The sequence below is a fragment of the Nocardioides sp. S5 genome, assembly GCF_017310035.1.
Classification (GTDB): Bacteria; Actinomycetota; Actinomycetes; order Propionibacteriales; family Nocardioidaceae; genus Nocardioides.
This window is the reverse complement of record NZ_CP022296.1, coordinates 455,385-509,919: the sequence shown is the minus strand read 5'-3', so window position 1 is coordinate 509,919 and position 54,535 is coordinate 455,385. Positions and strand designations below refer to the sequence as shown.

The following is a 54,535-nucleotide window of genomic DNA, read 5'->3' as shown; positions in this document are numbered from 1 at the left end:
CACTCGATGTCGTGGGGTGCGCGGCCGGTGGTCTCGCGGCGGTCGAGGTCGGCGTCGGAGAGGGCGACCTCCAGGACGCCCGTCTCGGCGTCGACGGTCAGCAGGTCGCCGTCGCGGACCCGGGCGATCGGCCCGCCGAGGGCGGTCTCCGGGGTGACGTGGATGGCCGCGGTGACCTTGCCGGAGGCGCCCGACATGCGGCCGTCGGTGACGATGGCGACGCGCTGGCCGCGGTCCTGGAGCACCCCGAGCGCGGGCATCAGCTTGTGCAGCTCGGGCATGCCGTTGGCGGCCGGGCCCTGGTAGCGCACGACCGCGACGAGGTCGCGCCCGTCGAGGCGGCCCTCGGCGAAGGCGGCGAGGAACTCGGCCTGGTCGTCGAACACCATCGCCGGCGCGGTGACCACGCGGTGCTCGGGCTTCACCGCGGACGTCTTGACGACGGCGCGACCGAGGCGACCCGAGAGCATCCGCAGCCCGCCGTCGGGGGCGAAGGGGTCCTCGGCACCGCGGAGGACGTCGGTGTCGAGCGAGCGCTTGGGGCCCTCCTCCCACGCCACACCGGACCCGTCGAGGCGTGCCTCGCACGTGTGGCGACACAGGCCGCGGCCGGACACGGTGCGTACGTCGTCGTGGAGGTAGCCGTGCTTCAGCAGCGTGTGCACGAGGAACGGCGTACCGCCGGCGGCGACGAAGTGGTTGATGTCGGCGCTGCCGTTGGGGTAGATCCGGGTCAGCAGCGGCACCGCGGCCGACAGGTCCGACAGGTCGTCCCACGTGAGCGAGATGCCGGCCGCCGCGGCGATCGCGACGAGGTGCATCGTGTGGTTGGTCGAGCCGCCGGTGGCGAGCAGCGCCACGCACGCGTTGACGATCGCCTTCTCGTCGACCAGGTGCCCGACGGGCGTGGGCTCGCCGCCGGCCGCCGTGATGGCCACCGCGCGCTCCCCCGCAGCGCGGGTCAGCGCCTCGCGCAGCGGGGTCCCGGGGTTGGCGAAGGTCGCGTCGGGCAGGTGCAGGCCCATGACCTCCATGAGCATCTGGTTGCTGTTGGCGGTGCCGTAGAAGGTGCACGTGCCGGCGGAGTGGTAGGACGCCGACTCGGCCTCGAGCAGCTCCTCGCGACCGACCTTGCCCTCGGCGTAGAGCTGGCGCACGCGCGCCTTCTCGCCGTTGGGCAGGCCCGACGGCATCGGCCCGGCAGGCACGAACACGGTCGGCAGGTGGCCGAAGGAGAGCGCCCCGATGAGCAGGCCCGGCACGATCTTGTCGCAGACACCGAGCATCATCGCGGCGTCGAACATGTCGTGCGAGAGCGCGACCGCGGTGGACATCGCGATGAGGTCGCGGCTGAAGAGCGAGAGCTCCATGCCGGCGCGGCCCTGGGTGATGCCGTCGCACATCGCGGGCACGCCGCCGGCGAACTGGGCGAGGCCACCAGCGCGGATGATCGACTTCTTCAGCACCTCGGGCACGTCGCGGAAGGGCTGGTGCGCCGACAGCATGTCGTTGTAGGACGACACGATCGCGACGTTGGGCTTGCGCCCGGACCTGAGGCCGGACTTCATCGGCTCCTCCGCGGCCGCGAAGCCGTGGGCGAGGTTGGCGCAGGCCAGCTTGCCGCGGGCCGGACCGGTGCCGATCGCGGCGTCGACGCGCGCGAGGTACGCCGTACGGGTGCCGGCGCTGCGGCGGACGATGCGGTCGGTGACCTCGGCCACCACGGGGTGGACGGTCTGGGTGCTCATTCTGTCTCCTGCCAGGATCGGCCGTCGCGCTCGAGGAGCGTCGTGGCGGCGACGGGGCCGTTGGTGCCGGCGGGGTAGCGCCGGGGGCGGTGGGTGGGCTGCGACCAACGGTCGAGGATCGGGGCGACCCACGACCAGGCGGCCTCGACCTCGTCGCGGCGCATGAAGAGGGTCGGGTTGCCGCGAACGACGTCCATCAGCAGCCGCTCGTAGGCGTCCGGCGAGCGGGCGCCGAAGGCCGCGGCGTAGCTGAGGTCCAGCGACACCGGCCGCAGCCGGATGCCACCCGGACCGGGCTCCTTGGCGGTCATGTGCAGGCGCATGCCCTCGTCCGGCTGGACCCGGATGTGCAGCCGGTTGGGCTCGGTCGGGCCCTCGCTGTGCGGGAACATCGCGTGCGGCGGCTCCTTGAAGACGACCACGATCTCCGAGACCCGCTCGGGCAGCCGCTTGCCGGTGCGCAGGTAGAACGGCACCCCGGCCCAGCGCCAGTTCTGCACCTCGGTGCGCAGCGCCACGAAGGTCTCGGTGTCGGAGGCGTGCCCCACCTCCTCGACGTACGCCTTCGCGGGCGAGCCCTCGCAGAGCCCGGCGGCGTACTGGCCCGCGACGACGTCGCGGTCGACCAGCTCGGGGGTCAACGGGCGCAGCGCCTGGAGCACCTTGAGCTTCTCGTCGCGCACGGTCTCGCGGTCGACGTAGGTCGGCGGCTCCATCGCCACGAGGCAGAGGAGCTGCAGGAGGTGGTTCTGCACCATGTCGCGCAGCGCGCCGGAGCGGTCGTAGTAGGACCCGCGCTCCCCCACGCCCAGCGACTCGGCGGCCGTGATCTGCACGTGGTCGACCCAGTGGCTGTTCCACAGAGGCTCGAGGAAGGTGTTGGCGAAGCGCGTGACCAGCAGGTTCTGCACGCTCTCCTTGCCGAGGTAGTGGTCGATGCGGAAGATGTTGGACTCCTCGAACACCCGGCCGACCGCCTCGTTGACCCGGCGCGCGGTGGCGAGGTCGGAGCCCATCGGCTTCTCCAGCACGACGCGCGAGCGCTCGGTCGCCAGGCCCACCTCGTCGAGGTGCTCGCAGATGGTGCCGAAGAGGCCGGGCGCGACGGCGAGGTAGAAGACGCGGATCACGTCCTCGCTGGCGGCGCCGTCCTTGAGCCGCGCGTGCAGCAGGTGCCAGGCGCCGACGTCCTCGATGTCCAGCTCGACGTGGTGCAGCCGGCCGAGGAGTCGCGCGACCGCCGCGTCGTCGAGGTCCTCGGGGCTGACGTGCTGGGTGAGCGCGTCACGGACCATCGCGCGGTAGGCGTCGTCGTCGGCGGCGTGGCGCGAGACGCCGATGACACGGAAGCCGTCGGGGAGCTGGCCGTCGCGGTCGCGGAGGTAGAGGGCGGGCAGCAGCTTGCGCAGCGCGAGGTCGCCGGTGCCGCCGAAGACCGTGAAGTCGCAGGGCTCGACGGGCGAGGGGAAGGCCATGGCGAGGACCGTACGGACCAATTAGGTCCTTGCGCAACAGAACTTCCGTCTTTTCGAGACTTATTTGACGTGGATGCCACAATCACCGCACCATGCCCAGCCCGCCGACCGCACCCACCCCCTCCCCGGCGCAGTCCGTCGGCGCGGGCGACGTCCTCGCCCTGATCCGCTCCGGCCGCGCCTCGACGCGCGGGGCTCTCGGCCGGCTCACCGGCCTGTCCCGTACGGCGGTGAGCGCGCGCGTCGACTCGCTCGAGCGCGCCGGCCTCGTGGTCGAGGGGGCGCAGGAGTCCGCCACCGGCGGGCGACCCGCCAGCACCCTGGTCTTCAACGCCGACGCGGGGCTCGTGCTCGCCGTCGCGCTCGGGCGCAGCCGCTCGCAGGTGGCGGTGTGCGACCTGCACGGCACTGTGCTCGCCCAGGTCAGCCACGAGCAGGAGGTCGGAGCCGGTCCCGAGACGGTGATGCCGGTGGTGGTCGACCACCTCCGGGAGATGCTCGCCGACCTCGGTCGCCCGGCCGCCGACGTCAAGGGCGTGGGCATGTCGCTGGCCGGCGTCGTCGACCCTGCCCACCTGATGAGCGTCGAGTCCCCCGCCCTCGTCGGCTGGGACGGCGTCGACCTCGCGCCATGGCTGCGGGAGGTCACCGCGGCCCCGGTCGTCATCGACACCGACTGCAACGTCATGGCCCTCTCGCAGCTGCGGGTGGAGCCGACCACCCTGCGCGAGCGCGACGACGCCCTCGTCCTCAAGGCCTCGACCGGCATCGGCGTCGGCATGGTCGCCGACGGCCGGATCTGGCGTGGGCACCGCGGCGCGGCCGGCCAGCTCGGGCACGTCAAGGTCGCCGCGGGCGCCGGGCTGCCGTGCCGCTGCGGCGAGGTCGGCTGCCTGGAGACCGTCGCCGGCGGATGGGCGCTCGTGGAACGGCTGCGGACGGGCGGGCACGAGGTGCACCACGTGCGCGACCTCGTCGCCCAGGCCGTGCAGGGCGACAGCGGGGCACGCTCGGTCGTGCGCGAGTCGGGTCGTCACATCGGCGACGCCCTCGCCGCCCTCGTCATCGTCACCAACCCGCGCGTCGTCGCCGTCGGCGGCGACATGGCGGGCGCCTTCGACATGTTCGCCGCCGGCCTGCGCGAGGGACTCTTCGGCAGCACCACCGCGCTGGCCGGGCGCGACCTCCAGGTCGTGCCCGCCGCCCACGGCGAGGGCGCCGGGCTGGTCGGCTGTGCCCAGCTCGCCCTCGACGCGGTGCTCTCACCCGCCGCGGTCGACGCGGCGCTCAGGGCCTGATCAAAGGCTGATCAGCACCTTGCCCACCGCGCCGTCCTCGACGGCGGCGTGCGCCTCGGCGGTCCGCTCGAGCGGGTAGTGGTGCAGCGGCAGGCCGTGCTCGTCGCCGACGCCGTACGCCCCGTCGGCGACCGCCGCGTTGACGTCCTCCGCCGCCGCGCGGAGCGCCTCCTGCCCGACGGTGTAGAGCAGCACCCACTGGAAGCGCGCGTTGGTGGAGAAGGTCTCGCGCACGCTGAGCGTCACCTCGTCGCCGCCGTTGTTGGCATAGATCGCGATCGTGGCGCGCGGCCTGATGACGCCCAGGTCGAGGCGGAGGTTCTGCGCGGGAGCCACCTCGACGACGAGGTCGACGCCCTCCGGCGCGAGGTCGCGGATCGCCGCGGCGGTGTCGCCGTCGCGGTAGTTGACGACGTGGTGCGCGCCGGCGGCCCGCGCGAGCGCGGCCTTCTCGTCGCTGCTCACCGTGCTGATCACCGTCGCACCGGCCCAGCGGGCCAGCTGGATCGCGGCGTTGCCGACCGCGCCGGCACCGCCCGCGACGAGCACCGTCGTCCCGTCCAGCGCGCCGGGGGCGAGCCGGTCCGGTCCGTCCTCGGAGGTCGTGAGGGCCCGGTGGGCGGTGACCGCGGGGACGCCCAGGGAGGCGCCCAGGTCGTACGACGCCGCGTCGGGCAGCTTCGCCACGTTGGCCACCGGGAGGACCACGAGCTCCTGCGCCGTGCCGCCGGGGCGGGTGTGCTGGGCGAGCATCGTCCAGACCCGGTCGCCGACCGCGAGGTCGGTGACGCCGGGGCCGACGGCGTCGACGTCACCGGCGCCGTCCTGGCCGGGGACGATCTCGGGGAAGGCGAGCTCGCCCATGCCCCCGGCGCGGAACTTCCAGTCGGTCGGGTTCACGCCGGCGCGCACGATCCGCACCCGCACCTCACCGGGTCCGGGCTCGGGCGCCTCGCGCTCGACCAGCTCCAGCACGGAGGAGTCGCCGCTCTCGGTGTAGACCACTGCACGCATCAGGTGTCCTTCCTCGGGGGATCGTCGTTCGAGGAACACAACGCCGGCGGGCGCCGGACTATGCCTCAGGGCACGAGGACCTGACGTACGCCGGACCCACCGGTCTGCTGCGCGCGCCAGACCACTTCGACGTCAGCGAGCGCCCGCGCCTCGTGGGCGACCCCGATGAGGCCGTCGGCGGCGAGCCGCGCGACGGAGCCCAGCGCCTCAGCCCGCTGGGCCGCGGTCAGGGCGTTGTTGGTGTAGCCCAGCAGCGACAGCCCGCGACCACGTAGCCCGGCGGAGGAGAGGGTGGCGGCGTCGGACGCCGAGCCGCCGAGGTTGACCAGCCGGCCGCCGGGAGCCATCGCCGACAGGGCGGCCTCGGCCACCCACCCGAAGACCGGGTCGATGACGACGTCAGCACCGTCCGGGAGCGCGTCGCGGAGCGCGTCCGCGAGGCCTGCCGGGTCGGGCTCGCCGATCTCCACCACGGCATCGGGGCCCTGCGCCCGCGCCCGGTCGACCGACCCACCCGACCTGCACACCGCGACGACCCGACCGGCCCCCTGGGCACGAGCGGCGCCGACCGCCGCCTGCCCGACCGCACCACCGGCACCCAGCACCACGACGGACTCGCCGGGACGCAGGCCGGCCCGCCAGGACAGCGACTGCCACGCGGCGACCCCGGAGAGGCCCAGCGCGGCGAGCGCGGCGTCGTCGACGTCTGCCTGCTCCCGCGGCAGGGCCACGACGGCCGACGCCGGCACGACGCACAGCTCGGCCAGCGCCCCGTCACCGTCGGCCATCCCGGCCGAGGTCGCGACGAAGACCCGCGTCCCGGGCGACAGGTCGCCGCCCGACACCACCTCGCCCACGCCCTGCACGCCCGGCACGTAGGGCAGCGCCCGGGCCCCGAAGTAGGAGGTGCCGCTGGCGCACAGCAGGTCGAGCGGCACGACCGGCGCCGCGGTCACCCGCACCAGCACCTCGCCCTCCCCCGCCACCGGCTCGGCGCGGTCGGCGTACGCCGGTGCAGCTCCGTGGGCGCGCAGGACTGCGGCGCGCATCAGGTGGCGATGTCGGGATAGGGCAGCGAGAGGTGCTGCATCGCCGCGCCGTAGGCGAGCTGGTACTCCATCGGCCCGTGGTCGCGCTCGAACATCGCGATGAAGAGGGTGAGCGTCAGGAACGGGTGGGCACCGAGCTCGAAGAGCCGCACGTGGTCGTGGGAGGCCAGCGCCTCGCGCTCGTCGTCGTCGAAGGCGAGCCAGGTGGAGCGCTCGTCGGAGATCGCGTTGAGGAGCCGGTTGGCCTCCTCCGCCTCCCACCACGTGACCGTGCCGCGCGGATCCTCGCGGTAGCGCTCGACGAGCGCCGGGTCGCGGTCGACGGTGAACAGGAACTTGTCCAGCAGGTACTTGCTCACGGTGTGACTCCGATCTGGGGCGCCCCGTTCGGGTACCAGGTGAAGTAGGCCTCCATCGTGTGGAAGAGGTCGAGTGAGTCGACGTGGTGCGCCTTCGCGCCCTCGCCTGCCACGCCCATCATCAGCATGAAGTCCATGAAGCCGTGGGTCGCGTTGCCCGGCAGGTGGAGGCTGTCGAGGGTGACCTCGCGGCAGCAGCCGTCGATGTCACCGTTGGCGATCCACTCCACCGCGCGCCGGTCGAACTCCGGGTCGGGCCCGTGCTCGCCGAACTGGCGCGGTCCGCCGAGCTCGAGGGAGAGGTGGCCGGTGCCGATGATCGCCACGCGCTGGTCCGAGGGCCACGACTCGACCAGCTCGCGGATCGCCTTGCCCAGCGCGACGAACCGCTCGGGGCGGGGCAGGGGCGGGGCGAAGATGTTGGTGTAGATCGGCACGATCGGCAGGTCGGCCTCAGGACGCAGCGTGATGATCGGGCAGGTGATGCTGTGGTCGATGCGCAGCTCGTTGCTGAAGGCGAGGTCGAAGCCCAGGTCCAGGCCGCCGCGCAGCACGTGCGCGGAGAGGTCCTCCTGCCCCGCCAGCGTCATCTTCGGCAGGCCGAACTCGCGCTCCTCGTTGTACCAGTTGGCGTCGTAGAAGGGCGCCTTGCCGACGAGGAACTGCGGCATGTTGTCCAGCCACAGCTGGTGGAAGTGGTCGCTGCCCACCATCACCAGGACATCGGGCCGGGCACGGGTCAGCGTCTCGCGGAAGGCCTCGATCTTGCGGACCCACTCGTCGGCGAAGGGCGGGCGGTCCTCGCCGACCGCCGTGCTCGCGCGGTAGTAGAAGGGGTGGTGGGTCGAGGCGATGACGGCGACGATCTCGGCCATGGCGGGTGCTCAGCTCTCCTCGGTGGGGGCGGGGTCGACGTAGACCGCGTTGCGGTCGATGCTCAGGTAGGCGTCCATGCCGATCGGCCGGCGCCGCTCCTCCGCGATCTGGCCGAGCAGTCCCGCCGCGCGCGCCAGCAGCGCGAAGCCGCGGAGCATCTCGACCGGCAGGCCGAGGTCGGCCAGCGCGGCGCCACAGACGCCGGCACCGTTGAGCGGCAGCGTGCGGCCCAGCACCTCGGGGTGCACCCGGCCGACGGCGGCGAAGAGCCGCAGGTGCGGGCCCAGCAGCCCTTCCTCCTCCGCGATCCGCATCAGCACGGGCGTGCGCGGGTCCTGCTCCTTGTGGACCGGGTGCCCCAGACCGGGGACGAAGCCCCCGGCCTCCTTCGTGCGGCGTACGGCCTCGAGGGCGAGCGCGTCGTAGCCCGCGTCGTCGGTGGGCAGGTCGCCGTCGGCGGCGACGACCACGTCGTGGAGGTAGCCGCCGCAGTCCTCGGTCACCCCGAGGAAGCGCGAGCCGCCGCCGAGCAGCCCGGCGGCCAGCGCGCCCTGGAGGGAGTCGGGGGCCGAGAGGTAGGTCAGCCGGGCCGCGATCGCGGTCGGGGTGAAGCCGTGGTCGGCGAGCGCCACGAGCACGGCCTCGAAGAGCCGCGTCTCCGAGGGCGTGGGCCGGCGCATCGCGACGAGCCAGAAGGCGAGCTCGCCGAAGCCGACCTCGCCCATGAGGTCGGCGGTGAGGTCCTGGCCGAGCAGGCGGATCTCGTCGGCGGTGGAGGTGCCGAGGGAGGTGGGGTACTCGGGCGTCATGACGTCTCCTCGTTGAGCCAGGCACGGATCTCGTCACCGTGCTCGTCGAGCGCCGGTGGGGGGCGGTCGTAGCGGGCCTCGGCGTCGGAGAAGCGGATCGGGTGGCGTACGCCCGGGAGCGCGGCGTCGCCGCTGCCGACCGTCACGACCGGGTCGAGGCCGATCTTCTCGGCGAAGGCGACGCCCCCGTCGACGGTGTTGATCGGCCCGCACGGGACGCCGGCGCCGATGATGTCCTCGAACCACTCCTGCGCGGTGCGTGTGGCCAGCCGCTCGACGAGCAGCGGACGCAGCTCGTCGCGATTGGCGGTGCGGTCCTCGTTGCGGGCGAAGCGCGGGTCGTCGGCGAGCTCGGGGACGCCGAGCACCTCGGTGAGCTTGCGGAACTGCCCGTTGTTGCCGGCGGTGACGATGAGGTCGCGGTCGGAGCAGGGCAGGGGCTCGTAGGGGAACAGGCTGGGGTGGGAGTTGCCCATCCGGAACGGCACGGTGCCGCCGGCGACGTAGGCACTCGACTGGTTGACCAGCCCCGACAGCGCCGAGGAGAGCAGGTTGACCTCGACGTGCTGCCCGCGGCCCGTGCGGTGTCGGTCCTGCAGCGCCGAGAGCACGCCGATCGTGGCGTGGAGGCCGGCCAGCACGTCGAAGACGGAGATGCCGGCGCGGAAGGGCTGGCCGTCGGGGTCGCCGGTGAGGCTCATCAATCCGCTGATCGCCTGGACGATCAGGTCGTAGCCGGGCAGCTTCGCGCCCTGCTCACCGCTGCCGAAACCGCTGATCGAGGCGTAGACGACGCCCGGGTTGGTCGCCGACACGGTGGCGTAGTCGAGGCCGAACCGCTCCAGCGCACCGGGCTTGAAGTTCTCCAGCACGATGTCGGCGCGGGCGACCAGCCTGCGCGCCACCTCGAGGTCGGCCGCGTCCTTGAAGTCCAGTGCGATGGAGCGCTTGTTGCGGTTGACCCCGAGGAAGTAGGTCGACACCCCGTCGCGCACCGGCGGCTGCCACGAGCGGGTGTCGTCGCCCTGCGGTCCCTCGACCTTGACCACCTCGGCGCCGAGGTCGCCCATCAGCATCGTGGCGTAGGGCCCGGCCAGGATCCGGGACAGGTCCGCGACGAGCAGACCGTCGAGTGGGCCGTGCTTCGTTGCGTCGCTCACGCGTGCCTCCCGCGATCGGCGGACAGGTGTCCGCAAGTGGTCCGGACAGTGTTCGTCCGCTCGATCCGGGTTGTCAAGGCTTCCTCTTGACATCTGCCGGACCGCGGGATCACAGTGATGTGCACCACTACGACCGTCATACGGACACACGTCCGAGAACAGGAGCGGGTCGACATGCCCCCCACCCCCGACCACCGGCCGGTGCTCTTCACCGGTGGCACCGTGCTCACCATGGACGACCAGCACACCGTGCTGACCGACGCCGACGTGCTCGTCGTCGACGACCGCATCGCGGAGGTGGGCCGGGGCCTGTCCGCCCCGGACGGTGCCGAGGTCGTCGACGCGGGCGGCGGCATCGTGATGCCGGGCATGATCGACACCCACCGCCACATGTGGCAGACCGCGATGCGCGCCTACGGCGCCGACTGGACCCTCACGCAGTACTTCGTCTGGTACTACCTCGAGCACGGGGCGAAGTTCCGCCCGCAGGACGTGCGCGCCGGCAACCTGCTCTCGGCCTGGGACGCCCTCGAGGCCGGGGTGACCACCACCGTGGACTGGTCGCACGGCCTCCAGACCGTCGACCACGCCGAGGCGGCCGTCGACGCGCTGCGCGCGGTGCCGGGCCGCTTCGTCCTCGCCTACGGCAACATCCAGGCGGCGCCGTGGGAGTGGACGGCCGACCCCGCGGTCCGCTCGTTCTTCGACCGCAACCGTGGGTCCGACGGCGACATGCTCGGCTTCCAGCTCGCCTTCGACGTCACCGGTGACCCCGCCTTCCCCGAGAAGGCGGCCTTCGAGCTCGCGCGCGACCTCGGCCTCCCCGTCACCACGCACGCCGGCGTGTGGGGTGCGACCAACGACGACGGCATCCGGCTGATGCACGAGCACGGCTTCATGCAGCCGGACACCGTCTACGTCCACGCCGCGACGCTGACCACCGACAGCTATCACCGCATCGCCGCCACCGGCGGGTCGATCTCGGTGTCGACGGAGTCGGAGCAGAGCGCGGGCCAGGGCTACCCCCCGACCTGGCAGGTCCGACGCCACGACATCCCCGTGTCGCTGTCGATGGACACCTCGGTGTGGTGGAGCAGCGACCTGTTCAGCGCGATGCGCACGACCCTCGGTGCCGACCGCTCGCGCGAGCACCTCGAGGCGCACGCGGCGGGCGACACCGTCACACACTCGCACCTGCGGGCCGAGCAGGTCGTCGACTGGGCGACCCGCGGCGGCGCCCGGGCGCTGGGCCGCGACGACCTCGGCCACCTCACCGCCGGCGCGAAGGCGGACGTGGTGCTCATCAAGAACGACGACTCCCCCGTGTCGTTCCCGCTGCTGAACCCCTACGGCCACGTGGCCTTCCAGGCCCAGCGCGGGGACGTGCACACGGTCGTCGTCGACGGTCGCGTCGTGAAGCGCGACCACCGGCTGGTCGGCGCGGACCTCGCGTCCGTGCGCACCGACGTCGCGAACACCGTCGACCACCTGCGCTCGTCGATGGGCGAGGAGGTCTGGCAGCAGGGCATGAACCCCGACCTGCCCGGCGGCGACGACGACAAGGTGCTCGACAACCCGTACCAGTACACCGACTACCGCTCCGACACCACGCACGGCGCACGCGGTACGGTCTTCGGCGAGCCGAACTCGGGGAGGTAGCCCATGGCCGGTCGAGGCAGCGGGCCCGACTTCGTGGAGTCGCTGGCCCGCGGGCTCGACGTGCTGGCCGGCTTCGGCCCCCAGCGGCCGTCGATGACGCTCTCGGAGGTGGCGGCCGCCACCGGCCTGGCGCGCCCGACGGCACGCCGGCTGCTGCTGACCCTCGAGGAGCTCGGCTACGTCCGCTCGCGCGACGGCGCCTTCACGCTGACGCCGCGGGTGATCGGGCTCGGGATGGCGTACGTCGGCTCGCTGGGGCTGTGGGACGTCGCCCGCCCCCACATGGAGGACCTCGTCGCGCGCATCGGCGAGTCGGTGTCGCTGGCCCAGCTGGACGGCTCCGACATCGTCTACACCGCCCGGGTGTCGGTGCCGAAGATCATCGCGCTGCGCGTGGAGATCGGCACCCTCTTCCCCGCGGCGCAGACGTCCAAGGGCAAGGTGCTGCTCGCCGCGCTGCCGCCACGACAGGTCGCCGACGTGCTCGAGGTCCCGAGCCGCGCGGGCCTCGCGCCGTACGCCGGGCGCAGCGTCGAGGAGCTGATGGACGAGCTCAGCCAGGTCCGTGCCCGCGGCTGGGCGCTGGCCGACGAGGAGCTGGCCCCGGGTGTCCGCTCGATCGCCGTCCCGGTGCGCGACGGGCAGGGCGAGGTGCACGCGGCGATGAGCGTCACCGTGCACGCCGCCGAGACCTCGCGCGCGACGCTGGTCGACGACCACCTCCCGCAGCTCGTCCGCGCGGCGAGCGAGGTCAGCGCCGACTGGGCGCTGTGGCAGTCACGGCCACACACCGAGGTCGCCGCCGCGCTCAGCTGACGCCCACACCGGTGCGGGAGACTGGGGCCCGTTCCTCCACCGTGATCCAAGGAGCCCGATGCAACGCACCACCCCGGCCTGGGCGACCATCCTCGTGCTGTCCCTGTGCGGGATGGTCTCGGCACTGCAGTTCACGTTGGTGATCCCGCTGCTGCCGGAGTTCCCCCAGCTCCTGGGCATCTCGACCTCGGACTCGTCCTGGCTGGTCACCGCCACGCTGCTGACGGCCGCCGTGGGCACGCCGATCATCGCCCGGATGGCCGACATGTACGGCAAGAGGCGGATGCTGCTGGTCTCGCTCGGGGCGATGATCCTCGGCTCGGTGATCTGCGCCCTGGAGGTCTCGTTCGTGACGATGATCGTCGGGCGGGCGCTCCAGGGCTTCGGCGCAGCGCTGATCGCGGTCGGCATCAGCATCCTGCGCGACAAGCTCCCACCCGAGCGCATCGGCACCGCCGTGGCGCTGATGAGCGCGACCATGGGCATCGGGTCCGCGCTCGGGCTACCCCTGGCGGGGGTGCTGAGCGACTGGCTGGGCTGGCACTCGATCTTCTGGTTCGGCGCCGTGACGGGCGCCGTGCTCGTCGTCGCACTGCTCGTCGTGGTCGAGGAGTCGCCGGTCCGTACGCCCGGGAGGTTCGACGTGACGGGGGCCGTGATCCTCTCCTCGGCCCTGGTCTGCCTCCTCCTGCCCATCTCCAAGGGCAACACCTGGGGCTGGGACTCGCCCGCGGTCGTCGGCCTGCTCGTGGCTTCGGTCCTGCTGCTGGCGCTCTGGGTGCCGCTGGAGCTGCGCGTCAACCAGCCGATGGTCGACCTCCGCACCAGTGCGCAACGGCCGGTGCTGATGACCAACCTCGCCTCGATCTTCGCCGGCACGGCGATGTTCGTGAACATGCTGGTCACGGTGCAGGTGCTCCAGCAGCCGACCGCAACGGGCGCCGGATTCGGGCTCGGCGTGACGGCCGCGGGGCTCGCGATGGTGCCGTCCGGGCTCGCGATGGTGGCGATGTCGCCCATCTCGGGGTGGTCCCTGGCCCGCTGGGGGGGCCGCGTGGTGCTGATCGTCGGTGCCGGGCTGATGGCTCTCACCTACCTCGGCCGCGTCTTCTACGCCGACTCGGTGGCCGCGATCGTGGTCGGCTCCACGCTGGTCGGGATCGGCACCGCCCTGGCCTTCGCCGCGATGCCGACGCTCATCATGTCCTCGGTCCCGATCACCGAGACCGCGTCGGCCAACGGCCTCAACTCCTTGGTCCGGTCGATCGGCACCTCGCTCGCGAGCACCCTGGTCGCGGCGATCATGGCCAGCTACACGGTCGAGGTCGGCGGCGCGTCCTTCGCCAGCGAGGACGCCTTCCGAGCAGTGCTCGTGCTCGGCGCGGTGGCTGCGACGACCTGTGTCGCACTGGCGGCCCTCATCCCGTCGGACCGTCGCCTCCACCTGGAGCGGGAGCTCGCCCGCGCCCAGGGCCGGGAGAAGCACGAGGCGGTCGTCCGCGGTCAGGTCCACCTGGCTCGCCACGACGACCGCGCGCGCGGCACCATCCTGGTGTCGGTGCTCGACGTCCACGGCGAACAGCTCGACTGGAGCCGCGCCGACAACACCGGCCGGTACACGATCGTGCTGCCGGGCCCGGGCACCTACGTGGTGATCGCCAACGCGGTGGGATGGGCCCCGGAGGCCACGGTGTTCGACTTCGTCGGCGGCGAGGTCGAGCAGGACCTCACGCTCGCCCACGAGCTCACCGTCTCCGGCGTGGTCACCAGCGACGGCCGGCCCGCGGCCGGTGCACTGGTCGCCCTCAGCGAGGCGATGGGCAAGCAGGTCGGTTCCACGCACTGCGACGACGCAGGCAGGTACGTCTTCCAGCTGCCGCCCACGGGTCGCTACGTGTTCACCGCGTTCGACGCCCGCACCGGCAGCGCCCGGGCCCGGAAGGTGACGCTCACCATCGAGTCCGAGGTCGTCGACATCGACATCCCGGTCGCAGCGGCGCAGCTGGCCACCTGAGCCCGCAGTCGCCCGTGGGGCAGCCTGGGCCGGCGGGCAGCCTGCGGCCCATACTCAGGGTCATGGCAGTCATCGAGCTCCACGACGTCGTCAAGACCTTCGGCACCACCCACGCGCTCGACCACCTCGACCTGACCGTCGAGCAGGGCGAGGTGCACGGCTTCCTCGGCCCCAACGGCGCCGGCAAGTCCACCACCATCCGGGTCCTGCTCGGACTGCTGCGAGCCGACTCGGGCAGGGCGACCCTGCTCGGCGGCGACCCGTGGCAGGACGCCTCGTCGCTCCACCGCCGGCTCGCGTACGTGCCCGGCGAGGTCTCGCTCTGGCCCAACCTGACCGGCGGCGAGGTGATCGACGTGCTCGCCCGCATGCGCGGCGGGCTCGACGAGGCGCGGCGCACCGAGATGATCGAGCGCTTCGACCTCGACCCGACGAAGAAGGCGCGCACCTACTCCAAGGGCAACCGCCAGAAGGTCGCCCTGGTCGCCGCGCTGGCCAGCCGCGCCGACCTCTACCTGCTCGACGAGCCCACGTCCGGGCTCGACCCGCTGATGGAGGCCGAGTTCCAGAAGGCGGTCCTCGAGCTCAAGGACGAGGGCGCGACGGTCCTGCTGAGCTCCCACATCCTGGCCGAGGCCGAGGCCCTCGCCGACCGCATCAGCATCATCCGTGCGGGTCGGGTCGTGCAGTCCGGGACGCTGGCCGAGCTGCGCCACCTGACCCGCACGACCGTCATCGCCGAGACCGACCGGCCGGCGACCGCGATCGCGACGGTGCCGGGCGTCCACCAGCCCGTGCTCCACGGCAACCGCGTCACCTTCGACGTCGACTCCGACCACCTCGATGCGGCCGTGACCGCGCTCGCCGGGCTCGGCGTACGCTCCCTCGCCGCGCACCCGCCCACGCTGGAGGAGCTCTTCCTGCGCCAGTACGGCGACGAGGTGGACGCATGAGCACCCACCCGTCCAGCACGTCCGTCACCGGCGTCGGCCACCTCCTGCGGCTGGTCCTGCGCCGCGACCGGGTGCGGCTGCCGCTGTGGGTGGTCGGCCTCGGCGGCACGATCGTCGCGACCGCAGCGGCGGTGCCCCCGCTCTACGACACCCCGGAGAAGATCGCGGGGTACGCCCGGATCGTCGGCGCCGCCCCGGTGGGCTACCTGATGTCGGGCCGCCAGGTCGCACTGGACACCCTCGGCGGCATCGTCGCCAACGAGACCTCGCAGGTCGCCCAGCTCGGGGTCTGCCTCATGGTCGTCTTCCTCGTGGTGCGCCACACCCGCGCGGAGGAGGAGTCCGGCCGGGCCGAGCTGCTGCGCTCCACCGTGCTCGGCCGTCACGCCGCCACCCTCGCCGGTCTCGTCCACGGCGTCATGGCCGTGCTGCTGATCAGCGCCATCACGTCGATCTCGATGCTGGCGGTCGGGCTCGACGTGGTCGGCAGCCTCACCTACGGCACCGGGCTCGGGCTGCTCGGCCTGACGTACACCGCCATCACACTGGTGGCCGTCCAGCTCTCCACCTCCGCCCGCGGCGCGCTCGGGCTGGGGGTCGCGTCGGTCGCCGTCGGCTACCTCGTGCGCGGCCTCGGGGCGATGGAGGACAACGCCCTCGTCTGGCTCTCCCCGTTCGGCTGGGCGCAGGGGATGGACGCCTTCGGGGACGAGCGGTGGTGGCCCGCCGCGCTCCTGCTCGGGGCGACAGCGCTCCTCCTGGCCCTGGCCGGCCGGATGATGGCGCGCCGCGACTTCGGCGGTGGGCTCCTGCAGCCGCGACCGGGGTCGGCGCGCGCCGGACGGATGCTCGGCACCCCGTTCGGCATCGCGGCCCGCCTCCAGCGCGGCCTGCTGGCCGGCTGGGCCGTCGGGCTCTTCCTGCTGGGCGTGCTCTACGGGTCGGTCATCCCGAGCGTCCCCGACCTCCTCGAGTCGAACCCGGAGATGGCCGACGTCGTCGGGGCCGGCGGGCGGGCGGCCCAGGACGCGATCATGGACGCCTTCCTGGCCTACATGTTCCTGTTCATGGCGGTGATCTCCTGCGGCTTCGTCGTCGCCTCCGTCCTGCGCCTGCGCGCCGAGGAGGAGGCCGACCGTACGGAGGCGGTCCTCGCCACGCCGGTCAGCAGGACGTCCTGGATGGCGGCGACCACCGCGCTCGCGCTCGTCGCGACCGCCCTGCTGACCGTCCTGATGGGGCTCGGGCTCGCTGTCGGCTACGCCGTCGCCAGCGGCGAGTGGGACCAGCTCCTCCCCCAGCTCGGCGGGCAGCTGGCCTACCTCCCCGGCACCCTGGTCGTCGGCGCGCTCGCCGCTGCGCTCTACGGCCTGCTCCCCCGCGGGACCGGCCTGGCGTGGGCAGCGGTCGCGCTCGTCGCGTTGCAGGTCGTCCTCGGCCAGCTCCTCGGGCTGCCGGACGCCATCCAGGCGATCTCACCGTTCTGGCACCTGGCCGCGGTGCCGGTCGACGACTTCGAGGTCGTGCCGTACGCCGGGCTGCTGCTGCTGGCCGCGGTGCTCGTCGCGGCCGGGCTGTGGGGCTACCGGCGGCGGGACGCCGTCGCGGGGTAGCCCCGACCGGCTCACTCGCCGCGATCGGCCGGGCCCCGGTCCTCGTCCGCGGCCGGGGCGTCTGCGGCGAGCTGGTGGTACTGCTCCGCGCCGAGGTAGCGCTGCATCGCGGCCTCGATCGCCGACGCCGACGCGCCCCGGGACGTCCCGGCCCGGTCCTTGGCCTCGCTCGCGGCCCGCAGGGCCTCCACCTTCGACATGTCGTTCATGACGTCACCTCCTGGCCTTCCAGCACAACGCGTCCGGGCGCTGGTGGCCAGTGCCGATAGGACCGAGGTGTGGGGACCTTCGGGCCCCCGCGATCGGCTACCGGGGTCGGGACGCCGTCGCGGGTCGGGCGAGCTGCCAGTAGTCGCGGTCGTGGTGGACCAGCGGGCGCACGTCCGGGTCCCCGACCACCACCTCGTCGACCTCCATCAGGGCCAGCACGGACGCACCGGCCGGCACCAGGGTCACCGCCCGGCCGTGCAGCTGGCTCGCCGCCCCGCTCAGCGTCAGCCGCCCGTCAGGTCCCGCGACCCAGCCCAGGTCCGCGGCGAACGCCCCCGGCCCCGGCTTCGCCAGGGCCATGGCCACCGGGCGCTGCGCCGCGCTGAGGACGTACACGCTCACCTGCACACCGTCAGCGAGCGCGAGCGCGAGACGGCTGGAGCTCGCGGCGGAGAACGAGACGATGGCGGGGTCCGCGCTCACCGACGCCACGCTGGTCATCGTCGCGCCGACCGGGCCGGCGTCGTCGTGCACGACCACCACGCACACGCCCGCGGCGTGCCGTCGGAAGGCGTGCTTGAAGAGCTCGGCCTGTGCTGGGGCGATGACGGGACGGTGCATGACACGACCGTACGAGCCCAGGTGTACCTCAGCGCCAGCGGTCGTGGCACACCTCACCCCACGAGGACGACGTGGAGCGTCCGCGGGCCGTGGACTCCCTCGACGCGGTCGAGCTCGATGTCGCTGGTGGCGGACGGGCCGCTGATCCAGGTGAGGGGTCGGGCCGGGTCGAGGAGGGCGATCGCGTCGGGCACGTCGGCGACGACCTGGCCGGCGTCGACGACGCAGACGTGCAGGTCGGGGACGAGGGTGATCGCGCGCCGGCCCTGGTCGGGCCGGTGGTCGAGCACGACCGTGCCGGTCTCGGCGATGCCGACGGCTGCGCGGGTCACCACGGCGTCGTACGCGTCGAGCTCGGTGGCGGTGAAGCCGTCGTCGACGATCGCGCCGGGGAGGTCGAGGCCGAGGGCCGGCGGCACGACGGCACGCGCAGGTCCGAGCACGTGTCGGACCACCTGTTCCACCTCGTCGGCGGCGCAGCGGGTGACCACGGCGCGGTAGTCCTCGACGCGCTCGAGGAAGAGGGCGACGAGGCCGCCGCGGTCGGGCGCGCGCGGCGCGGGTGGGACGTCGACCGCCGGGCTGACGCCGGCCAGCGCCTGACGTACATCGCGCAGGATGTCGTCGCGGGCGCTCATCGGGCTCCCCCGTCGCGTCCGCCGTCCGTGCGGTCCCACCAGTCGCGGAACGACTCCTCCGGAGGCGCGGGCAGGTCCCGGGCACCGGTCCAGCCGGCGGCGGGCCCGGGCAGCCGACCGGCTGCCGCGCGGCCTCCGGGAAGGGTCGTACGGGAGAACCGGCCGAGGACGCGACCGGCCAGGCCGGAGGCCCGCTCGGCCGTGCGTAGGCGCCTCGAGTCGGAGAACGCCCAGGAGGCGGCCTTCATCGCGACCGCCTCGGCCTTGGGGACGCGGTCCGCCCGGTGGTAGTCGACGACCGCGGCGCGCTGGTCGACCAGCACCGACGGTATGTCGATGCGCACCGGGCAGACCTCGAAGCACGCGCCGCACAGCGACGAGGCGTACGGCAGGGACGCGGTCTGCTCGTCGGAGACGCCGTGGAGCAGCGGGTTGAGGATCGCGCCGATCGGGCCGGGGTAGACCGAGCCGTAGGCGTGCCCGCCGACGCGCTCGTAGACCGGGCAGACGTTGAGGCACGCCGAGCAGCGGATGCAGCGCAGCGCCTGGCGTCCGACGTCGTCGGCCAGCGCGCGGGTGCGGCCGTTGTCGAGCAGCACGACGTGGACCTCCTGCGGGCCGTCGCCGGGGGTCACGCCGGACCAGGTGGAGGTGTAGGGGTTCATCCGCTCACCGGTGGACGACCGCGGCAGCAGCCGCAGCAGCGGGTCGAGGTCGGCCCAGGTCGCGACGACCTTCTCGATGCCCACGACGCTGATCAGCACCTCCGGCAGCGTCAGGCACATCCGGCCGTTTCCCTCGGACTCGACCACCACGAGGGTGCCGGTGTCGGCGACCGCGAAGTTCGCGCCGGACACGGCGACCCTGGCGCGGAGGAACTTCTCGCGCAGGTGCGCTCGGGCCGCGGCGGCCAGCACTGCCGGCTCGTCGGTCAGGTCCGCCGGGGCGGGACGGCCGACGTCCCCCATCCGGCGCAGGAAGATCTCGCGGATCTCGGCGCGGTTGCGGTGGATCGCCGGCACCAGGATGTGCGAGGGCAGGTCGTCGCCGAGCTGCACGATGAGCTCGGCCAGGTCGGTCTCCCACGCCGCGATTCCCTCGGCCTCGAGCGCCTCGTTGAGGCCGATCTCGGCGGTGGCCATCGACTTCACCTTCACGACCTCGTCGACGCCGTGGGCCTTCGTCACCTCCGCGACGATCGCGCAGGCCTCCTCGGCATCGCGGGCCCAGTGGACCGTCGCGCCGGCGCGGACCAGCGACGCCTCGAGGGTCTCGAGGTGGGTGGCGAGGTCGCGCAGCGCGGCCTCCTTCACCCCGGCCCCGGCGAGCCGCAGCTCCTCCCAGTCCTCGACCTCGGCCACGACCTTCGCGCGCTTGTCGCGGATCACGTGGGTGGCGTGGGCCAGGTTGCGGCGCAGCTGGGTGTCGCCGAGCGCCTGGCGCGCGGCGGTCGGGAAGGCCGGCATCCCGACGAACGTGCCTGTCATCCCTCGTCCTCCTCGGTGGAGGCCAGCACCTCGGCCAGGTGCATGACGCGTACGCCCGCACGCTGGCGCGACAGCATCCCGCCGACGTGCATCAGGCAGGAGTTGTCGCCGGCGACCAGCACCTCGGCGCCGGTGTCGCGCACGTGGCGCGCCTTGTCGGCGCCCATCGCGATCGAGGTGTCGGCGTTCTTCAGCGCGAAGGTGCCCCCGAAGCCGCAGCACTCGCTCGCGTGCGGCAGGTCGACCAGCTCGATCCCGCGGACCGCCTCGAGCAGCCGGGTCGGTCGATCGCCGACCCCGAGCATCCGCAGGCTGTGGCACGTCGGGTGGTAGGTCGTCCGGTGCGGGAAGTAGGCCCCCACGTCGGTCACCCCGAGCACGTCGACGAGGAACTCGGACAGCTCGTAGGTCCGCGGTCCCGTCTCCGCGACCGCGGCGGCCAGCGCCGGGTCGCCCGCGCGCTCGGCCACGATCGAGTGCTGGTGGCGCGCCGAGCCCGCGCACGACCCCGACGGCGTGACGATCGCGTCGTAGCCGGCGAACGCGTCCACGAAGCGGCGTACGACCGGCACGGCCTCGTCGAGGTATCCGGTGTTGACCATGGGCTGCCCGCAGCACGTCTGCGCCCGCGGGAAGTCGACCTCGACGCCGAGACGGCGCAGCAACCTCACGACGGCCTTCCCCGTGTCGGGGAACATGGCGTCGTTGACGCAGGTGATCTGGAGGGCGACCCTCACGCCTCGGCATCCTGCCACGGACGTGTGCCGAGTAGCCTCGCGCCATGGGCCGGGTCGATGCTGCGCGGTGGAAGGCGACGCTCGTCCAGCTGGTCGTCTTCGCGTGCGTGGGCGGTGCGTTCAACGTGCTCTACGGAGGGCTCTACGTCCTGCTGCGCGCGGAGCTGAGCGCACAGCCGGCGAACGCCATCGCCCTGGTGCTGTCGACCATTGCCGGAACCTTCGGGCACCGCCGGATCACCTTCGGCGTCCGGGGCACGGAGCGGACCGCGACTCACCAGGCACTGGGCCTGGCGCTCCTGGGCTTCAGCCTCGCCGTGACCGCGGGATCGCTGTGGTTGCTGGGAGCCTTGGTCGACGCGCCGTCGCGCACACAGGAAGTGGCGGTGCTGGTCGCGGCCAACCTCGGCACGGGCCTCGTGCGCTTCTTCGTGTTCCGGATGGTCATGGTGACGCGTGCGGGACGAAATAGGAGACGCCCCCAGGGTCTCGGGTCCCCGGGGGCGTCAGCACTACCGTAGCGGATCCTCGGGCGTGCCGAGCCGTTTCCGCATCAGCGCAGCGTGACGGCTGACGACCTGCCGCTGCCGGGCCCGAGCTAAAGCTGCCTCCCGATTCGGCGGCTCTCGGTGCGGAGCAGCTGAGCCAGGCGCGGGATCTCGACGCGGATCCGGCCCGTCGGACCCATGAGCGACAACGAGGCCACCGCCAGTCCTCGCATGTTGCGGATGGGCACTGCGACGGTCGAGACGTCGTTGAAGGACTCACTCTCAGAGGTGGCGAAGCCAGACCGTCGAGCCAGCTCCAGCTCGCGGTCCCAGTCAGCCTCGGACCGGACGGTTCGACTCACCCTCGGCGGGAACCCTGCCTCCCGTCGAGCCCTGTCGAAGTCGCTGTTGAAGGCCGCGACGACCTTCCCCGAGCTCGTGACGTGAGCCGGTAGCCGTCGTCCGATGTGCTCGAGATGCTCTTCGAGACCCGGCTTCTCCAACCGTTCCACGAAGACCATGTCGGCTCCGTCGGGGATTGCCAGGTTGACGGTGAGGCCGGTGGTGTCGGAGAGGTACCGCATGACCGGCAGCGCCGCGTGCCGGAGCGCGTGGCGGGCCTGGGCGAGCTGCCCGAGCTCGTAGACGTGGATGCCGAGGCGGTACTTGCCGGTCGCAGCCACCTGCTCGATGTAGCCGCGACGACCAAGGACGGTCAGCATCCGGTGGACCGTGCTCTTCGCGACCCCCAGTCGCCGGGCGATGTCGGTGACACCCAGCTCGGCGTCGGTCGAGAAGCACTCCAGCACGTCCAGCGCGATGCCAACGGACCTCAGGGCGGTTCCCGGTTCCTCCGTCGTGAGGCGCGGAGTGCTGACGACCCACAGGTCTTCGTCGGCACCGGCCATGAGGTCAGGCTAGACCGGAGGCCCGAGGAAGGACGTGAGAAGTGCGTTGAACTCCGCTGCCTTCTCGATCTGCGTCCAGTGCCCGCAGCGGCCGAACAGGTGGAGCTGCGCATCGGGGATCAGGTCGAACAGCGTCTGCGACGTCGAGGTGGGGATGACCTGGTCCTCACGACCGTGGACGATCAGTGTAGGAGCCGTGATCGCGCGCAATTCGTCGTCGTCGCTCGCCATGGCGTCGATCCAGCGCTGACGCGGCTCCGGGAACATCGCTGCGAAACGTAGATCGGCACCGTCCTCGATCGAGGCCGCAAGGCGCATCCGCGCGAGGTCGTCGGTGATCATGGCGTGGTCGTGCACGAAGGCCTCGAGCACCCGGCGCATCTCCACGACCCCGGCCCGGTAGCCCCAGACCGTGTCGAGCCCCGGAGTGAGGGGGAAGCGCACACCCACAGCTCCCATCAGCACCAGACGGTCGATCCGGTCCGGGTGCTCGATCGCCAACCTCAGGGCCAGGGCTCCCCCGAAGGAGTTGCCGACCACCGCGGTCCGTTCGAGGCCTGTCGTGTCCATCAAGGCGACCACGTGGTCGGTCCAGGAGCGCAGGTCGTAGACGTGGTCGGGCGGCGGCACCGTCCGGCCGAAACCGATCAGGTCCGGCGCCACGACCCGGTGCCCGGCCTCGATGAGCGCGGGCATGGTCAGGCGCCAGTTGGCCTCGGCGCTCACCCCGGGGCCGGAGCCGTGGAGCAGCAGCACGGGTGCCCCGGTCCCCCGATCCACCACATGGGTGTCGAGGGAACCGATCGGCAGTGTCGAGGGATCGCTCACGGGGCGACGCTAGAGCCCGGGTAGTTGCCGCTGCGGCGCGTTCCGCGGTCGAGAACGCGGGACGGACCCGTTCGCGCAGGCAGAACGTGACGGTCGGCCGGGCTGCTCCATCCGTACGTTCGTGGCACGTAGCCCCCGAACCCGAAAGAGACCCGATGACCACATGGACCGAGGACAGCGTCGCCACCGAGCTGCTCGCCTGCGAGGCCGAGCGGCGCGACCGTGACTCCTTCGCCGACGAGTGGCCCGATCTCGACGTCGCGACCGGCTACCGGATCCAGGCCGAGACCCTGCGCCGCCGGCTCGAGCGCGGCGAGAAGGTCACCGGGGTCAAGCTGGGTCTCACCAGCCGCGCCAAGCAGCAGCGCATGGGGATCGACACGCCACTGGTGGCCTGGCTGACGGACGCCATGGCACTCGGCGCCGGCGATCCGGTTCCCCAGCACGCGTTGATCCATCCACGCATCGAGCCCGAGATCGTCTTCGTGATGAAGGAGCGACTCGAAGGTCCCGGCGTCACCGCCGACCAGGCCCTCGCGGCCGTCGGCGAGGTGCGCGGCGGCGCTGAGGTGATCGACAGCCGCTACCGCGACTTCAGGTTCACGGTCGGAGACGTGCTCGCGGACAACGCCTCGTCAGGCGCCTACCTCATCGGCGATGTCGCAGTCCGCCACGACGAGCTCGACCTGGCCGCCGAGGCGGTCGAGGTGGTCGTCGACGGCGACGTCGTGCACCGAGCGACCGGTGCCGATGTGCTCGGACACCCCGCGGAGGCACTCGCCCTCGCCGTCAACGACCTGGCCACGCGCGGATCGGCGATCGAGGCCGGCTGGATCGTGCTGACCGGCGGCATGTCCGACGCGGTGTTCGCCACCCCGGGGTCCACCGTCAACTGCCGCTTCGCCCACCTCGGCGACGTGGCGCTCGAGTGCGGAAGGCCCGACTGATGCCGTTCATCGACGTGACCCTGGTCGAGGGCCGCAGCCCTGACCAGCTCCGGGCCCTCATCACCGCGCTCACAGAAGCAGCGGTCTCCACTGTCGACGCTCCTCGCGAGAGCATCCGCGTCGTCATCCGCGAAGTCCCACCCACCCACTGGGCCGCCGGCGACGTCACCGTCGCCGAACGCCGAGGCACCCCTTCCGAAGGGATCACCCCGTGACCACCACCCCCGAGTTCTTCGGACACGTCATCGGCGGTGCCGAGGTTCCTTCCCTCGACGGCGCCCGCTTCGACACCGTCAACCCGTGGACCCGCCAAGCCTGGGCCGAGGTGGCGCTGGGCTCGAAGGTCGATGCGGAGGCCGCGGTCACCGCTGCCCGCCAGGCGTTCGACGAGGGGCCCTGGCCACGGATGGGGTACGGCGAGCGACAGGGGCTGCTGCACCGCCTGGCCGACGCGATGGAGGCCAGTGCCGACGAGCTGGCCGCCGCGGACTCCCGGGACATGGGCAAGCCCCTCAACCAGTGCCACCACGACGTGGCTCGCGCCGCGATGAACTTCCGGTTCTTCGCCGACCACGCGAAGATGGCCACCGCCGAGGCACTTCCGATGGACACCGGGCACCACGCCTACACGCGCTTCGAGGCCGCTGGCGTCGTGGTGGCGATCGCGCCATGGAACTTCCCGCTCATGCTGGAGTCGTGGAAGGTCGCTCCCGCCCTTGCCTGGGGCAACACGGTCGTCCTCAAGCCGGCCGAGGACACCCCCACCAGTGCGACCATCATGGCCCGGCTCGCCCTCGAGGCCGGCCTGCCCCCCGGGGTGCTCAACGTCGTGCACGGCTATGGCGCGGACTCCGTGGGTGCGGCGCTGACCGAGGACCCACGCGTCGACCGGATCACCTTCACCGGTGAGACCGGAACCGGAAAGATCATCAGCCGTGCGGCGTCCGCCAACCTCACGCCCGTGTCCCTCGAGCTGGGCGGCAAGAACTGCAACATCGTCTTCGCCGATGCAGAGCTCGACAATGCAGTCCACTGGTCGATCCAGTCGATCTTCCGCAACGCCGGCCAGATCTGCCTCTCCGGCAGCCGGCTCTTCGTCGAGCGCCCCATCCTGGACGCGTTCCTGGAGAAGTTCGTCGCTTCGGCCGAGGCGATGCGTATCGGCGACCCGCTCGACACCGAGACCGACTTCGGCCCGTTGGCGTCCGAGGAGCACTTCCACAAGGTGAAGGGCTACATCGACGCCGTGGGGCAGTGGGGCGGTCGCATCCTCAGCGGCGGCGTCGGCGAGGGATGGCAGGTCAAGCCCACCGTCCTGGTCGACATGCCCCTGGACAGCCCGCACGTGACCGAGGAGATCTTCGGACCGGTGGTCGTCATCCACCCCTTCGACACCGAGGACGAGGTCATCGCCCTGGCGAACGAGAGCGACTACGGCCTCGACGCCCAGGTGTTCACCGAGAACCTCCACACGGCCCACCGGGTGTCCGCACGACTCCAGGTCGGCACGGTGTGGGTCAACTGCTTCTTCATCCGGGACCTGCGTGCACCGTTCGGTGGCGTCGGTTCATCCGGCGTGGGGCGCGAGGGTGGCAACTTCTCGCGGGAGTTCTTCACCGAGCCCAAGGCCGTGGTCATGCAGATCAACGCCCAGCCAGCCGGGAGCTGACCTCAGAGCTCGAGCTCGAGCCGGGCGCAGGTCGGCCGCGAGACGCAGATGAGCATCTTGTCCATCGCGGCCTTCTCCCGCTTGGTGAGGACCAGGTCGCGGTGGTCGGCCGTGCCGGACCGGATGGGCGTGATGCAGGAACCGCAGATCCCGTCGCGGCAGTCGTTCTCCACGTCGAGTCCCAGCGCAAGCACGACCTCGAGGATGTTGGCCTCGGGCGCGAGCCGCAGAGTGTGTCCCGACTCTGTCAGGACCAGCTCGTAGCTGTCCGCATCGAGCGCAGCGCTCTCCTGCGGCTCCACGCCGGCCCGGCTGAACAGCTCGAAGCGGACGATGTCCTGGTCGGCGCCGTGCACGGCCTCAGCGGCAGCCTCCACGGCCCGCAGCAGGCCGACCGGCCCGCACACGTAGACCAGCCCACCCTCGGGCAGGTCGCGGACGACGGCTTCGAGGTCGGCGCGGCCATCGGTGTCCTCGGCCAGGAGCGTCAGCCGGTCGCCCAGGGCCTCGAGGCGTTGGCAGAAGGCCATCGACGCGCGCGTGCGCCCGCCGTAGGTCAGGTGGAACGGTCGTCCGGTGCGGGCGAGCTCCTCGGCCATGGCCATCATCGGGGTGATCCCGACTCCTCCGGCGACGAGGGCGTGGAAGGAGGCGTCCTCGAGGGCAAAGCTCTGCTTCGGTCTCGTCACCAGAAGCCGGTCGCCGACCCGCAGCTGGTCGTGGATGAAGGCCGACCCGCCCCGGCCCTCCGGCTCCCGGAGGACGGCGAACTGCCACGACGACAGGTCGCCGGGGTCGCCGCAGAGGGAGTACTGGCGGGTGGTGCCGTCCGGCACGTAGACGTCGATGTGGGCACCAGGTTCCCACGCCGGCAGCGGGTCGTTGCTCTCGATCCGGGCGAGACGGACCGAGACCACTCCGTCGGCCTCCCATGTCATCTGGGTGACGCGGGCCTCGCGCTGCTCAACCATCGTTGTCCTCCGTGGGTAGTCCCAGCAGGTGTCGTACGGCAGCAAAGGATTCGTCCGGATCGGTGACGTCGAACCAGACGGACGGGATGCCCAGTGCCTCGGCGCCCCGGATGTTGGTCGTCTGGTCGTCGAGGAAGACCATGTCGGCGAAGGCCACGTCCAAGCGCTCGGACAGCATCTCGTAGAGCCGTGGATGAGGCTTGAGATATCCCTCCACGGAGCCGTCGACCACGACATCGACGTCGCCGACGATCTCGATCTGCTCGATCCACTCGTCCTTGTGGAAGTGACCGAGGTCGTTGCTGAGGATTCCGACCTGCATGCCCGCGGCATGGGCATCACGCACGAGTGTCCGCGCGCGCTCACGCACCAGGGCCGGCCGTGCCGGTTCGTAGAGGTGCGCGATCATCGACCTGATGTCCGGTCCGTGGCCTCCCGACTGGTGCCACTCCGCGGCGCGCTCGTCCCAGTAGTCGCGCTCGGTGATCCTGCCTGCCTGAAGGCTTTCCCACACCGGGTCCGGGCGCTCGGCAGTGGCCAGAGGGCCGCGCTCGTGCAGCAGCGACCACGCAGGAGTTCCGACCTCGTCGCGGACGAGCTCGAAGGGCGTGAGCAGGACCGGTCCCCCGAAGTCCAGCACCAGGGCGGGGCCGGTCATCAGTGCTCAGGCTCCTCGATGACGGCCTTGTCGAACAGGACCACGTTGCCGGTCCAGTGACACTCCGCGCACCACGTGAGGAACACCCGGTCTCCTCCGCTCCACCACTCCGAGACCAGCCCGCGGTCGAGGGCGGCCGCGCACCTCGGGCAGAACTTCGGCCGGTCCAGGAGGTGGTGGGCCGCGTCGGAGGCGAACCAGTCGCCCGGGGGCGGGAGCCGGTGCGGGTCGGGAGGCAGGTCCGGCATCGGCCCGTGATGGGCCGCTCGTCGCGCCTGCTCGCTGAGGTCACGCACCTGAGCCAGCCCTCTCGCGGGCAGTCGCTGCGTCACGGTGCAGGGCGAGCAGCTGCTCGCGGATCGGGCTGTAGCGCATCGACCCGCCGTTGATCCACTGGTCGGTGAAGGCGGTGCCGGCGCCGAACTTGTCCTTCTCGCACGGCAGGTGGATGATCTCGTGCTTCTCGCGCACCACGCCCAGCGGGTCCTGGCCGTCCTCGACGTCGGCCATCGCTTCCTTGAACATCTTGCGCAGCATCGCCACGCCCTGGTCCGAGCGACCCAGGTGCTCCTGGGAACGGTCCGTGATCGCCCCCTGGGAGACCCACGCCATGACGTCCTGGCCCTCGACGTAGTCGGTCACGAAGTCTCCGTTGTCGTCGAAGATCTCGTAGTTGTAGACGACCGGGCGCTCCTGCTTCTCCCACGTGCCACCATCGGGGTGGTGGAGGGAGTAGAAGACCTTCCACGTCGTGGTGTCGTCGATCGGCACGCGGATCTGCATCTGGTCGATGAACATCCCACCCACCCGCATGCCGTAGGGAAACATCATCGGGTGGCCGATGGCCCAGTCGTCGTCGCTCTCGGTGTGGCCCTCGAGCACGCGGCGCTTGATGATGCCGTACTCGAACTCGTCGAAGGACACCTTCATGTGCTTCTTCTGGAAGGACTTGGGCGCCTCGAAGCCCTGGGTCTGACCCAGGAACTCGAAGTAGGCGCCGTGCAACCACTCCACGTGGTGCGGGTCGACGGAGTTCTCCATGATCTGGAGCCAGTTGCAGGGCAGGGTGGCCACCCCGATGTCGCGGATGCCGTCCTCGACGTAGACGTCGAACCGCGGCAGCTCCGGCACGGGTGCGGGCCCGACGTAGACCCAGACCATCCCACCGAGGGTCTGGGCCGAACCCGCCTTGGCCTTGATCTTGTCGCGGAACGTCGAGTTGTCGTTCTCCGCCGGCTGCTCGACGCACTGACCGTCGAAGTCGTACTTCCAGCCGTGGTAGCCACAGCGGATGCCGTCCTCGTGGACGATGCCGTAGGTCAGGGAGGCCCGGCGGTGCGGGCAGGCCTCGCCGATGATGCCGTACTTGCCCGACGGGGTCTTGTAGAGCGTCCAGTTCTCGCCGAGCAGGCGCACGGTCTTGCTGGGCCGTGTGTCGAAGTCCTGCTCGAACGCGATGGGGTACCAGTAGCGGCGCAGCAGCTCGCCCATGGGCGTGCCGGGTCCGACACTGGTGAGTTCTTCGTTCTGCTCGACAGTCAGCATGGAGGTTCCTTCTCGTCTGTGGTTCTTGGTGGCCTGTGTCCGGACTGGGCGAAGCGCCTCAGTCCAGGATCGTGACCTTGCCGGTGTTGCCGTCGACGCGGAGCATCTGTCCGGTCGTGATGGTCTTGGTGCCGAAGGCCGTGCCGGTGACGGCGGGAAGGCCGTACTCGCGGCACACGATGGCGGCGTGGCTCATCATCCCGCCGACATCGGTGACGGTGGCCTTGATCTTGCCGAACACAGGGGCCCACGAGGGGGCGGTGAGCGGCGCGACCAGGATCTCGCCGTCCTGGATCTCCCCGATCTGATCTGCAGAGGAGATGACCCGGGCAGGCCCCTCGACGAGGCCCGGAGAGGCGGCGAAGCCGCTGAGGACCCCGTCCTCCGCGCCGTCGCCGGAGCTCAGCCACGCCGACACGGAGTCGGAGGTGATGCCCCACAGCATGACCGTGAAGGGCTCGGTCACCACCTCGGGCGGTACCCCGAGAGCGGGCGGCGCCGACCAGCCCTTGAGCGCCTCGTGGACTGCGTGCCGACGCTCGATCTCCTTCGGCCAGTAGGCCGGGCCGCGGGAGGGTGCCCCGACGGCCCAACCGGCATAGAGATCGAAGAGGACGTCCGTGAGCTCGGAGCGACGGAACATGAAGACGTCATCGACCTCGACGAGGAAGCCGGCGCCCTTCAGCACGCCTCCGAGCTCGCGCATCTTGCGCCAGATCACCGAGTGGGCCCAGTGCTCGACGTAGAAGTTGTGGTTCTCGACGTAGGGGAAGACCGTGCGCGACAGCCCCAGCTTGGCGTCGAAGACCTCGCGGTCCTCGTCGGAGTCGAGCAGCTCGCGGTACTCCGAGACGACCCGGTCACGCTCCTTGTGGAGCGCAGCGACCGGACGGTTGAGGTCGACGCCCTCACGGACCTTCACGATGTAGTCGGTGATGTAGCCGAGGGGCACCTCGACGTTCTGGATCCAGATCTTGTCGGAGTGGTAGAAACCGGAGCCGGTGGAGAAGTTGAACCACGGCTCCGCAGCCTTGTCCCACTCGGCGATCCACGCCTGGCCCGGTTCGTCGGTCGCCAGCTTCGCCCACACGTCTTCCGGGCTCCCACCATCGAAGCGCTCGTCCACGCCGCTGCTCACGGCCAACCTGGCGAGGCTCTTGAGGTGATCGTCAGGCTTGAAGAGGTCGACGTCGACGCCCGCGACCATCTTGGCGATGGCGAGGTCAGGGATCGACGGGAACGCCGCCTTGCAGAACCCGAAGAAGTCGAGGTAGGCCGCATAGCCGAGGTTGAGGAACTCGAAGTGGTGCTGCCACAACGTGACGACACTGTCCAGCAGTCGGTGGTAGGTCGAGAGCAGCCGGTCCCCCGAACCGCGACCGGCTCCGGACGTGATGACGTCCATGTCCTCCATCTCCGGCAGCGGGCTGAAGTCGAGCTCGCTCATCTGCTGGACAAGGGACCGGACCTTGACCAGCCAGTCGTCGTAGAGACGGTCCCAGTTGGCGAAGTAGAAGCCGGCACGCTCGATGAAGTGCGGCACCCGACCTTCGATGTCCGCTTCAGGAGCAGGCACGGGGCTGAGGAAGACGTAGCCGTTGAGGAGGCGGAAGTCGACGCCGTACGCCGGCGGGACGAGGTAGTGGCGGGTGTTGTACTGGCCGAGGGACGCGATCGCGACCTCGAACACGCCGGCGTCCCAGGGCGTGAGGGCCTCGGACCAGTGGACCCCGTCGTGGAACCAGAAGCCGCCATCCTCGTAGTCGCGTCGCTCCTCGGAGAAGACGGCGGAGTAGGAGTAGAGACTTTGCCAGCCTTCGGCTCCGTCAGGTGTCTCGATCTCGAACGGGCTCGCAAAGCGGTCGGCCATGGTCGTGGTCCTTCGGTTCGGTGATGCGGATGAGGAGTCCGAGAGTCAGGCGGTCTGCGCGCCCTTGCGGGAGTAGAGGGGGTTGACGAGGGTGTCGACGATGGACGAAACCAGGTCGGTCTTGGCCGAGACGGTGTGTCGCTTCTTGCTCCAGACGGTCTCCGGACGTGCCTGGAGCAGGACGATGTCCGAGCCCGGGGGGAGGTCGTCGTCCACCGCCCACTCGATGTCCTGTGCGAAGCCGTAGTGCTTCTCCGCGGTCCGGGCCAGCCGGGCGATGGCAAGGACTTCCTCGTCATTGAGGGACGGCGCGAGGACCTGGTCCTCGGGCAGCTCGATGCGCTCCACCGTCGGGTGCGTGCCCGGGGCTCCGTCGGTCAGGAGGTGTGCATGGGTCTTGGGGCTGATGATGCGCCGGTTGATCGACCACATCACCTTGTCGACGAGGAAGTTGTCCGGGGTGACGTCACCCGACACCACTCCCTCGCCGAACCCCCAGGCCGCATCGATGCAGATGCCCGAGCGGTCCCCGTTGCTCGGGTCGAGCGTGAAGGCCACGCCTGCAGTGCGTGGGCGCACCATCTTCTGGACCGCGACAGCCATGTCGACGTCGGCGTGGTCGTAGCCCATCTCATGGCGGTAGACGATGGCTCGGTCGGTGTAGAGGCTTGCCCAGCAGGCGCGGATCTTCTCCAGGACCTCCTCGATGCCGCAGACCCAGAGGTAGGTGTCGTGCTCGCCCGCGAACGAGGCGTCGGGTGAGTCCTCGGAGGTCGCGGAGGACCGGACGGCGACAGGAACGTCATCGACCCCGCACAGCGTGCAGAGGTCGGCGTACATCTCGCGGATGACCCGCTCGTGCTCCTCCGGCAGCTCCCAGCTGCGGATCAGGTCCCGGGTCCGACTCGCCGCACGTGCCAGGGCAACGTTGTCGGAGGAGTCGAGGTCGGCGAGGAGGTCCTTGATCTGCGACATCGTGTCCGCGGCTGCACGCGCGTCGGTGAAGACCCGCGTGGTGACGGCGAAGCCGGGCGGCACGGGCAGCCCGGCCTGGCTCATCACGCCGAGCGAGGCGCACTTGCCGCCCACCTGGGCGTGGAACTCGCTGGCGAGGGCGCCGAAGGCGATCGCACTGGGGCACTCGGTCATCTCAGTCACTCCTGGAATCGTGGGTCGGAGTTGGGCGGCAGGGCATCGAGGTCGGGGACCACGACCTCCTGCACCCGGTTGCGGTAGAGCACGAGCGCGGTCGTGCCGCCGGCGACGAGCCGGACGCGGACGAACTCGGTGTTGAAGGGCTCGCCGGGGTCGTAGCCCATCGCCATGGCCGCGAAGGCACGGATGGGGCCCGAGTGGGTGGCGACGACGACCGTCTGGGCCGAGGTCGCGGCGCGCACGGTGAGGATGCCGCGCCAGAACCGGCGTACGCACGAGACCGGTGGTTCGAAGTGGAGCATCGGCATCGTCAGCCACTGGGTGATGGGGTCGCCTCCGCCCTTCTGCACGCCCCAGAAGCGGTCCATGTCGACCAGCCAGCCGGGGCGTTCACCGAGGCCGAGCCGCTCGTACTTCTCCATCTGACGCTGGTAGATGCGGAAGGCGCTGGTGACGTCCCGGGGACCTTCGGGGGTGGCGACCTCGAAGTTGCGGAAGTTGGTGTCGTCGTGGATCTCGCTGACCTCGGGCTCGCCGCGGCCGAAGAGCCCGATGTTGTCGACGAGCCCGCGCCTCATGTGCTCGGCCGTCTGCCGCGCGCGGTTGGTCGGCGCGCACAGCAGCTCGACCTTCATCCCGTCAGTGACGCGTCGGGCGAGCTCCTGGCCGCGGCGGTGGGCCTGCCACGAGCCGAGAGGGGTCAGGCCGGACTCGGAGGAATAGCCTTGCGTCTCTCCGTGCCGCACGAGGTAGATGTCGCAGTCGATCGTGCCCAGCTGCTCGCGGCGCTCCGGGATGATCTCCTTGGTGCGGGTCACCTCGGCCCATGCCCGCGACGTCCCGACGACGTTTCCGTCGTACATGACCGCGTCGCTGCGCTGGTCGCGCCCGCGGTGCTGGCGGAGGTAGAGCGGGACGGACTCGTCGGGCTCACCCACCTCACGGGGGGTCTCCGAGCGCCGGGCGAGGTGACGGTTGAGGTAGGCAGGAGCGTCGGGACGCTCGGTCCGCGGCAGGTTCGCGGGGCTCTGGTGCTCGTCGATGGTCATCGCCGGCCTCAGCTGTGGACCGTGAGGAACTGCTGGTTGACGACGCCGTCGTAGTAGAACATCGCACGGCCCATCTCGGCCTCGGTCCATGTGATCGGCTCGGCACCGGGGTCCACCCAGTAGCCGCCGGTGAACATCTCGTTGCGGTTGCCGAGCGGGTCGAAGAAGTAGAGGCACTGGCCCCTGGTCACTCCGTGCCGCGTGGGGTTCGTCTCGATGCTGACGCCGTGGTAGACGCAGGTGTCCGCGGCATTGCGCAGGTCGTTCCACCCGTCCACCCAGAAGGCGAAGTGGTGCAGGCCGCCGTTGGGGCCGGTGATGAACGCGATGTCGTGCGAGCGGTGCGAGACCTCGAGCCAGCTGGCGATCTGGAAGCCGTCGTCACCCATGACCTGCTCGGTCAGGCGGAAGTCGAGGTGCTCGACGAGGAACCGCGTGTTGGTGTCGACCTCCTCGGCGGTGAGGAAGAGGTGGTCGACCCGGGGTGGCGCGATGCCGACGAGACCCATCGGCCGCGGGGGAGGGTTGGTCTGCGGGAGCAGATTTCCCACCTGCTGCATGCCGTAGACGAGCTCCATGTCGTGACCGCTGGGCAGCGTGAACCGGATCGACGTCCCGTGACCCGGCGCCCACTCGTCGGCGGCGTAACGCCGGACTGGCACTCCGGCAGCCTCGAGGCGTGCCTGGTACTCGTCGAGGTCGCCGGCGTCGGTCACCTTGAAGCCGAAGTGGTTGAGGCCGTGCGTGGGCTCGAGGGTGAGCACGACGCTGTGGTGCTGGTGCTCGTCCCAGCACTTGAGGAAGACGCGGGAGGCGTCGCGCCCGGTCTCGATCATCCCCACCACTTCGGAGTAGTAGGCCGTGGCGAGCTCCAGGTCGGGAACTCGGATCTCCACGTGGGAAAGTCGCAGGATGCTCATGTGTGCACTCTCATGAAGCGGTCGTTGAGCTCGCCCTCGTAGTAGAAGACGGCTCGGCCGATGTTGTCCTCGGTCCAGGTCAGGGTGGGGAAGTCGGGGTCGGGGCGGTAGCCGCCGGTGAACACCTCGTTGCGGGTGCCGAGCGGGTCGAAGAAGTAGATGGTGGAGCCGCGGGTGATGCCGTGACGGGTGGGACCGACGTCGAGCTGGATGCCGTTGTAGGCCAGGATGTCGGCCGCGTCCCGGACGTCGTCCCACTCGTCGAGCCAGTAGGCGAAGTGGTGCAGCCCGCCGTTGGTGCCGTGCACGATGGCGAGGTCGTGGGGCGAGTGTGAGCGCTCGAGCCACGTGCCGAGCTGGTGGCCGTTGCCGTCGAGGAGCTGCTCGGTGATGCGGAAGCCGAGGACGTCCATGAAGAACTGCGTGGAGTCCCCCACCTCCTCGGCCGTGATGAGCATGTGGTCCATCCGCGGCGGAGCGATCTGGTCGCGCACCATCCGGCCGAGGTCGCTCGGCTCGGGCGCCATCGGCTCACGGCGACGAGACGTGCCGACCTTCTCGACGTCGGCGACGAGCTCCATGACGTGTCCGCTCGGCGTCGAGAAGCGGATCGACTCGCCCTGGCCGAGCGTCTCGCCCTTGCTGAGCCGCTCGACCGGGAACCCGAAGCGGGACACCTTCTTCTCCAGGTCGGCCAGGTCGTCCTCGTGATGGACCTTGAACGACATCAGGTCCATGCCCACCCGCGGGGCGTAGCGCAGCCGCAGCGAGTGGTGGTCCTCCTCGTCCCAGCACTTGAGGTAGACCGAGTCCTCGGTGCGGGCGGTCACCTCCATCCCCATCACGCCCGTGTAGTAGGCGGTCGCGAGGTCGATGTCGGTGACCGTCACGTCCACGTGACCCAACCGCAGGATGCCGCGCGGCGGACCGGTGACCGTGCTCCGGGTGGCCTGACGCGTGTCCGAGGGGTCGAACCGCTGACCGTCGGGAGGGGCGTCGGGCGCCATGATCCGCGTCGCGCCGGCCGGGGTCCCCTCAGCCAGGTCCACGTGGGGTGTGACCCCGTTCACATCCGTCATGTCCGGAAACCTACGAACCGGCGCCGCCCTTCGGGTGGGCTGTTCCGCCATGCAGAACACGAGATGTGGCGCTCGTCACCAGCAGTCATCCTGATCACGTGAACGAGTCCTCGAACGACCCCGCGACGATGCGCGAGCTGGTCCGCGACTATGTCCGGGCCGTGCACACGACCTATCTCGATCACGTCCAGCACCTCCCTCCGAGCGAGCGCGGGGGCCTCCCCCTGGTCGCGGCCGGCGACCTCACCGTCGTCGCTGCGGCGGCCCATCGTCTGCACCTGGTGGCCACGACGGACCCGCTCCCCGCGCCCTCCGGTCCGGAGGTCGAGCTGGTCGACGAGCACCTGGGGGTGCGCTGGCGCGTGCGGTTCTACGACCCGTCGGTGCTGCCCGAGCTGGGGCTCATCGAGGAGGACTCACCCGACGTCGTACGCCGGGTGCTGGGGATCAGCGACACCGTCTACCACCTCACCGTCGCGATCGGCGGCGGCCTCAGTGGCCACCATGCGTCCCACTCGGGGGTGGCCCTGGCCAACCAGCACTCCCAGCTCGGCCGCGACCTCGAGCGCATCCGGCGCGCCCTGCCTCGTCAGCGCGCGGTGGTCGACGAGCTCGGCATCTGCGCGCGCCTCGGTCTGGACCGTGCGGCTGCCCTGCTTGCTGCCGACCTCACCTCCGGGCGCGTCAGTGCAGAGTCCGGCGCACCGGCTGCCGCCAGCCTCGGCGCAGTCCTGCGGGACTCGACTCGATGACCTCCCCCGTCCCGGCAGGCGCCGAACGACTCTCGAGCGTGGCGACGGCCTCGCGGATCCTGCGCGAGTTCGGCAAGCACAGCACCCAGCTGGGTGTCAGCCAGCTCGCTCGCAGCGTCGGCGTGGGCAAGAGCACGGCCCACCGCATCATCTGGACGCTCGTGGAAGAGGGACTGCTCGAGAAGGTCGAGGAGACCGGTCTCTTCCGTCTCACCTCGGTGATGCGGACACTGGGAGCCAGCGCCGAGACCGCACAGCGCCTGCACGAGGCGGCCACACTCCCGCTCGACAACCTCCGCCACCACACCCCCGGCACGCTGCACGTCGCGATCCTCGACGGCGTCGACGTGCTCTACGTGGAGCGTCGAGAGGGCCGCGGCGCCATCCCGGTCTTCCGCTCTGTCGGCGCGCGCAACGCTGCCTACCTGACCTCGAGCGGCAAGGTCCTGCTGGCCTACCTGCCGGACGACCAGCTGCAGCCACTCGTCGCAGGCATGCGCCTCGTTCCACGGACCCCGCGCACGATCACGTCGCGCCCGCTGCTCCTTTCGGAGCTCTCACTGGTCCGGCGCCAGGGCTTCGCCGAGAACCGCGGCGAGTCCCAGCCGGGCATGTGCTCGATCGCGGCGCCGATCCGCGATCCGCTGGGCCGGGTCGTCGCGTCCGTGTCGGTGGCCGAGCACGTCGCGGACGAGGCAGCCGGCCTTCCACACCTGGTGCGGGCGGTCACGGAGACAGCAACTCGGATCTCGGCGGGCCTGGGGTGGCAGCCGTGACCGCGGCCTGGGAGCGGGTGTGCCGCGTCGAGGAAGCCACTCCCGACACACCGGTGGGCAAGGTGGTGGGGAGCTCCGGGCAGGACCGGGACCGCGTGTGCGTCGTGGCGACGAGCGACGGCGAGCTTGTCGCCCTGCTCGATCGCTGCCCGCATCGCGACATCGCGCTGTCGGGCGGCGTCGTACGGGACAGGACGTTGATCTGCCCGGGCCACTTCTGGCGCTTCGAGCTGCCGTCGGGCGCTCGGACCGACCTGCCGGATCGCGGTGCCACGGTCTATCCCACCCGCGTCGTCGACGGCTGGGTGGAGGCGCTGCTCCCTGCGCCTGCCGCGCCCCAGTCGATGAGGGAGTGGCTGCTGGCGCAGGCTCGTCAGGACTGATCAGGCGGTCGCGACGTCACGTGCTCGCAGGAGATCGAGCGCGATGTCGACCAGCATGTCCTCCTGCCCTCCGACGAGCCGGCGCTTGCCGACCTCGACGAGCAGGTCGCGCGTGTCCACGCCGTAGTCCCTGGCGGCGTTCTCGGCGTGCCGCAGGAACGAGGAGTAGACACCGGCGTAGCCGAGCGTGAGGGTCTCGCGATCGACTCGCACCGGCCGGTCCTGGAGCGGGCGGACGATGTCGTCGGCGGCGTCTTGGAGCTTGAAGACGTCGCAGCGGTGGTTCCAGCCCTGCAGGTCGGCGACGGCCACGAACGGCTCGATCGGACAGTTGCCCGCACCGGCGCCCTGCCCTGCGAGCGAGGCGTCGACGCGGTAGACGCCCTCCTCGACGGCGACGACCGAGTTGGCGACCGAGAGCGAGAGGTTCTCGTGTGCGTGGATGCCGATCTGGGTGCCGGGGTCGAGGACGTCGCGATAGGCGCGCACCCGCTCCCGGACGCCGTCCATGGTCAGGCGGCCTCCCGAGTCGGTGACGTAGACGCAGTGCGCCCCGTAGGACTCCATCAGCCCGGCCTGCTTCGCCAGGTCGGCAGCCGGCGACATGTGGGACATCATCAAGAACCCCGACACGTCCATGCCGATCTCGCGAGCAGTCTCGATGTGCTGCTTGGCGACGTCTGCCTCGGTGCAGTGAGTGGCCACCCGCACCGACCGGACGCCCAGCGAGTAGGCCTCCCTGAGGTGCTCGACGGTGCCGATGCCGGGGACCAGCAAGGAGGTGAGGGTGGCGTTCTGGATGACCGACGCGGCGGCCTCGATCCACTCCCAGTCGGTGTGCGACCCCGGACCGTAGTTGAGGGATCCCCCGCCGAGGCCGTCACCGTGGGTGACCTCGATCGCATCGACCCCGGCGTCGTCGAGGGCGGTCACGATCCGCTTGACGTCTGCGGGGTCGATCCGGTGTCGGATCGCGTGCATGCCGTCACGCAGCGTGACGTCCTGGATGTAGAGCTCCGTGGTCGCGTGGGGACTGCTCATGCGGGGACTCCTTCGTTGAGTCGGGCTGCGAGAGCCTCAGCGGTCCGCATGGCGGCCGACGTCATGATGTCGAGATTGCCTGCATATGCGGGCAGGTAGTGGGCGGCGCCCTCGACCTCGAGGAACACCGACACCTTGTGCGTGACGGCGACCTCGCCGACGCCCTTGCCGAGCAGGGTGTGCACGGGTTCGCCGGCCGGCAGCCGACTGAACTGGACGGCCTGCTTGAGGCGGTAGCCGGGGACGTACTCCGCGACCGAGGCGACCATCTCGTCGACCGAGGCGCGGATCTCGTCCTGCAGCAGCTCCTGCGGGTCGTTGATGAGCGTGAAGACCGTGTCGCGCATGATCATCGGCGGCTCGGCCGGGTTGAGGATGATGATGGCCTTGCCCTTCCAGGCACCGCCCACCGCCTCCACCGCGTGTGCTGTGGTCTCGGTGAACTCATCGATGTTGGCGCGGGTGCCGGGTCCGGCAGACTTGCTCGCGACGGACGCGACGATCTCCGCGTAGGGCACTGCGGTGACGCGCGAGACGGCGGCGACGATCGGGATCGTGGCCTGGCCCCCGCAGGTGACCATGTTGACGTTGCTGACGCCGATGTGTTCGTCGAGGTTGACCGGCGGCACCACGAAGGGGCCGATGGCCGCGGGTGTCAGGTCGACCAGGATCTTGCCGTAGGGCGCCAGCTTCGCCGCGTTGGCCGTGTGTGCGCCGGCCGAGGTGGCGTCGAAGACGATCGCGATGTCGTCGAACCCCTCGAGCGCGATGAGCCCGTCGACGCCGTCCGACGTGGTGGGGACGCCGAGACGCCCGGCTCGGGCGAGCCCGTCGGAGGTCGGGTCGATGCCGACCATGGCGCCCATCTCCAAGGTCTTCGAGATCCGGAGCACCTTGATCATGAGGTCCGTCCCGATGTTGCCCGGCCCGATGATGGCGACCTTGGTCGCGCCAGTTCCTGCTTTGGCCATGTGCCTACTCCTCGGAGAACGTTGCGGTCACCGAGCCGAGGCCGGTGATGGTGGCGGTGACGACGTCACCGGGGTTGACGGCGACCATCGGCCCCAGGGCGCCGGAGAGGATGACCTGTCCCGCCCGGAGCGGATCCCCGAAGTCGCGGGCGGTGCGCGCGAGCCACGCCACCGCGTTGAGCGGGTCGTCCAGGCAGGCAGCGCCGTTGCCGTGCGAGACCTGCTCACCGCCACGGGCCATGGTCATCTCGACCGACACCGGCTCCACCTCCTCGAGCGTTCGGCGCTCGGCCCCGAGGACGTAGAGAGCGCTGGAACCGTTGTCCGCGACCGTGTCACCGAACGTGATGTCCCAGTTGGCGACGCGGCTGTCGACGATCTCGATCGCGGCAGTGATGTAGTCCACCGCTCGCCTGATCTGGGCGTCGTCGAAGTCGCCCTCGACCAGGTCCTCCTTCAGGACGAATGCCACCTCCGCCTCGGCCTTCGGTTGGAGGAGCCTGGCCATCGGGACGAGCTCGAGCTCGCCGTAGGCCATGTCGTCGAAGAGGTAGCCCAGGTCCGGCTGATCGACACCGATCTGCTTCTGCACAGCCTTCGACGTGAGTCCGATCTTGCGACCGACCACCGTCGCCCCGGCTGCCAACCGTGCAGCAGTGCCGCGGGCCTGCACGGCGTACGCCGCCTCGATGTCGCTCGCGCCGATCAGGTCGCGCACAGGCGCGCACGGCACGCCGCTCGCCGCAGCCTCGAGCAGCCGCTCGGATGCCGCGATCACGCTGGGATCTTCAGTGTCCATGTCGCCATCGTGGAGGTCCGGCGGACGGCGTCCTAGCAATCGGTTCCGCTGGATGGAACCATCCTCCCCATGACCCTCGACCAGAGCAGCGTCCTCGGGAAGGTCATGGCCGTGCTCGAGGCCTTCTCCGCGGACGACACCGGTGTCAACTTCACGGAGCTCCAACGCCGCACCGGCCTGCCCAAGGCCACGCTCCACCGGATCGCCGGCGACCTCGTCGCCGCCCGGTTGCTCGCTCGTGTCGATGGCGCGTTCCACCTCGGCTCCCACCTGTTCGAGCTCGGCATGCGCGCGTCCGTCGAGCGGACCTTGCTCGAGGTCGCCACTCCTTTCCTCGAAGATCTCTACGAGCGCACCCACGAGACAGTGCACCTGGGACTTCGCGAAGGTGCCGAGGTGGTCTATGTCGCCAAGGTCGGGGGCCACCGGCAAGCGAGGTCGCCGTCACGCGTCGGAGGTCGGCTGCCCCTGCACGCCACGGCGATCGGCAAGGCACTGCTGGCATGGGCCGACGAGGAGGACCGGGTCGGCGTGCTCACAGCACCACTGGAGCGACGTACGGCTCGGACGATCACCGCACCCGGGCGGCTGCGCGAACAGCTCGACCAGGTGCGAGAGACCGGGGTGGCGTTCGAGTACGAGGAGGGCGCCCTGGGCCTGGTCTGCGTCGCCGCTCCCGTCCTGGATGCGGCCGACCGGCCCGTGGCGGCGATCAGCGTCGCCGGGGCGATCAACCGCTTCCGGCCTTCGGATCACGCCGCCTCGGTCCGTGCAGCTGCGGCCGGCATCGCAGCCACTCTCGCACGCCGTCAGCTGCTCCAGACCGACGCTCGCTCGTGACAGCTGGAGTCGTCGGACTTCGTCACACGCATCGCACAGCGCACGACCCGAGCTCGGGCGACGACACGCTGACCGTCAGTCCCGCGGCGAGGTCGATCGGCGCCGTGATCCCACCGGTGAGCACCACCATGCCGGGCTCGAGGGCAGCTTGTCGCAGATGCAACCGGCGGACCAGGAACGCCACCGCCTCGGCCGGCGATCCCATGGCTGCCTCGCCCAGGCCGCTGCGAGCAGTCACTCCCGACTCCATGGTGAGGCGCAGCGACTCGGGTGGCACCGGCGAAGCGTGGAAGTCCTCCAGGACGTAGGCAGCTGCCGAGGAGCCGTCCGCCGTGTTGTCGGGCCAGTCGAAGTCGTAGCTGGTCCACCGTGGATCGACCACTTCCAGGGCGACCGCCCAGCGCCCCGCTGCCACGACGGCCCCGGCATCGACGTCCGCGCCCCGCAGGGTGGCGTCGGCAAGGAAGGCGAACTCGGGCTCGCCCTTGGGGTGGATGAGCCGTGCCATGTCGAGCACCCCGTCGCCCACGTGCATGTAGGCCCACAGTGTGCCGAAGTTCGGCTCGCTGATCCCGAGCGCGCGTCGCATCGCCTCAGAGGTCCAACCGAGCTTGTAACCAGTGAAGATCTCGCCCCCCTGGACGCGTAGGTCGTCCCGCGCAGTCGCAATCCCCCAGGCCTCGGTCGTGGTCTGCGTCCTCAGGTGTCGGCACGAATCTCTCTCCGCCTCGCGTTCAGCCCTGCCCCCACGATACGGATTCGGACCCGGTGGCACGCAGGACGCAGAAGACGCCCCCAGGGTCTCGGGTCCCCGGGGGCGTCAGAGCCGCCTGTCGGAATCGAACCGACGACCTAGTCATTACGAGTGACTCGCTCTACCGACTGAGCTAAGGCGGCGTGGTCCGCCGACGCGTGCTCGGTGGACCGCGGGCGAGTATACGGAGCGCGCGCCCCGGGACTGAAATCAGCCCCGCCGGCCCATGGACGGCCGGGCTAGGGTCGAGACGTCCGTAGACCTTTCAACGAGGAGGATCCATGCCCACTCGCTCCGCACGCACTGCCTGGAACGGCGGACTGCAGGACGGCTCCGGCCAGGTCGAGCTGACCAGCTCCGGCGTCGGCACGTACGACGTTTCGTTCCCCAAGCGCGCCGCAGAGGAGGCCGGAGGCACCACCAGTCCCGAGGAGCTCGTGGCTGCTGCCCACTCCTCGTGCTACGCCATGCAGCTCTCGGCCCTCATCGCAGAGGCAGGCGGCACCCCGCAGTCCCTCGAGGTCACCGCCGACGTCGCGCTCGGCGAGGACAAGGACGCCGGCGGCTTCAAGCTCACCGGCATCAAGCTCACCGTCCGTGGTGAGGTCGAGGGCCTCGACGAGGCCGGCTTCAAGGACGCGGCCGAGAAGGCCAAGGCCGGCTGCCCGATCAGCAAGGCGCTCGCGGGCGTCGAGATCACGCTGGACGCGGCGCTGGAGGGCTGACCGCCCGCACTCTCTGCGTCATGCGGACCCGCACCCATGGGTGCGGGTCCGTCTGGCGTCCGGGGCCAGCGAAGGGCCGCTCAGCAGGTCGTGCCGTCGGCCGGCACGTCGCCCGCCAGGAGGTAGTCCTCGACGAGGGTGTCGATGCACTCGTTGCCCGCGTTGTAGGCGGTGTGGCCGTCGCCGTCGCGCTCGACGAGCACTCCGGAGTCGAGCTGGCCGGCCAGCGCACGCGCCCACTTCAACGGCGTCGCGGGGTCGCGGCTGGTTCCGAGCACGACGATCGGGGCGGCGCCCTCACCGCGGATCGTCAGCGGCTCCTCGCTGGAGGTCACCGCGATGCCGCGACAGCTCGTCATCCCCCACGCGAAGACCCGGCCGAAGGTCGGTGAGGCCTCCTCGAAGACCTCGAACAGCGACGGCACCTTGCTGAACGGCACCGACGTCGGGTCGTCGAGGCAGTTGATGGCGTAGTTGGCCTCGACCGAGTTGTCGGCGTAGGTGCCGTCGGCGTTGCGCGAGGCGTACGCGTCGGCGAGCTGCATCAGCGCCGACCCCTTGCCCTCCAGCGCCGAGGCCAGCGCGGTGCTGAGCAGGAACCAGTAGTCGCGGTTGTAGAGCGGCGTGATGATGCCGTAGAACGCGTTGCCGACCGTCAGCTCGCGGTCGCCCGCCGGGAGCGGCTCCTCGTCGATCGTGTCGAGCAGGCCGCTGATCGTGTCGAGGCCCTCCTCGACGCTGTCGCCGAGGAAGCAGTTGTCGGTGGAGTCGAGGCAGTTCTGCACGTAGGCGCGAAGGGCGGTCTCGAAGCCCTCAGCCTGGTCGAGCGAGAGCGACTGCGGGTCGAGCGCGACGTCGACGGCGCCGTCGAGCACGAACCGACCGACCTGCTCGGGGAACAGCTCGGCGTACGTCGCGCCGAGCTTGGTGCCGTAGGACGCGCCGAAGTAGGTCAGCGTCTCCTCCCCCAGCGCCGAGCGCAGCACGTCCATGTCGCGCGCGGCCTCGGTGGTGGTCACGTGCCCGACGACGGGGCCTGAGTTGTCGACGCACTCGTCGCCGTAGGACAGCACGCCCTCCTTGTAGGCGGCCTGCTCCTCGGCGGTGTCCGGGGTCGGGTCGCCGGCCAGGGAGGCGTTGAGCTCCTCGTCGCTGAGGCAGTCGACCGGCGCGGAGCGGCCCACCCCACGGGGGTCGAAGCCGACGACGTCGAAGCCCTCGAGCAGCGGCTCGCGGAAGACCTGGCCAGCAGCAGCGGCGTACGACGTCCCGCGCGCTCCGGGGCCGCCGGGGTTCACCACCATCGAGCCGACGCGCTCGCCGCTGGCGGGCACGCGCAGCAGCGCGAGCTCGATGGTCTCCTCCTGGGGCTCGGAGTAGTCGACGGGAACCGTGAGCAAGCCGCAGTCGTGCTCGTCGTTGGTCTCGCAGGGCTGCCAGTCGATGCGCTGGGAGTAGAGGTCGGCAAGGTCGGGCGCGGGCGCCTCGGTGACCGACGCGGGTGGTGGCGTGGTCGGCGAGGGTGTCGGGCGGGCGGTCGGGCCGCTGTCGTCGGGCAGCGCACCGCGGACCGCCAGACCCACGGCGGCGAAGGTGGTGACCGCCAGGACCAGCACAGCGATCACGGCGACGACCCGCTTCACGGACGACCCGCCGGCAGTCGCAGCGCGACCATCATCGACTCGAGGGCCAGCTGGGGGGGCACGTTGAACTCCAGCATCTGCTCGCGGGCGGTGAAGATCGCGTCGATCATGCGCAGCAGCTCCTCGGACGTCGCGGCACGTGCGAGGGTCTCGACGTCGCCGCGCAGCTCCTCGTTGACCAGCATGCCCGGGGCGCCCATCGACAGGGCGATGGCGTCGCGGTAGACCGAGACGAGGTCCATCAGCGCCCGGTCGATCACGTCGAGCACGCGGCGCTTGGCCTTCTGCTTCTGCAGCTTCTCCAGCGACGAGAGCGCCGCGCGGTAGGAGCGACTGGCGAGGTCCTTGCGCTCGCTGCCGAAGATCGACTGGAGGTCCTTGAGCTCGCGCTGCTCGGTCTCGGCGGTGATCGCCTCGGTCTCCTCCTTGGCCAGCTCGTTGAGGGTGGTGGCCGCGCTCATGCAGCTCCCGATGCCGGTCAGCCGGACGGGCAGCGACACGATCTCGCGGCGCCGGCTGCGGGTGCCCTCGTCGACGCAGAGGGCGCGGGCGCGACCGATGTGGCCCTGGCTGGCGCGGGCGGCGAAGGACGCGACCGTGGCGTCGATCCCGGACCGGACGAGGAAGTCGGTGATCTGCTCCCCGGTCGGGGTGGCGAGGGTGACGTGGCGCGAGCGCGAGGCGATCGTGGGCAGCACGTCGGCGCGGGTCGGCGCGCAGAGCAGCCAGACCGTGCGCGGGGTGGGCTCCTCGATCGCCTTCAGCAGGGCGTTGCCGGTGCGCGGGTTCTCGGGCGTGCCGAGGCGGTCGGCGTCCTCGATCACCACGATCTGCCAGCGGCCCACCGAGGGGAACTTCGCCGCCGCCTGCACCAGGTCGCGCATGTCGTCGACGTAGAGCACGGACGTCTCGGAACGCACCCACTTGATGTCGGGGTGCGAGCCCTTGATGCCGAGACGGCACGGCTCGCACTCGCCGCACCCGGTGCGGGTCTCGCACTGCAGCGCCGCGGCGAAGGCCCGCGCGACGTTGGAGCGGCCCGAGCCGGGCGGACCGGTGAAGAGCCAGGCGTGGGTCATCCCCTCGCCCGCGGCCGCGTGACGGAGCGCGTCGAGGACGGCGCGCTGGCCGACCAGGTCGTCCCAGACGCTCATCGCGTCCCCAGCAGGGGCGCGATGCGCTCCTGGATCGCGGCGGCGATCTCCTCGATCGGCGCGCGGGCGTCGAGGACGACGTAGTGGTCCGGGTCGGCGGCCGCGAGGTCGAGGAAGCCCTGCCGGACCCGCTCGTGAAACTCCAGCGACTGTCCCTCGATCCGGTCGCGCTCGTCGAAGCGGCTCAGGCCGGCCTCCGGCGCGAGGTCCAGGACGACGGTCAGGTGCGGGCGCAGGTCGCGGGTGGCCCAGCGGGCGACCGCCTCCACCTCGGCGACGTCGAGCGTGCGGCCGGCGCCCTGGTAGGCCAGGGTCGAGTCGACGTAGCGGTCGGTGATGACGACCTCGCCCCGTGCGAGCGCGGGCAGCACGACATGGTCGACGTGCTCGGCCTTGTCGGCGGCGTAGAGCAGCGCCTCCGTGCGGTCGGACAGGTCGCCGGTGGCCGGGTCGAGGACGATCCGCCGAAGCTCCTTGCCGACCGGGGTGTCCCCCGGCTCGAAGGTCAGCAGCACCGTCTCACCGCGCGCGACCAGCCAGTCGTGCAGCAGGCGCGACTGGGTCGACTTGCCGGCCCCCTCGCCGCCCTCGAAGCAGACGAAGAGCCCGGTCTCCGACACCACTCCAGGACTCACGTGGCACACCCTACGGGCGGGCGCCCACACCCGCCGCGTCCGGCGGCGCTCACTCCGTGGTGCTGCCGAAGAGGATCAGCGCGAGCAGGAAGGCCCAGCCGCCGGTGAGCCGGCCACGACCCGGTTCCCGCCTGCGCACACCCAGGGGGCCGCCGAGGAGGAGGTAGGCCAGAGAGCCGAGCGGGCCGCCCAGGAGGACGAGCCAGCCCCACGCCCATCTCGTCGCGCGCCGCGGCTCGGGGCCGTGGCGCAGGAGCACGAGCGTGGCGAACCAGGTGAGGAACCCCACCAGCCCGGTCCACCCCGGTCCGCGCCAGTCACGCCACTCGAGGTAGGACCCGCTCCGATGCTCGGAGTAGGTGATGTCCAGGTCACGGGGGTACGCCACGGCCTGCAGGTACTCGACCGGGTCGCCGACGTCCGCCTGCGAGCGACGGCGGGTGTCCACCGGGACCTCGGCGAAGCGCGTCAGGACCGATCCCTGCCACCTCAGCGTGACCTGCGTACGCCCGCGCCAGCCAGGGCGCTGCGGGAGGCCGACGACCTCCACCCGCGTCACGTCGCCCGCGCCGACGGAGGCGACGAGCTGGTCGAGGTTCGACCGCTTCTCCCCCGCCAGCACCACGGCGAGAGCGACCACCAGCCAGGCGAGCGCGAGGAACACGGCCGGCAGCCGCCAGCGGCGCTCGCACCACCCGTCGTACGCCGTCCGCGCCGGCTGCGTCGTCACGTCCGTCATGCCCTACCCCCGTTGCCGTGATCGGCAGCGTAGTGGGCGACGGAGACGGGCGTCAGGCCTTCTTCGCCGCGGCCTTCGTCGTCTTCTTGGCGGCCGTCTTCGTCGCAGCGGTCTTCTTCGCCGTCGTCTTCTTGGCAGCGGTCTTCTTGGCCGGGGCCTTCTTCGCGCCCTTCTTGGCCGCCTTCTTCGCCGGACCGCGCTCGCGACGCTCGGCGAGCAGCTCGGCCGCGCGCTCGAGGGTGATCGACTCGACGGTGTCGTCCTTGCGGAGCGTGGCGTTGTACTCGCCGTCGGTGACGTACTCGCCGAAGCGGCCCGCCTTCACGACCACCGGCTGCCCGGAGACGGGGTCGTTGCCGAGCTCCTTGAGCGGCGGGGTGGCCGCACCGCGACCGCGCTGCTTGGGCTGGGCGTAGATCGCCTTCGCCTGGTCGAGGGTGATGTCGAAGATCTGGTCCTCGGACGTGAGGCTGCGGGAGTCGGTGCCCTTCTTGAGGTAGGGCCCGTAGCGACCGTTCTGCGCGGTGATCTCGGTGCCGTCCTCGTCGGTGCCGACGACGCGGGGCAGGTCGAGGAGCTTGACCGCCTCCTCGAGGGAGACCGTGTCGAGGGTCATCGACTTGAAGAGCGAGCCGGTGCGCGGCTTGGCGCTCTTCGGCGCGTCCTCGGGCAGCACCTCGGTGACGTAGGGGCCGAAGCGACCGTTCTTCGCCACGATCTGGAGGCCGGTCTCGGGGTGGTTGCCGACGACCTGCTCCTCGCCGGCCGGGTTGGCCAGCAGCTCCTTGGCCTTGGCCACGGTGAGCTCGTCGGGCGGGAGGTCGTCGGGGACGTTGGCGCGCACCGGCGCGCCGGCCTCGTCATCGCCCGGGCCCTCGACGTAGGGGCCGTAGCGACCCACGCGGAGGTCGATGCCCTCGCCGATCGGGAAGGTCGCCATCTCCTTGGCGTCGATCTCGCCGAGGTCGGTGACGAGCGTCTTGAGCCCGACCACGTCGCCGGCGCCGTAGTAGAACTCGCCGAGCTCGGTGGCGCGGTCCTTGCGACCGCCCGCGATCTCGTCGAGCACGTCCTCCATCGAGGCGGTGAACTCGTAGGACACCTGGCGCGGGAAGTGCTCCTCCAGCAGCCGGATCACCGAGAAGGCCAGCCACGCGGGCACCAGCGCGGTGCCCTTCTTGTAGACGTAACCGCGGTTGAGGATGGTGCCGATGATCGAGGCGTACGTCGACGGGCGGCCGATCTCGCGGTCCTCGAGCTCCTTGATCAGCGTCGCCTCGGTGTAGCGCGACGGCGGCTTGGTCTCGTGGCCCTCCGGCGACAGCGTGGCGGCCGAGACCGCAGCGCCCTTGGTGAGGTTGGGCAGGCGGGTCTCGGCGTCGTCCTTGCGCTTGGACGCGTCGTCGATGTCCTCGACGTAGGCCTTGAGGAAGCCGTGGAAGGTGATCGTGCGACCGCTGGAGCTGAAGACCACGTCGCGACCGTCGGCAGCAGCGCCGCCGATGCGGATCGTCACCGAGTTGCCGACCGCGTCCTTCATCTGCGAGGCGACGGTGCGCATCCAGATCAGCTCGTAGAGGCGGAACTGCTCGCCCGACAGCCCGGTCTGGGCCGGCGTGCGGAAGGACTCGCCGGCCGGGCGGATCGCCTCGTGCGCCTCCTGGGCGTTCTTGACCTTCGACGCGTAGGTGCGCGGCGAGTCGGGGAGGTACTCCGCCCCGTAGAGCTCACGCACCTGGTCGCGGGCGGCGCCGACGGCCGCACCCGACAGCGTCGTGGAGTCCGTACGCATGTAGGTGATGAAGCCGTTCTCGTAGAGCCGCTGCGCGACCGACATCGTCACGCTCGCGCTCATGCCGAGCTTGCGGCTGGCCTCCTGCTGGAGCGTGGTGGTGCGGAAGGGGGCGTACGGCGAGCGGCGGTAGGGCTTGGACTCGACCGAGCGGACGTCGTACGACGTGTCGGTGAGGCCGGCGGCCAGCGCCTCGGCGTCGGCGCGGCTCAGGTGGGCGCGGTCACCCTTGCCCTTGAGCTCGCCGGTGTTGTCGAAGTCGGAGCCGCGGGCGACGCGGACGTCGTCGACGCTGTAGAGCTTCGCGGGGAACATCCGCGGGTCGTGGCCGGTGCCGGCGTCGAAGGTGGCGTCGAGGTCCCAGTAGGACGCGACACGGAACTTCATCCGCTCGCGCTCGCGGTCGACGACCAGGCGGGTCGCCACCGACTGCACCCGGCCGGCGGAGAGGCCGGACATGACCTTCTTCCACAGCACAGGGGAGACCTCGTAGCCGTAGAGGCGGTCGAGGATGCGGCGCGCCTCCTGGGCCTCCACGAGGTCGTCGTTGATCTGGCGCGGGTTCTCGACCGCGGCGAGGATCGCGGGCTTGGTGATCTCGTGGAAGACCATCCGGTGGACCGGCAGGCCCTTCGGGGGCTTGAGCTCGTCGAGGAGGTGCCAGGCGATCGCCTCGCCCTCACGGTCCTCATCGGTGGCGAGGTAGAGGGCGTCGGCCTCCTTCACCAGCTTCTTCAGCTTGGCGATGTGGCTCTTCTTGTCGCGGGGCACGACGTAGTAGGGCTCGAACCCGTTGTCGACGTCGACCGCGAGGCGGCCCCACGGCTTGTCCTTGATCTTGGCCGGGGTGTCCGCGGCGTTGTTGGGCAGGTCGCGGATGTGACCGATCGAGGACTCGACGACGTAGTCCGAGCCCAGGTAGCCGCCGATGGTGCGGGCCTTGGCCGGGGACTCGACGATGACGAGCTTTGCCACTTCTGTTGCTCCCTCAGGTGTGCGCTGCGATGTTGCTCAGCGCCGCAACGGTAGCGCCACACCGTCAGTTCGCCACCCCGCGGCGTCCACAGGCCACGGCGGGACCCCGTCCTCGGGTGCGCGGTCAGGCGTCCGACGGCCTGAGCGGGTCGTGCCCGAACGACATCAGCACGTGCCTGATCTGGTCGTCGTACGCCTCCGGCTCCGGCTCGTCGCCGCGCAGCGTGCGCACCTGCTCGACGACGTGACGCATCGTGTCGATGTCGTCGGGGGTGAGGTCGGTGCGGCGCTTGCCGAGGATCGCGACCACCTGCTCGCCCACCTCCAGCTCGGGCAGGGCTCCGTCGACGGCGGTCACCTCGTCGGACGCCTCGGTGCGCAGCCAGTCGGAGAGCTCGCGCGAGGTCATGTTGACCACGTCGTGGAACTCCTGCCACATCTCGTCATCGATCAGGGACTCGGCCATCAGAGGTCCTCACCTTCGTTGTCGGTCGGGTCGGGTCGGGTCGAGAAGCGGAGCACCGCGCCCACTCCGTCGGGCAGCGCACCGACGGGGGCGTGCAGCGGCAGCAGGTCGGCGTCCTGGCCGAGAGCGGCGCGGAACATCGCCTCCTCCAGCACGACGCGTCCCGGCTCGTCGATGCCGAGGGCCCGGAGCTCCCCGGGGTCGGTGGCGAGCAGCAGCGGCTCCGGTCCGGCGTACGCCTCGCGGCCCTCGAGCGCGCCGGCCAGCAGCACCAGCGTCTCCACCTCGCCGCGTCGCAGCGCCTCCAGGGTCTCCGCGACGCCGACGGCCTTGGCCGCGTCGGCGGGACCGAGGCGGTCGAGCGCGTCGTCGATGCGGCGTGCGCGGCATCGTCGGACCGCCGCGGCCACCTCGTCGTCGAGCCGCTCGTCCGAGGCTCCCTCGGCGCGGCTGCCGTGCTCGAGCACCTCGAGGCGCTCGGTGACGTGACCGGCGACGGACTCGCGGACCCGCGCGATCCCGTGCGGGTCGCCGGTGAGCAGGACGAGGTCGGGGTCGACCTCGCGCACGAGCCGGTCGAGGTCAGCGGCGACTGTGTCGGCGTTGCGGTCCCACGAGTCCTCGGCGCGGCTCTGGAAGCGCCGGTGCGACCACCCACCGCCCGGCACCTTGTGGAGCACGTCGTGGTCGCCATCGCTGACCACCTCACGCTCCTCCAGGCCGAGGGTGTCGCTGACGGTGATGTCGGCACCGGAGTGGTCGACCCGGACCAGCATGTAGGAGACCACGTCGGCCAGCGCGCGGCCCAGCGGCAGCAGGTGCGCGATCGGGCCGACGTGGTGGTGGTCCTCGACGCCGCCACCGAGCACGAGGTCGGTCGTCACCGTGCCGTCCTCGGCGACCACGACCCGCGATGCCTCGCCCCCGTGACCGGTCGGACGCGCCAGGCGCTCGGCCACTTCCCGCACGGTCGCCTCGTCGACACCGCTCGTCCCGGCGTCACGCACCAGGTTGGCGATGCGGGTCTCCACCTCCCGCGCGCCGTTCTCCGTGGTCCGGCTGACGTCGACGTAGGCGGTCACCACGGCGCCGTGGAGCTCGGCTGCGGGACGCAGCATGGACAGGGCCTTTCCTCGTCTGTTGGTCATGGGCGGCCTGTACCCACGACCGCGCAGCTCCATGACCCGGCCCACTTCCGCGCCGTGGACCTGTGGACGACAGCGTCTCGGGGGGCTACCTGTGGACGACCGTCCTTCGGTGTCGGAGCCGGTGCCGACGGTGGACCCACGCCCACGACCCAGGAGGACCGATGTACGACCACCACCACGACACCCTGCTCTGGCGCGAGCCCCGCGAGCGCCTCCACGAGGGCGGCCGGCTCAGCCACCTCGTCTTCGTCGACGGACGGCTGGTCGATGCGTGGAGCGAGCACGTGGAGGACAGCACGTACGCCGACGTGGCGCGGCGCCACGACACGGACCTGTGGCCGCCAGTGGTCCAGGCCCCGCCGCCGGTCCCGCGCCACGAGCAGGCGCTGCGCTGGCTGGACTGCGTGGCCGGCAACCGCGAGGAGCTGATGGCGATGACCGGCTCCCCCGTCGCGCTGCCGCGCCTGCGCGACCACCTCGATCCCGTCGCGGACGAGGCGTGGCTGGTCGCCGACGAGCTGCTCGGCGACCTCCGCGAGACGCTGCTGCCCGCCGACCTGGCCGCACCCCTGCGCGAGTGCCTGCTGCTGGTCCGCGACCGGCTGCCCGAGCTCGCCGAGCGGATGACGCCCGCGCGGCTGGCGGGAGGTGTTGCCTGGGTCGTCGGCAAGGCCAACGCCGCGATCGGGCCGGAGGGGCCGGTCACCCAGGTCCGGATCGCCGACCTCCTTGGCACGACCTCGCTCAACGCCTGCGGCAACAACGTCCTCGGGCACGTACGCCGCCTCGGCTGGGACAGCGCGCGGCCCTGGTCGTGCGGGGCACCGGCGCTGCTGGCGGTCGGGCGGGTCGAGCTGCTCGCCGCGTCGGTGCGCCGCGACCTGGTCGAGCTCCGTGACACCTCGCTGGCAGAGCAGGCGCGCGCGGAGGGGTGAGGTCGTCTACCCAATTGAAGGGTAGGAGGCAGATCGACGGTCGAGTGCTTCCGCGATGTCGTCCTCCCGGCTACAGGAACCGATTCTTCACAGGGGGCACCATGCTTGACACACACCAGTCCAGGAGCGGCATCGTGACGGTGGTCGTCGCGCTGCTCGTCTCGCTGGGGCTCACGGCGGTCTCGCAGGCACCGGCCAGCAGCGCCGACGAGACGGGGACCACCGGGGGCGCGATCGACCGCAGCCTCGCGTTCTGCGACGACAACGCCGTACCGGCGAACGACGACTACTGGACGGCGGCGGCCATCACCCCGCCGTTCCCGCTGACCTTCTTCGGCGAGACCCACAGCCGGATATAAGTGAACAACAACGGCAACGTGACGTTCGGCAGCGGTCTGGAGCAGTACACGCCTTCGGTGCTCAGCGGCGGCACCCAGTTCCCCATCATCGCGCCGTTCTTCGCGGACTTCGACACCACCGCGGAAGGCAGCGGCCTGACCACCTACGGACAGTCGGCCGACGGACTGACGTTCTGCGCCCAGTGGCTCGACCTGGGCTACTACGAGCAGCACATGGACAAGACCAACTCCGTCCAGCTGGTCCTGCAGTCGGCGCAAGGCCGGCCCGGACGATCGCCCGGCGACTTCGACATCACCTTCAACTACGACCGGATCAGCTGGGAGAGCGGCGACGCGAGCGAGGGAGTGGCCGGGCTCGGGGGATGGTCCGCGGCAGTCGGGTTCTCCGCCGGCCACGGCCTGCCCGGCAGCGCCTTCCAGATGACCGGCTCGTTCGTCAACGGCGCCTTCCTCGACGGCGGCCCGAACGCCCTCGTCTCCGGGTCACATGGCACCACCCAGCCCGGACGCTACGTCTTCGAGGTGCGCAACGCCGGCTTCGACCTGACGCCGGAGCCCACCGCCGAGCCGACCGCCACCCCTCCGCCCGTCGTCGTGACGAAGAGCAGCTCCTCCACCTCGGTCAGGGTCTCCTCGAAGCGGATCCGGGCCGGCAGCAAGGTGCGGGTCACGGTGAAGGTCGCCACCGATGCTGCCGGATCGCGCACCGGGTCCGTCCGCATCAAGGACGGCCGGAAGGTGGTCAAGCGGATCGCCAAGCTCAGCAGCAGCGGCAAGGCGAGAGTGACCCTCAAGAACGTGAAGCGCGGCACGCACCGGATCCGTGCGGTCTTCTCCGGCAACGCCACGACGCTGGGCTCGACGTCGAAGGTCGTACGTCTCCGCGCGAGGTGAGCCCGTCAGAGCGTCAGGAACCCCTCGTCCACCAGCTCCCGCACGAGCGGCAGGCGTGAGGCTCGGAGCTCACCGGGGTCCTCCCCGGTGAGCTCCGCGACGGCGTCGAGGATCTGACCCAGCGCCAGGTCGCCGTCGCTGGCGCCCACGACGGCCGCGGCGACGCTGTCGACCTGCCGTGCGCGGCGGAAGCCGCGCTGCTGGCGCAGCACGATCGCCTCGGGGTCCTCCGCGCCCGGGCGGCCCACCGTCTCCTGCTGGACGTCCTCCCGGGCACGCAGGGAGGTGCCCGTCAGCGCGTCGTCGGTGAGGTCGCGCAGGTCGTCCACGGCCGTGCCCCAGTCGTGGATCGCCGCGCCGATGGGCTGCTCGACGTCGTAGGGCCACTCGAGGAGCTCGTGACGACCGGCGGACCCGGCACCGAGTCGCACGTTGATCCAGCCGAACCCGATGCCCTCGATGCCGCTCTCCTCCAGCCACGACAGCCAGGTGTCGTAGCGACGGGCGTAGTCGGGCCCGCCGTGGTGGCCGCTGTCCTTGAGCCACAGCTCGACGTAGGACGCCGGGTCGAGGGTCTCGCGCTGCACGACGAGCGCGTCGCAGTCGGCGCGCAGCCAGGAGCCGAGGCGCTCGTCCCAGGGCCGGCCGTCGACGATCGACCAGTTGGCCAGGACCTGCAGCCAGCCGCCCTCGGTGAGGTGGTCGGGGCCGGTGCGCACGATGTGCTCGACGACGCGGTCGCCGGGCAGGCCGGAGTCGCGGTAGACCAGCCGCTCGCCGGTCGCCGGGGAGATGACGAAGGGCGGGTTGGTGGCGATCAGGTCGAAGCGTTCGCCGGCGACGGGCTCGAAGAAGGACCCGTCGCGCACGTCGACGGAGACATCGTTGAGGGCGGCGTTGAAGCCTGTCATCCACAGCGCGCGGGCGTTGACGTCGGTCGCGACGACGTGGCTCGCGTGGGCGGCGAGGTGGAGCGCTTGGACGCCGCAGCCGGTGCCGAGGTCGAGGGCGCTGCCGACCGGCTCACGCATGGTGAGCTGGGCCAGGCTCGTGGAGGCGCTCGAGATGCCGAGGACGTGGTCGGCGCCGACGGCGACCGGGGCACCGTCCAGCCCCGGGGTCAGGTCGGAGACCACCCAGAGGTCGCGGTCCGCCCCCACCTCGGAGGTCGCGTAGGGCCGGCAGTCCATCCGTGCGGCGACCTCGCCGACGCTCTGCTCGAGCAGCCCGGCGTTGCAGAGCCGGTCGACGAGGCCGGGCAGCGTCCGCTCGGCGTCGGCGCGGTCGACCGGGGTCTGCAGGAGGAAGAGCCGCACCAGCGTGTCGAGCGCCGAGCCCGACGACGTACGCCGCAGCGCGGGGAGGGTCTCGTTGCGCCCGAGCGCGCGGTGCGCGTCCTCTCCGATCACCTCCGCGACGCGGTCGTAGGTGAAGTCGGCGGCGAGCAGCGCCTCACGGAGCGGGGCAGCGAGGTCGAGGTCGTGGGGCATGGCCCCAGCCTCCCAGAAGGCGTGCCACCATCGGCGGGTGCTCGAGCCGCCGCCCGACGTGACCGACGCCGACGTCCTCGCCCTGGTGCGCGAGCGCTGGGAGGCCGGGGCCGGTGCGGCGGTGCACCTTCCCGTCGGCTGGGGTGCCCACCACTGGCGCGTCGACGTCGCGGGCTCCCCGACGCTGTTCGCGACCCTCGACCCCGACCTCCCGCGGCACACGCACGCGAGCCTGGAGGCGGCGTACGCCTCGGCGGCCGCGCTGGGCCTCGGCTTCGTCTGGCCGTCGCTGCCCACCACTCATGGCACGTTCACCGTGGCGCTGGGCGGCCGGACGCTGAGCGTCACCCGGTGGCTCGACGGGGTCCGGCCCACGCAGTCCACGCCCGACCTCCCGGAGCTGCTCGAGCAGCTCCACGGAGCGCCGCTGCCAGCCACCGCCCGGGCCTGGTCGACGGAGATCGACGCGGACCTCGCCGACCGGGTCCGCGACCTCCTGCAGCAGGAGTGGGCCGACCCGCTCGGACCTGCCGCCCGGGAGCTGGTCGTGGCGCATGTCTCGGAGATCGGCGGATGGACGCGCGAGCACGCCCGGCTGTGCGACCTCGCCGACCCGTCGGCGTACGTCGTCACGCACGGCG

At 71.2% G+C, this 54,535-nt stretch carries 55 protein-coding genes and 1 tRNA gene (2 of these 56 only partly in view); 19 read left to right on the top strand and 37 right to left on the bottom strand.

Features of this window, described 5'->3' with window-relative positions:
- Positions 1-1,748, bottom strand: partial view of a phosphogluconate dehydratase gene (edd, locus tag CFI00_RS02540; RefSeq protein ID WP_207083738.1) — the 5' portion only. It extends 127 nt beyond the left edge of the window; only the first 1,748 of its 1,875 coding nucleotides appear in the window; the start codon lies at positions 1,746-1,748; its stop codon lies beyond the left edge, outside the window.
- Positions 1,745-3,223, bottom strand: a complete 1,479-nt coding sequence (gene zwf / locus CFI00_RS02535) for a glucose-6-phosphate dehydrogenase (RefSeq protein WP_207083737.1) — start codon at positions 3,221-3,223, stop codon at positions 1,745-1,747. The genes edd and zwf overlap by 4 nt, the downstream gene beginning before the upstream one ends.
- 92 nt (positions 3,224-3,315) lie before the next feature.
- On the opposite strand from zwf, the gene CFI00_RS02530 reads away from it, so the two are divergent.
- A complete protein-coding gene (locus tag CFI00_RS02530) occupies positions 3,316-4,521 on the top strand; it encodes an ROK family transcriptional regulator (protein WP_207083736.1) in 1,206 nt (401 codons plus the stop codon).
- On the opposite strand, the gene CFI00_RS02525 is transcribed toward CFI00_RS02530, so the two are convergent.
- The 6 genes from CFI00_RS02525 to CFI00_RS02500 all read right to left on the bottom strand — a co-directional run bounded on the left by CFI00_RS02525 (position 4,522) and on the right by CFI00_RS02500 (position 9,788).
- Positions 4,522-5,535, bottom strand: coding sequence for an NADPH:quinone reductase (locus CFI00_RS02525; protein WP_207083735.1), 1,014 nt, complete (start codon positions 5,533-5,535; stop codon positions 4,522-4,524). It abuts the gene before it with no gap.
- Between the two features lie 65 nt (positions 5,536-5,600).
- Positions 5,601-6,584, bottom strand: coding sequence for a zinc-binding alcohol dehydrogenase family protein (locus tag CFI00_RS02520; RefSeq protein WP_207083734.1), 984 nt, complete (start codon positions 6,582-6,584; stop codon positions 5,601-5,603).
- On the bottom strand, positions 6,584-6,943 hold the full coding sequence (locus CFI00_RS02515; RefSeq protein ID WP_207083733.1) for a hypothetical protein: 360 nt from the start codon (positions 6,941-6,943) through the stop codon (positions 6,584-6,586). Before CFI00_RS02515 ends, CFI00_RS02520 begins: the two co-directional genes overlap by 1 nt.
- Positions 6,940-7,818 (bottom strand): hypothetical protein, encoded by an 879-nt coding sequence (locus CFI00_RS02510; protein ID WP_207083732.1) that lies wholly within the window; start codon positions 7,816-7,818, stop codon positions 6,940-6,942. The genes CFI00_RS02515 and CFI00_RS02510 overlap by 4 nt, the downstream gene beginning before the upstream one ends.
- A 9-nt stretch (positions 7,819-7,827) precedes the next feature.
- Positions 7,828-8,628: a citryl-CoA lyase gene (locus CFI00_RS02505; RefSeq protein WP_207083731.1), complete on the bottom strand. Its 801-nt coding sequence runs from the start codon at positions 8,626-8,628 to the stop codon at positions 7,828-7,830.
- The gene (locus tag CFI00_RS02500; RefSeq protein ID WP_207083730.1) at positions 8,625-9,788 is read right to left on the bottom strand and encodes a CaiB/BaiF CoA-transferase family protein; all 1,164 of its coding nucleotides are present in this window, start codon (positions 9,786-9,788) and stop codon (positions 8,625-8,627) included. The genes CFI00_RS02505 and CFI00_RS02500 overlap by 4 nt, the downstream gene beginning before the upstream one ends.
- Positions 9,789-9,962: 174 nt before the next feature.
- Here CFI00_RS02500 and CFI00_RS02495 point away from each other — a divergent pair, with 174 nt between their 5' ends.
- The 5 genes from CFI00_RS02495 to CFI00_RS02475 all read left to right on the top strand — a co-directional run bounded on the left by CFI00_RS02495 (position 9,963) and on the right by CFI00_RS02475 (position 16,843).
- Complete coding sequence (locus CFI00_RS02495; RefSeq protein ID WP_207083729.1) at positions 9,963-11,447, top strand: amidohydrolase family protein; 1,485 nt, start codon at positions 9,963-9,965, stop codon at positions 11,445-11,447.
- A 3-nt stretch (positions 11,448-11,450) separates the two neighbouring features.
- On the top strand, positions 11,451-12,263 hold the full coding sequence (locus CFI00_RS02490; protein WP_207083728.1) for an IclR family transcriptional regulator C-terminal domain-containing protein: 813 nt from the start codon (positions 11,451-11,453) through the stop codon (positions 12,261-12,263).
- A gap of 58 nt (positions 12,264-12,321) precedes the next feature.
- Entirely contained in the window at positions 12,322-14,277 is a 1,956-nt protein-coding gene (locus CFI00_RS02485) for an MFS transporter (RefSeq protein WP_207083727.1), read from the top strand.
- A 62-nt stretch (positions 14,278-14,339) separates the two neighbouring features.
- Positions 14,340-15,230: an ABC transporter ATP-binding protein gene (locus CFI00_RS02480; protein ID WP_207083726.1), complete on the top strand. Its 891-nt coding sequence runs from the start codon at positions 14,340-14,342 to the stop codon at positions 15,228-15,230.
- A complete protein-coding gene (locus CFI00_RS02475) occupies positions 15,227-16,843 on the top strand; it encodes a polyketide antibiotic transporter (RefSeq protein WP_207083725.1) in 1,617 nt (538 codons plus the stop codon). The genes CFI00_RS02480 and CFI00_RS02475 overlap by 4 nt, the downstream gene beginning before the upstream one ends.
- 11 nt (positions 16,844-16,854) lie before the next feature.
- Here the strand turns inward: CFI00_RS02475 and CFI00_RS02470 are convergent, their stop codons facing one another.
- From CFI00_RS02470 to CFI00_RS02450, 5 genes are all read right to left on the bottom strand, one after another.
- The gene (locus tag CFI00_RS02470) at positions 16,855-17,052 is read right to left on the bottom strand and encodes a hypothetical protein (protein ID WP_207083724.1); all 198 of its coding nucleotides are present in this window, start codon (positions 17,050-17,052) and stop codon (positions 16,855-16,857) included.
- 97 nt (positions 17,053-17,149) lie between these two features.
- A complete protein-coding gene (locus CFI00_RS02465) occupies positions 17,150-17,674 on the bottom strand; it encodes a flavin reductase family protein (protein WP_207083723.1) in 525 nt (174 codons plus the stop codon).
- A 53-nt stretch (positions 17,675-17,727) separates the two neighbouring features.
- Complete coding sequence (locus CFI00_RS02460) at positions 17,728-18,312, bottom strand: LUD domain-containing protein (RefSeq protein WP_207083722.1); 585 nt, start codon at positions 18,310-18,312, stop codon at positions 17,728-17,730.
- Positions 18,309-19,799, bottom strand: a complete 1,491-nt coding sequence (locus CFI00_RS02455) for a lactate utilization protein B (protein WP_207083721.1) — start codon at positions 19,797-19,799, stop codon at positions 18,309-18,311. Before CFI00_RS02455 ends, CFI00_RS02460 begins: the two co-directional genes overlap by 4 nt.
- A complete protein-coding gene (locus CFI00_RS02450; protein WP_277988345.1) occupies positions 19,796-20,554 on the bottom strand; it encodes a (Fe-S)-binding protein in 759 nt (252 codons plus the stop codon). The genes CFI00_RS02455 and CFI00_RS02450 overlap by 4 nt, the downstream gene beginning before the upstream one ends.
- Before the next feature lie 26 nt (positions 20,555-20,580).
- Between CFI00_RS02450 and CFI00_RS02445 the strand changes: the two genes are divergently transcribed.
- On the top strand, positions 20,581-21,057 hold the full coding sequence (locus CFI00_RS02445) for a GtrA family protein (protein WP_207083719.1): 477 nt from the start codon (positions 20,581-20,583) through the stop codon (positions 21,055-21,057).
- 77 nt (positions 21,058-21,134) lie between these two features.
- On the opposite strand, the gene CFI00_RS02440 is transcribed toward CFI00_RS02445, so the two are convergent.
- Complete coding sequence (locus tag CFI00_RS02440; RefSeq protein WP_207083718.1) at positions 21,135-21,932, bottom strand: IclR family transcriptional regulator; 798 nt, start codon at positions 21,930-21,932, stop codon at positions 21,135-21,137.
- A 9-nt stretch (positions 21,933-21,941) separates the two neighbouring features.
- Positions 21,942-22,760: an alpha/beta fold hydrolase gene (locus tag CFI00_RS02435; protein WP_207083717.1), complete on the bottom strand. Its 819-nt coding sequence runs from the start codon at positions 22,758-22,760 to the stop codon at positions 21,942-21,944.
- A gap of 155 nt (positions 22,761-22,915) precedes the next feature.
- Between CFI00_RS02435 and CFI00_RS02430 the strand changes: the two genes are divergently transcribed.
- Genes CFI00_RS02430 through CFI00_RS02420 form a run of 3 tightly spaced genes read left to right on the top strand, consistent with a single transcriptional unit; the run spans position 22,916 to position 25,376 of the window.
- The gene (locus CFI00_RS02430) at positions 22,916-23,707 is read left to right on the top strand and encodes a fumarylacetoacetate hydrolase family protein (RefSeq protein WP_207083716.1); all 792 of its coding nucleotides are present in this window, start codon (positions 22,916-22,918) and stop codon (positions 23,705-23,707) included.
- A complete protein-coding gene (locus CFI00_RS02425) occupies positions 23,707-23,922 on the top strand; it encodes a 2-hydroxymuconate tautomerase (RefSeq protein ID WP_207083715.1) in 216 nt (71 codons plus the stop codon). Before CFI00_RS02430 ends, CFI00_RS02425 begins: the two co-directional genes overlap by 1 nt.
- Positions 23,919-25,376 (top strand): aldehyde dehydrogenase, encoded by a 1,458-nt coding sequence (locus CFI00_RS02420; RefSeq protein WP_207083714.1) that lies wholly within the window; start codon positions 23,919-23,921, stop codon positions 25,374-25,376. The genes CFI00_RS02425 and CFI00_RS02420 overlap by 4 nt, the downstream gene beginning before the upstream one ends.
- Before the next feature lie 2 nt (positions 25,377-25,378).
- Here the strand turns inward: CFI00_RS02420 and CFI00_RS02415 are convergent, their stop codons facing one another.
- The 9 genes from CFI00_RS02415 to CFI00_RS02375 are packed head-to-tail and all read right to left on the bottom strand — an operon-like array spanning position 25,379 to position 34,623.
- Entirely contained in the window at positions 25,379-26,347 is a 969-nt protein-coding gene (locus CFI00_RS02415) for a PDR/VanB family oxidoreductase (protein WP_207083713.1), read from the bottom strand.
- Positions 26,340-27,005: an HAD-IA family hydrolase gene (locus CFI00_RS02410; RefSeq protein WP_207083712.1), complete on the bottom strand. Its 666-nt coding sequence runs from the start codon at positions 27,003-27,005 to the stop codon at positions 26,340-26,342. Before CFI00_RS02410 ends, CFI00_RS02415 begins: the two co-directional genes overlap by 8 nt.
- Positions 27,005-27,301, bottom strand: a complete 297-nt coding sequence (locus CFI00_RS02405; protein ID WP_207083711.1) for a hypothetical protein — start codon at positions 27,299-27,301, stop codon at positions 27,005-27,007. Before CFI00_RS02405 ends, CFI00_RS02410 begins: the two co-directional genes overlap by 1 nt.
- Positions 27,294-28,550 carry an aromatic ring-hydroxylating dioxygenase subunit alpha gene (locus tag CFI00_RS02400; protein WP_207083710.1) on the bottom strand — a complete coding sequence of 419 codons (1,257 nt, stop codon included), beginning with the start codon at positions 28,548-28,550 and terminating at the stop codon, positions 27,294-27,296. Before CFI00_RS02400 ends, CFI00_RS02405 begins: the two co-directional genes overlap by 8 nt.
- Before the next feature lie 58 nt (positions 28,551-28,608).
- Positions 28,609-30,420, bottom strand: coding sequence for a PEP-utilizing enzyme (locus CFI00_RS02395; protein WP_207083709.1), 1,812 nt, complete (start codon positions 30,418-30,420; stop codon positions 28,609-28,611).
- A 45-nt stretch (positions 30,421-30,465) separates the two neighbouring features.
- Positions 30,466-31,569, bottom strand: coding sequence for a PEP/pyruvate-binding domain-containing protein (locus CFI00_RS02390; protein WP_242532822.1), 1,104 nt, complete (start codon positions 31,567-31,569; stop codon positions 30,466-30,468).
- A gap of 5 nt (positions 31,570-31,574) precedes the next feature.
- The gene (locus CFI00_RS02385) at positions 31,575-32,624 is read right to left on the bottom strand and encodes a histidine phosphatase family protein (protein ID WP_207083707.1); all 1,050 of its coding nucleotides are present in this window, start codon (positions 32,622-32,624) and stop codon (positions 31,575-31,577) included.
- 8 nt (positions 32,625-32,632) lie between these two features.
- Positions 32,633-33,544, bottom strand: a complete 912-nt coding sequence (locus CFI00_RS02380) for a catechol 2,3-dioxygenase (RefSeq protein ID WP_207083706.1) — start codon at positions 33,542-33,544, stop codon at positions 32,633-32,635.
- Entirely contained in the window at positions 33,541-34,623 is a 1,083-nt protein-coding gene (locus CFI00_RS02375) for a catechol 2,3-dioxygenase (RefSeq protein ID WP_207083705.1), read from the bottom strand. Before CFI00_RS02375 ends, CFI00_RS02380 begins: the two co-directional genes overlap by 4 nt.
- Positions 34,624-34,721: 98 nt before the next feature.
- Here CFI00_RS02375 and CFI00_RS02370 point away from each other — a divergent pair, with 98 nt between their 5' ends.
- From CFI00_RS02370 to CFI00_RS02360, 3 genes are read left to right on the top strand one after another with little or no spacing between them, the layout of a single operon-like run.
- Positions 34,722-35,375 (top strand): hypothetical protein, encoded by a 654-nt coding sequence (locus CFI00_RS02370; protein ID WP_207083704.1) that lies wholly within the window; start codon positions 34,722-34,724, stop codon positions 35,373-35,375.
- Positions 35,372-36,151, top strand: coding sequence for an IclR family transcriptional regulator (locus tag CFI00_RS02365; protein WP_207083703.1), 780 nt, complete (start codon positions 35,372-35,374; stop codon positions 36,149-36,151). The genes CFI00_RS02370 and CFI00_RS02365 overlap by 4 nt, the downstream gene beginning before the upstream one ends.
- The gene (locus CFI00_RS02360; protein ID WP_207083702.1) at positions 36,148-36,534 is read left to right on the top strand and encodes a Rieske (2Fe-2S) protein; all 387 of its coding nucleotides are present in this window, start codon (positions 36,148-36,150) and stop codon (positions 36,532-36,534) included. Before CFI00_RS02365 ends, CFI00_RS02360 begins: the two co-directional genes overlap by 4 nt.
- On the opposite strand, the gene dmpG is transcribed toward CFI00_RS02360, so the two are convergent.
- The 3 genes from dmpG to CFI00_RS02345 are packed head-to-tail and all read right to left on the bottom strand — an operon-like array spanning position 36,535 to position 39,345.
- Positions 36,535-37,575: a 4-hydroxy-2-oxovalerate aldolase gene (gene dmpG / locus CFI00_RS02355; protein ID WP_207083701.1), complete on the bottom strand. Its 1,041-nt coding sequence runs from the start codon at positions 37,573-37,575 to the stop codon at positions 36,535-36,537. It lies immediately after the preceding gene.
- Complete coding sequence (locus tag CFI00_RS02350) at positions 37,572-38,546, bottom strand: acetaldehyde dehydrogenase (acetylating) (protein ID WP_207083700.1); 975 nt, start codon at positions 38,544-38,546, stop codon at positions 37,572-37,574. Before CFI00_RS02350 ends, dmpG begins: the two co-directional genes overlap by 4 nt.
- A gap of 4 nt (positions 38,547-38,550) precedes the next feature.
- On the bottom strand, positions 38,551-39,345 hold the full coding sequence (locus CFI00_RS02345) for a fumarylacetoacetate hydrolase family protein (RefSeq protein WP_207083699.1): 795 nt from the start codon (positions 39,343-39,345) through the stop codon (positions 38,551-38,553).
- Positions 39,346-39,414: 69 nt separating this feature from the next.
- Between CFI00_RS02345 and CFI00_RS02340 the strand changes: the two genes are divergently transcribed.
- Positions 39,415-40,185 carry an IclR family transcriptional regulator gene (locus tag CFI00_RS02340; RefSeq protein WP_207083698.1) on the top strand — a complete coding sequence of 257 codons (771 nt, stop codon included), beginning with the start codon at positions 39,415-39,417 and terminating at the stop codon, positions 40,183-40,185.
- Positions 40,186-40,207: 22 nt separating this feature from the next.
- Here CFI00_RS02340 and CFI00_RS02335 read toward each other — a convergent pair whose 3' ends face one another.
- Together CFI00_RS02335 and CFI00_RS02330 are read right to left on the bottom strand one after the other, a co-directional pair.
- Positions 40,208-40,774: a hypothetical protein gene (locus CFI00_RS02335; RefSeq protein ID WP_207083697.1), complete on the bottom strand. Its 567-nt coding sequence runs from the start codon at positions 40,772-40,774 to the stop codon at positions 40,208-40,210.
- A 235-nt stretch (positions 40,775-41,009) separates the two neighbouring features.
- Positions 41,010-41,082: transfer RNA gene (locus CFI00_RS02330), tRNA-Thr, on the bottom strand.
- 138 nt (positions 41,083-41,220) lie between these two features.
- On the opposite strand from CFI00_RS02330, the gene CFI00_RS02325 reads away from it, so the two are divergent.
- Positions 41,221-41,664 carry an OsmC family protein gene (locus CFI00_RS02325; protein ID WP_207083696.1) on the top strand — a complete coding sequence of 148 codons (444 nt, stop codon included), beginning with the start codon at positions 41,221-41,223 and terminating at the stop codon, positions 41,662-41,664.
- A gap of 80 nt (positions 41,665-41,744) precedes the next feature.
- Here CFI00_RS02325 and CFI00_RS02320 read toward each other — a convergent pair whose 3' ends face one another.
- The 7 genes from CFI00_RS02320 to CFI00_RS02290 all read right to left on the bottom strand — a co-directional run bounded on the left by CFI00_RS02320 (position 41,745) and on the right by CFI00_RS02290 (position 50,216).
- Positions 41,745-43,307, bottom strand: a complete 1,563-nt coding sequence (locus tag CFI00_RS02320) for an alpha/beta hydrolase (protein ID WP_207083695.1) — start codon at positions 43,305-43,307, stop codon at positions 41,745-41,747.
- A complete protein-coding gene (locus CFI00_RS02315) occupies positions 43,304-44,461 on the bottom strand; it encodes a DNA polymerase III subunit delta' (protein ID WP_207083694.1) in 1,158 nt (385 codons plus the stop codon). Before CFI00_RS02315 ends, CFI00_RS02320 begins: the two co-directional genes overlap by 4 nt.
- Entirely contained in the window at positions 44,458-45,096 is a 639-nt protein-coding gene (tmk, locus tag CFI00_RS02310; protein ID WP_207083693.1) for a dTMP kinase, read from the bottom strand. The genes CFI00_RS02315 and tmk overlap by 4 nt, the downstream gene beginning before the upstream one ends.
- Positions 45,097-45,145: 49 nt before the next feature.
- Positions 45,146-45,835 (bottom strand): PLDc N-terminal domain-containing protein, encoded by a 690-nt coding sequence (locus CFI00_RS02305; RefSeq protein WP_207083692.1) that lies wholly within the window; start codon positions 45,833-45,835, stop codon positions 45,146-45,148.
- A 52-nt stretch (positions 45,836-45,887) separates the two neighbouring features.
- Positions 45,888-48,602: a type I DNA topoisomerase gene (topA, locus tag CFI00_RS02300; protein ID WP_207083691.1), complete on the bottom strand. Its 2,715-nt coding sequence runs from the start codon at positions 48,600-48,602 to the stop codon at positions 45,888-45,890.
- A 124-nt stretch (positions 48,603-48,726) separates the two neighbouring features.
- On the bottom strand, positions 48,727-49,068 hold the full coding sequence (locus tag CFI00_RS02295) for a DUF3140 domain-containing protein (RefSeq protein WP_207083690.1): 342 nt from the start codon (positions 49,066-49,068) through the stop codon (positions 48,727-48,729).
- Positions 49,068-50,216: a Vms1/Ankzf1 family peptidyl-tRNA hydrolase gene (locus tag CFI00_RS02290; protein ID WP_207083689.1), complete on the bottom strand. Its 1,149-nt coding sequence runs from the start codon at positions 50,214-50,216 to the stop codon at positions 49,068-49,070. The genes CFI00_RS02295 and CFI00_RS02290 overlap by 1 nt, the downstream gene beginning before the upstream one ends.
- A gap of 161 nt (positions 50,217-50,377) precedes the next feature.
- On the opposite strand from CFI00_RS02290, the gene CFI00_RS02285 reads away from it, so the two are divergent.
- From CFI00_RS02285 to CFI00_RS02275, 3 genes are all read left to right on the top strand, one after another.
- Positions 50,378-51,151, top strand: a complete 774-nt coding sequence (locus tag CFI00_RS02285; RefSeq protein ID WP_207083688.1) for a hypothetical protein — start codon at positions 50,378-50,380, stop codon at positions 51,149-51,151.
- A 101-nt stretch (positions 51,152-51,252) separates the two neighbouring features.
- Complete coding sequence (locus CFI00_RS02280) at positions 51,253-51,510, top strand: hypothetical protein (protein WP_207083687.1); 258 nt, start codon at positions 51,253-51,255, stop codon at positions 51,508-51,510.
- A complete protein-coding gene (locus tag CFI00_RS02275) occupies positions 51,511-52,404 on the top strand; it encodes a nidogen-like domain-containing protein (protein ID WP_207083686.1) in 894 nt (297 codons plus the stop codon). It abuts the gene before it with no gap.
- 5 nt (positions 52,405-52,409) lie between these two features.
- Here CFI00_RS02275 and CFI00_RS02270 read toward each other — a convergent pair whose 3' ends face one another.
- Entirely contained in the window at positions 52,410-53,894 is a 1,485-nt protein-coding gene (locus CFI00_RS02270) for a class I SAM-dependent methyltransferase (protein WP_207083685.1), read from the bottom strand.
- A gap of 37 nt (positions 53,895-53,931) precedes the next feature.
- On the opposite strand from CFI00_RS02270, the gene CFI00_RS02265 reads away from it, so the two are divergent.
- Positions 53,932-54,535, top strand: the 5' portion of a protein-coding gene (locus tag CFI00_RS02265; RefSeq protein WP_207083684.1) for a hypothetical protein. It continues 290 nt past the right edge of the window; the window shows 604 of its 894 coding nt (coding positions 1-604); its start codon is at positions 53,932-53,934; its stop codon lies beyond the right edge, outside the window.

Bases quoted from the DNA above. Each gene is read 5' to 3' on its own strand.
- zwf (WP_207083737.1), bottom strand. From the start codon at position 3,223: ATGGCCTTCCCCTCGCCCGTCGAGCCCTGCGACTTCACGGTCTTCGGC.
- CFI00_RS02530 (WP_207083736.1), top strand. From the start codon at position 3,316: ATGCCCAGCCCGCCGACCGCACCCACCCCCTCCCCGGCGCAGTCCGTC.
- CFI00_RS02525 (WP_207083735.1), bottom strand. From the start codon at position 5,535: ATGCGTGCAGTGGTCTACACCGAGAGCGGCGACTCCTCCGTGCTGGAG.
- CFI00_RS02520 (WP_207083734.1), bottom strand. From the start codon at position 6,584: ATGCGCGCCGCAGTCCTGCGCGCCCACGGAGCTGCACCGGCGTACGCC.
- CFI00_RS02510 (WP_207083732.1), bottom strand. From the start codon at position 7,818: ATGGCCGAGATCGTCGCCGTCATCGCCTCGACCCACCACCCCTTCTAC.
- CFI00_RS02505 (WP_207083731.1), bottom strand. From the start codon at position 8,628: ATGACGCCCGAGTACCCCACCTCCCTCGGCACCTCCACCGCCGACGAG.
- CFI00_RS02495 (WP_207083729.1), top strand. From the start codon at position 9,963: ATGCCCCCCACCCCCGACCACCGGCCGGTGCTCTTCACCGGTGGCACC.
- CFI00_RS02490 (WP_207083728.1), top strand. From the start codon at position 11,451: ATGGCCGGTCGAGGCAGCGGGCCCGACTTCGTGGAGTCGCTGGCCCGC.
- CFI00_RS02485 (WP_207083727.1), top strand. From the start codon at position 12,322: ATGCAACGCACCACCCCGGCCTGGGCGACCATCCTCGTGCTGTCCCTG.
- CFI00_RS02480 (WP_207083726.1), top strand. From the start codon at position 14,340: ATGGCAGTCATCGAGCTCCACGACGTCGTCAAGACCTTCGGCACCACC.
- CFI00_RS02475 (WP_207083725.1), top strand. From the start codon at position 15,227: ATGAGCACCCACCCGTCCAGCACGTCCGTCACCGGCGTCGGCCACCTC.
- CFI00_RS02470 (WP_207083724.1), bottom strand. From the start codon at position 17,052: ATGAACGACATGTCGAAGGTGGAGGCCCTGCGGGCCGCGAGCGAGGCC.
- CFI00_RS02465 (WP_207083723.1), bottom strand. From the start codon at position 17,674: ATGCACCGTCCCGTCATCGCCCCAGCACAGGCCGAGCTCTTCAAGCAC.
- CFI00_RS02460 (WP_207083722.1), bottom strand. From the start codon at position 18,312: ATGAGCGCCCGCGACGACATCCTGCGCGATGTACGTCAGGCGCTGGCC.
- CFI00_RS02455 (WP_207083721.1), bottom strand. From the start codon at position 19,799: ATGACAGGCACGTTCGTCGGGATGCCGGCCTTCCCGACCGCCGCGCGC.
- CFI00_RS02445 (WP_207083719.1), top strand. From the start codon at position 20,581: ATGGGCCGGGTCGATGCTGCGCGGTGGAAGGCGACGCTCGTCCAGCTG.
- CFI00_RS02440 (WP_207083718.1), bottom strand. From the start codon at position 21,932: ATGGCCGGTGCCGACGAAGACCTGTGGGTCGTCAGCACTCCGCGCCTC.
- CFI00_RS02430 (WP_207083716.1), top strand. From the start codon at position 22,916: ATGACCACATGGACCGAGGACAGCGTCGCCACCGAGCTGCTCGCCTGC.
- CFI00_RS02425 (WP_207083715.1), top strand. From the start codon at position 23,707: ATGCCGTTCATCGACGTGACCCTGGTCGAGGGCCGCAGCCCTGACCAG.
- CFI00_RS02415 (WP_207083713.1), bottom strand. From the start codon at position 26,347: ATGGTTGAGCAGCGCGAGGCCCGCGTCACCCAGATGACATGGGAGGCC.
- CFI00_RS02410 (WP_207083712.1), bottom strand. From the start codon at position 27,005: ATGACCGGCCCCGCCCTGGTGCTGGACTTCGGGGGACCGGTCCTGCTC.
- CFI00_RS02400 (WP_207083710.1), bottom strand. From the start codon at position 28,550: ATGCTGACTGTCGAGCAGAACGAAGAACTCACCAGTGTCGGACCCGGC.
- CFI00_RS02395 (WP_207083709.1), bottom strand. From the start codon at position 30,420: ATGGCCGACCGCTTTGCGAGCCCGTTCGAGATCGAGACACCTGACGGA.
- CFI00_RS02390 (WP_242532822.1), bottom strand. From the start codon at position 31,569: ATGACCGAGTGCCCCAGTGCGATCGCCTTCGGCGCCCTCGCCAGCGAG.
- CFI00_RS02385 (WP_207083707.1), bottom strand. From the start codon at position 32,624: ATGACCATCGACGAGCACCAGAGCCCCGCGAACCTGCCGCGGACCGAG.
- CFI00_RS02380 (WP_207083706.1), bottom strand. From the start codon at position 33,544: ATGAGCATCCTGCGACTTTCCCACGTGGAGATCCGAGTTCCCGACCTG.
- CFI00_RS02375 (WP_207083705.1), bottom strand. From the start codon at position 34,623: ATGACGGATGTGAACGGGGTCACACCCCACGTGGACCTGGCTGAGGGG.
- CFI00_RS02365 (WP_207083703.1), top strand. From the start codon at position 35,372: ATGACCTCCCCCGTCCCGGCAGGCGCCGAACGACTCTCGAGCGTGGCG.
- dmpG (WP_207083701.1), bottom strand. From the start codon at position 37,575: ATGAGCAGTCCCCACGCGACCACGGAGCTCTACATCCAGGACGTCACG.
- CFI00_RS02350 (WP_207083700.1), bottom strand. From the start codon at position 38,546: ATGGCCAAAGCAGGAACTGGCGCGACCAAGGTCGCCATCATCGGGCCG.
- CFI00_RS02345 (WP_207083699.1), bottom strand. From the start codon at position 39,345: ATGGACACTGAAGATCCCAGCGTGATCGCGGCATCCGAGCGGCTGCTC.
- CFI00_RS02340 (WP_207083698.1), top strand. From the start codon at position 39,415: ATGACCCTCGACCAGAGCAGCGTCCTCGGGAAGGTCATGGCCGTGCTC.
- CFI00_RS02335 (WP_207083697.1), bottom strand. From the start codon at position 40,774: ATGCGACGCGCGCTCGGGATCAGCGAGCCGAACTTCGGCACACTGTGG.
- CFI00_RS02325 (WP_207083696.1), top strand. From the start codon at position 41,221: ATGCCCACTCGCTCCGCACGCACTGCCTGGAACGGCGGACTGCAGGAC.
- CFI00_RS02315 (WP_207083694.1), bottom strand. From the start codon at position 44,461: ATGAGCGTCTGGGACGACCTGGTCGGCCAGCGCGCCGTCCTCGACGCG.
- CFI00_RS02305 (WP_207083692.1), bottom strand. From the start codon at position 45,835: ATGACGGACGTGACGACGCAGCCGGCGCGGACGGCGTACGACGGGTGG.
- CFI00_RS02295 (WP_207083690.1), bottom strand. From the start codon at position 49,068: ATGGCCGAGTCCCTGATCGATGACGAGATGTGGCAGGAGTTCCACGAC.
- CFI00_RS02290 (WP_207083689.1), bottom strand. From the start codon at position 50,216: ATGACCAACAGACGAGGAAAGGCCCTGTCCATGCTGCGTCCCGCAGCC.
- CFI00_RS02285 (WP_207083688.1), top strand. From the start codon at position 50,378: ATGTACGACCACCACCACGACACCCTGCTCTGGCGCGAGCCCCGCGAG.
- CFI00_RS02280 (WP_207083687.1), top strand. From the start codon at position 51,253: ATGCTTGACACACACCAGTCCAGGAGCGGCATCGTGACGGTGGTCGTC.
- CFI00_RS02270 (WP_207083685.1), bottom strand. From the start codon at position 53,894: ATGCCCCACGACCTCGACCTCGCTGCCCCGCTCCGTGAGGCGCTGCTC.